We start from the raw sequence: 57,671 nt of genomic DNA on the forward strand, positions 1-57,671 counted from the left end.
TGATTTTTATTTAAAATTTTAAATAGATGGCATTAAAACAGATATTTCATATTACGTCAAGGTGGCGTTCCCACCCTCTTTTTATAAATCTCCATTCCTTGTAAAATCACATTGTCGCTTATAACCCCCTTCCATGAAAAACCAAATCAAAAAAATCGCCGGTGCCTTTTTCAGCGTGGGAATGCGCTATTTTAGCGCGTTATTGCATATTTGACTTTCTAAACTTCGAAGAATATACTTGATTAGTCAATCATTAATCAATTAATAATCAAGTTTATGGAAACCGCAACCCCTGCATTGAAATTCTTTTTAAATCTTTCAAAAGTCCAAGCCATTGTCTCACGTCGCTTTGATGGCGGCTTGGGGGGATTGGGGTTGAACGAATTCATCATTTTATTTTATTTGAACCAAGCTCCGGATGAAAAAATGCGCAGAATTGATCTTGCTGAAAAAATCGGGCTCACCGCTTCCGGCGTCACTCGAATGTTGGTTCCCATGGAAAAAGTCGGATTGGTGAATCGAGAAATGACCGAACACGACGCTCGCGTTCGTTATGTGACTTTGGCTCCCGGTGGCAGGCGCAGACTTTCGGAAGCCATGGAAAGAGCGGAACTCCTCTCTCAAGAACTAATTCCTACGACCAAACTTAAAAAAATAAAAGGGATCTCAACATTGATGGCCGAATTGGTGGGAACGATTCGATGATAAAATACCCCGCAGCAAGCTACGGAGTATTTTATTCCAACTAATACTGTGCCTTTATTTACTGTGCGAAAAATACAGTCCTAAAAATATTGAAAACCACTGCTTCTTGATCCGCGTTTAAGTCTTTACCGGAAAGAGTAAAATTACCTTCACCTTTTGGTGATTCAATATTAAGAACCATCGGGCCTTCTCCTGTTGTTTTTGGAGTATAAATAATCGCGTCCCATCCATTGATTAGTGTATACATAACGTCATAGTCAGACAACGGATACTGGGAATTATCTGAAAACATCCCGACATCCTCCACGCCATAGTTGTATACTAGCGAGATCCCGTCTCCGGAAACCGTGCCTACATAGGTATCAATGCCTTGTTCAGGTGTCAAAGCCCATCCCGATGGAGCATAAAGGAAAAAACTACCTTGGATTAAACTGACCCAACCCTCGGGAGCGGGAATCCGATCATTGTTTCCATAGCCGACCGCCATATTTTCATTGGAGCCGTCTTCGTTATGTCCGTACCCAATGTCTTCCATCACTTTTACTGCCGATATAAAAGCGGCAATGTCCTCATGGCTCACCGAGCTGTTTGGAACCCAGATCCCATCCAAATTTTCCGGAACCGGTTCCGTGCTTTCAATGGTGAAGCTATAATTGTAAACCCTCGGACCATAAGCCAAATTTCCGCAGTCAAACACTCCGCCACAACCGATATTATAAATCTCAACTCCATCGGAAGTGGTTTCAACCGTAGTCTCGGAATCAGGAAGTTCCCATATTCCTGTCTCCGTCTCGATTAATTCCATGTTTAACGAAAGCGTATAGGTTTCATAATCGGGGATGGAAATCTTGGCCGTGGTCTCGGTTTGAGAAACCAACGTCCAGTCCGACGGCAACGTGAAAGTGAACAAGTTGAGATTAAGCGTTCCCACCGTATCGACGGGATTTGTGTTGTCACTGACTTCATCTCCTACATCCGCATCGGGGACGGTTGTATTGTCTTCCACGGTCGCAGCACATCCGGAAAGGAGTAATGCAACGGCAAAAGGAAATAAGAATTTTTTCATGAATGAAAAGGGGTAAGGTAAAAAGAATAGAACGTATCTAATATAGTACTGAAGAATAACATTTATAGCAACTGTCATTAGGCGAATTTTCCGTCAACAGAAAATGTAGCGTACAATACAATTTCATCAATAACCCCCATTTTTATGACCGATTTATTGAACCAGGTGGCCCCGGATTTTTCGCTTAAGGATCAAGAAGGGAAAGTCCATCAATTATCCGATTATCGCGGCACGTTGGTGTTGCTTTATTTTTATCCAAAAGACAATACGCCAGGCTGCACGGTTGAGGCTCAGTGTTTTAGAGATCGATTCAATGATTTAAAGGCCTTGAATGTCCAGGTTTTGGGCGTGAGCATCGATGATGAAGCGTCTCATAAGAAATTCTCCGAACAAGAAAAATTAAATTTCCCGATTTTAGCCGATGCGGATAAAACCGTGGTAAAGGCCTACGGGGTCGAGGGATTGATTTTTGCAAAACGCGAATCGTTTCTCATTGATAAAGCCGGCAAGGTGCTCAAACATTATAAGAAAGTGGCCCCCAAAGACCACGCCGAAGAAGTGATTAAAGATGTGACGGCTTTAGAACCTTCTATTTAAAAGTTCGCTCTATTTACTGTGCGAAAAATACAGTCCTAAAAATATTGAAAACCACAGTTTCTTGATCCGCACTTAAATCTTCACCGGCAAAAGCGAGTAAGTGTTTTTCATGAAAAGGGGTTAAATGGACTGGCTGGCCAGTCGGGCTAGTACCTTTAATTGTTAAAATACTCCAGCAATTGTTCTTCAACAGCAGTACATTCCATGAATTGTTCATATCCAGGCTCATTGGTATTTGGCTTTACCCCCGCGCTACAGTAGGGGTAAGACCAAAGCAAAGAATCAGCTACAACCTTTTTTACTAAAACAGTCCCTAACTCCCCGCATTGGTTTACTTTATCAAAATCCGCTTCAGTCCAGTTGTCATAGTTGGGAGTCATATAAACTTGTAAGGCATAATCTCCACCCGTGTATAAATATAAACGTGCCACGTCTCCATCCATCACCTTTTGAGCAAAAGCCTCACTGTATTCATCACAAGTAGGAACGAAAGACTTCACATTCGCGTCTGTAATGGTTGTGTAATTGGAGAAGTTTTCAATCTTATCTTCCAATGTCATATCTTGTTGAGAGCAGCCGGTAAAAACGACCAACAAAAAAATCGCGGAAAGGAATTTCTTCATAAAAATTAAACTAAATAATAGAAAGGAACAAATCGAGTATACCTGAGAAAATGCTTAAGTACAATTTGGCTGGGGCGCAGGGATTCGAACCCCGGAATGGCGGCTCCAAAGGCCGCTGCCTTACCGCTTGGCGACGCCCCAACGATTGTGCGAACGATTTTCGCACGTTAATGTATCGAGTTTTGGATGAATTTTCAATAGACTTTTAACTTCATCCCCACATCAACCACTCCGGTTTAAACAGGAGCAAGAGTCCGATCAAAGTCATCAAAAATCCTCCGACAAATTGAGAGAAACGAGTGTAGCGAGTTGTGATTCCCGTGGCTTGAAGCGTGGCCATGGACACCAAAAATATGAACAAATCATCAATCATGAAGAAGAAAATGTAGAGCAAAAGGTAGAGATAGTATTGCCACGTGGGGAGATGATTGAGGGTGAGAATTTGTGTATAAACCGCAGGGAATCCGGCCGAACACAAGAGTTCCACCAAATTCACGGCAAACGCGAGGGCCAAAATCCCAATAAACGCCAACCAAAAACGCGGTTCATGCGCCAGATTGCGTAACTTGGAAAAAACCTTTTGTCGATCTTCGTTCCCCGTGACTTTGCACGACGCCTCTTTATTAAAGAAAAATTCTTTAAAGTTATACATCCCAAATCCGAAGGCCGTGACTCCGATCAAGAGCCGGATCGTGGCCACCATGCCAATGAACAAAAGGAAATTGAGCCACGCAGCCATGAATAAAAAATACACCGCCCCGCTTCCCACAATGAACGCGCTTCCCAAAATCCACATGCGTTTTTTATCTTTCATTCCCAAGAGCAAGCTGATCAAGAAAACCAAAGTCCACATGGCACACGGATTGAACCCGTCAAGCGTTCCAATCATGATCGTGAGCACAGGCAAAGAAACCGTCGCGGTATCCACGGCCCCAAACCACGGCAAGGTAATAATATTCGCTGGGGGAGTGAGGGGGCAGGTGGTCCCATCATCGCACGTTTCGTCGGGATTAGCGGGATCAATCGGATTTATTGGGTCAGCCGGGTTATCAATCGTGGCTATAAAAGAATCGATCAATACACCCACTTCATCGGTTTTCTCTTCATCTACATAAGAGGTGATTGCGGCTCGAAATTTATCTTCATAATCGACATTGAACCCTGAAAAGGGAGTCACTCCTACCACCGTCACCGGGACTCCGACCGGAGCGATATTCCATTCTTGGCAGAGTTCGGAAAGCAATTCTTGATGTTTGGCATCTTTCGAGACCTCGAAATCCTGAATATCCAATTCAACATTGTAATAATGGACTTCATTCAATCCATCCAAAAATTCTCGCGCCGCCTCGCAATGCGGGCACCCTTCGGCCCAGAAAAAGTAAACCGGCACAGAGGTAAACGTTGTTGCCGCGGGTTCTGCCGTTTCTTGAGCGGAAGCCGTTGCAATCCCAACGCTCATCATAAAAACAAGCGCCATTCCGATCAGCGTTTTTACGAAAATATTCTTCATAAAATTATTTTAACAGATTAGGAATGCGGGGGAGCTCACTTCGCTGGCGCTCCGTGAGTATTACGCCGGGATTCTCGGCAAGTTGAATAATTTACGAACAAATGCCTTGAGTTGATTCTCCGTCATCTTGTCTGCGGTTTCCATGGCTGTTAATTTTCCTTTCAAAACCTTGTGTTCGTCGATTTCTTTTTTAAGGTCTTTTTTACCATCCGCAGGTCCGAAAATGGCCAATTCATCCGCGTCTTTTACCGCCTCTAAAACTTGGCGGGAAAAAGCTTTGATTTCATTGTGGCGACGTTCCCCATGTACTTTTTGATTCGTGAGCGTGAGGCGTTCAAAGGATTTGCCTTCGTGGCGGTTGGGTTCCACCTCGGACATCATTTCGGTCACAGAGATCACATCGTCTTCATTGCATTTAACAATTAAAGCGCGGGAATGATCGATCCAAACTCCATAAAGCTTTTGCATAGGAGGAAAAATTAAGAATTAATTAAATTCGGAACTTATATTACCAGAGAAAAGGCGGAGCGCAATTTTTTTGGATAAGATTTGACAAAGCATTGAATTGGTAGTAAAAAAATAAGCCAAGCCTACGTATAAATTTAAAAATTATCTTCAAATGAACTTAAAAAAGATGCTTGCCGGAGGGATTGCCTTAATTCTTGGAATGGGAGTGGGATTGAGAGTGATTTCATCCACCAACGGACCTGTTATAGACTCAACGCCCGTGGCACGCCAAGTCATCGTCAGCCAGGTTCAAATCACGACTTTGACTCCGGAAATCACGCTTCCCGCCACTTTAAAATCCACGGCGGAAATTTCCGTGAGCTCCAAAATGAGTGGGAAAGTTACAGCCGTATACGCCAAAGAAGGGGATCTCGTCGTCGCGGGCCAACTTCTTTTCACCGTGGAACAGGAATCCGGAGACAGCGCGCTTCTCAATCAATACACGCAAGCCCAAATCGCTTTAAGCGCAGCCCAAACCAATCTTTCCAACCTCCAATTGCTCAAATCCAAACAAGTCGCGGAAATGCAAACCACGATCCGCGGTATTGAAAATTCAATCGAATACGCCAAGAAAAATGAATCTCTCACAGGAACAACCGTGGAAAGCCAAATCGCGGTGTATGAGGCGCAAGTGAACAGTGCTTCTTCCAACCTTAATCTCGCTCAAACCACCCTTGAGACCACGCAATCTCAAACCGAGCAATCCGTAAAGAGTGCCAAAGAACAAGCTCTTTCCATCTCCAACAGCGCCCTCGACACCGTGGACACGGTTCAAGAAAGAGTGAATGCCGTACTCGGAATCGATTTGCCAAACTTTGACCCCACGTATCGAGATGTTTTGGACAATATTTCGAGCCATATTTATTTGAGTCGTGCGGATGATGCTTATCGAACCGCTTATGCGAGTTATAACTCCGCAGACTCCGCACTCGATGCCGTGGCTGCCGAAGATTCAACACAAGAAGTCCAAGCCGCGGTGGATTTAGCCGAGCAAACGATCAGCGATACGATTTCGTTATTGGATCGGATGGAAGAGCTCCTCAGTTTGCAACTCAATGCGCCGGATTATTACGATGCAATTAAAGCCTACAAATCGGAATTGGATGGGTATCAATCGAGTGTATCGGCCCAATTGTTAAGCGTGCAAGCGTATGGGACCGCCATCGAATCCGCGGAACTTTCCGCCGAAACCTCGGTGGCTCAAGCCGAAGCCGGGGTGGACGTGGCTCAAGACGGATACGATTCCGCGGTGGCGGCTTTGGCCCAAGTCAAATCTCAATCCAACTCCCAAACCACAGGTGCCGAATCCTCGGTGTCCGGATTGGAAGACCAATTGGACTCCGCGTACAACAATCTCGATATCATCAAAGCTCAATACGACCAGCAAATTTCCGCTGCGAGCTATCAAGTTTCTCTCGCTTCCGCCCAAGTGGAACAAGCTTCGATTCAAGTGGGCGGCGGTTCAGTCACCGCGCCTGCGGATGGAATTTTAGCGGACTTTAATGTCACGGCCGGAGAACTGATTTCCGCCGGAATGCCGGTGGCCACCCTCGTGGATCCCGACAGTTTTGAAATGCAATTTTCGGTGAGTGAAATGGAGGTTCCATACATCAAACAAGGCACGGCCATCACGATCACACTCGACGCGTATCCGGAGCAAGTCTGGAAAGGAATCGTCTATTACGTTTCCCCCATGACCGACGCTTACACCCGCACCTATCCGGTTAAAGCTTATGTAAACACGGAAGGGACCGCTTCTTTCTTGGTCTCGGGCATGAGCGGTCAAGTCACGTTCACCAAAGGAACGGTAAAGAAAAACGTGCTCGCCATCCCGTTAGAAGCCGTTGTTTTTTCAACACAACTCGGAGACAGCGTGTTTGTGGTAACGGACGGAGTTGCACATGAAACAGCCATTGAATTGGGCGATTCCATCGATGGTTGGGTGGAAGTGAAAAGCGGATTGAGCGCCGGAGAAACCGTGGTGATCCAAGGCCAAAATCTCTTAGATGACGGTGATGCAGTCAAAATAATCCCAAATGATTAATGGAAAAACAGGAACTCAAATTCAAACCCCTCAGCCCCATCGCAAAACTCATTCGATTTTTTTTAACACGAGATCGAATCACGGTTTTAGTGGCCATTACCTTCACCCTTTGGGGAGTGCTGGCTTATTTTTCCATGCCGCGCGAGCAGATTCCCGAGATTAATATTCCGATTGCCATTGTTTCCACGATGTATCCCGGCGCTTCTCCCCAAGACATTGAGACTCAAGTCACGGACAAGCTTGAGTCGAAATTATCGGAATTGGATCAAATCGACACCCTGACTTCCACCTCAAGTTTTTCTATGTCCATGATTGTGATTCAGTTTGAAACCGGAGTGGACATGGATCTCATGACGCAAAAGATCCAAAATAAAATCGGCGAAGTGGAAAATGAACTTCCGGCGGATGCGGAATCTCCCACCGTGGGCATGATCGAGTCCAGCGATCTCCCGGTGCTCGACATCAATTTGATGAGCGAAAAGGGGAGTGAGTTTTTGACCGATCAAGCCGAATGGCTTCAAGATGAATTGGAGAAAATCACCGGGGTTTCGGATGTCACGATTTCCGGCGGAGTGGGAAAAGAAATTCAAATCAATGTGAGCGCGAGTCGTTTAGCGTTGTACGGATTAAGCTTGGCTCAAATCACACCTTTATTTGAGATGGAAAGTGTGAATTTCCCGGTCGGCGATATAACCATTGATAATCAAAATTACACAGTACGTATCCAGGGCGAATTTACAAATCTGACTGAAATTGAAAATTTGGTCATCGGGTCTTCAACTCAAGGAGCGCCGATTTATTTGCGAGACATTGCAACCGTGGAAGAAACATTTAAAGAAACCACCTCTTACGCCCGATTGTCTCAAAAAGATGAAACCGGAGAATGGGTGACTGAACCGAGCATTACGCTGTCGGTTTATAAAAAGAAAGACTCCAACATTGTGGATATTGGAGATGAAATTAAATCCAAGATCGAGCAATGGCAAATCGATGGGTCTCTCAGCGACAATGTGTCTGTTGCTGTGACCGGAGACTGGGCCGAAGAAACCAAAAAAGAAATCAACAACATGTTTGTGAATGTGGGTGAAAGTTTCTTGATTGTGGGGTTGATTTTGTTCCTTTATTTGGGCCTGCTCCCTTCTCTTATTTCCGCGTTTGTGATCCCGCTTTCCATGGCCACCACATTCGGGTTGCTGTGGTACACCGGGTACACGATCAACGGATTGACGTTGTTTGCCTTGGTCTTGGTGTTGGGAATGGTGGTGGACAGCGGCATCATCATGGTGGAAAATATTTTCCGCTTATACCATCAAGCCAAAGGGGATCGAAAACTTATTACCCTGCATGCCGCGGATGAAATCGCGGTTCCGCTCATCACGTCGGTGTTGACTACGATTGCGTCTTTTCTTCCCATGGCGTTCATGACAGGGATTGTGGGGGAATACATTAAGGTGATCCCCATGACCGTGATTTTTGCATTGGGAAGTTCGATGGTGATTGGGTTGGTGCTGACTCCTTATTTTACCTATCGCATGATCCCCAAGAAATTGGGGCCAACGGATCAAACCGGCCTTTTGTCCGGGAATCTTACGACAATAAAAAAAATGTACCGTGATTTTGTGGCCGCGTTGTTGGAAAGTCGATTTAAGCGATGGGCATTTTTAGCCGGGCTCACCGGGTTATTTTTATCCTCATTTTTGCTTCCCGCCACCGGCTTGGTCCGCACCGAAATGTTCCCCGGATCCGATTCGAAATGGGTGACCCTTAACATTTCCCTTCCTCAGGGCACATCTCTTGAAAAAAGCGATGAAGCCGCACAAATGTTGACCGATAAAATCAAGACCGTCGAAGGAATTAGGAATTTTGTCACTTTGGTTGGCACCTCGGGCGCTTCCACCACCTTGATGGACGTGAGCGGAGGCAGTGCGGAAAACACGATTTATTTTTCAATCAATTTAGTCGATCCCGAGGACCGCGAGTTGGGGAGTGGAGAAATTGTGGAAGAAATTCGGACCCTGGCGCTCGACATTTCTTATTTCGTGGGCGCCACTCTGACGTTTGCGGAGCAAGAAAAAGGCCCGCCCTCAGGGGATCCGATCGTATTCCGTATTCAAGGCGAAGACAGCACCACACTTGAAAACGTGGCCAATGATCTCGCCAATCTTTTGGAAACCGTGCCCGGCACCGTGGAAGTGGACAATGGGATTCAAGAAAAACTCAAGGAATACGAAATCGTTTTGAATCGTGAAAAAATTCAATTATTGGGCTTGAACACCGCCACCGTTGCCGCGACTTTGCGTGCTTTATCCAGCGGGCAAAACGTGGGGATTTATCGTGAAAACAACGAGGAATTGGATGTGATTTTACAGCTTAAAGAATCGGACCGAGACACGCTCGATGACCTTAAAAGAATCATGATTCCTTCGTCTCAAGGCCTCATTTCGTTGGACGCGATTGCGAGCATCGAACTTGGAGGAAGTCCCAGCAGTGTTGCTCATTATGATCTCAAAAAAACCATCACCGTGAGCAGCAAGATCACCCCCGGAGCTAACTCTGCGGAAATTTTGAAAATTTTCAAACAAGAATTGAGCGCCTATCCCATGCCCGAGGGTTATTCCGTAACGTTTGGCGGGGAAACCGAGGACATCAATGAATCATTTGGGGGACTGTACAACGCCATGTGGATCGCCGTGGTGCTCATTTACATTATTTTGGTCGCGCAATTCAATTCACTCATTCAACCGTTCATTATTTTGACCACGTTGCCGTTGTCCGTGATCGGAGTGTTTGCCGGGTTGTTTATCATGGATTACGGGTTTTCATTCCCGTCTTTCATCGGAGTTGTGGCTCTCGGAGGAATCGTAGTAAACAACGCCATCATGATCATTGATCGCATGAACAGCCAGCGCAGCTTGGGCATGCCACTCAAACAAGCCGTGCTCGAAGGCGTGAACCTTCGCTTCCGCCCGATTTTACTCACCACCCTGACCACCATTATTGGCGTGATCCCCACGTCCTTGCAGGATGAAGTGTGGGGAAGTCTCGGATTCACCATTGTGTTTGGCCTCGCGTTTTCAACCGTCCTGACGTTGATCGTGATCCCGGTGTTGTATTATATGGTCGAATCTCGAAAGGAGCCGTTAGGCCAGGCACGAAGAGTAGCGTAGTGTTGTCATATCCCCCCCCGTATTTTTTCACTTATCCGTCCACGCACGGAGATTTTGTGTTTTTGCTTTACAATTTCATAAAATATGTTAAATTGAAGGCCAATTTTAATCAGAATAAGCATGAAATTAAGAGAAATAGTGCCATTACTCGGTTTGGTCGCAGGATGCGCGCACGATCCGCAACATTCTCTTGAAGCCCTGGGTAAAGGGAAAAATCCACGCGTAGATGTTGCCGTTTTTGATCCAGAACTTGGACGAGCTATGAGAATAGCTGAACAAGGAATCGCGGCAATTAATGCTGATCCAGAAAATATTAGAATAGAAAGGCTTAATGGGTCATACCCTGATGATTTCATGCCACATTCGGATAGAGGAATATATTATGCGCTTGAAGCATATAAGGGGATAACTCCTGATGTCAGCCTTAAAATTGAACCCCGGAGTCCTATAACTTTTGTGTCTTCTTCTTCTTTTAGGGGTGAGCCAAGAATAACCAAACGTATAGAGATTCAATCAGATAGATGGTCGCCGAAATCCGGGGCTCAAGGGAAGACTTCATTAATAACCACTCCTCCTAGAACAACGATAGAATCCGGAAAGATTGATTACATGGAAGGGACTTTCACACACACCACTTTATGTGATACTGAGCCGGGGGATATACGCTTTACTTATTTTTCCGTCCTCCTTGAGCACCATACGACAGGGGGAGGGGAAAAAGATACGAATCAAGCGGAACAGGTTGAAGTGGAAAGAGTGGAGGTTGAATGTAACGAACCCCCGAAAGGTCCTTATATTAGTACTTACATAGTAAGATTAGGGGAAGGTGAATGGATTATGACAGAACCGGATGTTGTGATGTATCCGGTTGCAACAGCGAAATGGGAGGATGGAGACCCTGCCTATGAGGGCGTATACGCGTTGGCAAAAGGGGAAAAATTTGATTTTAAAACGGCAACCATGGACGATAATTCGGATCCGGATAAAGCCAAACATTTTTATGCAAATAAAGAGAAGGATGTTGGGGGTTTTGCTCATGAAATAGAATGGAAAATTTTGGATTTAATAGATTCTATACAGACCAAAGAAAATAATTCTTCAAGTCCGGCCAAAGTTGTTTCTGAGGGATCCGCCACAGCAAAACCCCAAAAAGAAACTCCTTCGGCTTCACAACCGGTCCAACCCTCGGACTCAGCCATTGTAGCCAAAAGCTTACATCCCCAAGCACGACGGTCTAAACCCCAGACGGCGCCAAAAGTTGCTCCTCCACCAGTCCCTCGTAAAACGGAAGATGATGCAGACTCCCAACCCTTAAAAGTCGTTCCAGGAGGAGAGATAGGTATTTGGAGTAGGAGAGTGCAATCACTTATCCCTACGCCAACCGATCAGATTGATGATGAAGCATGGGCAAAGGCTGAGGCGCTGGAGACCTCGTTAAAAGCAATAATAGCAAAATATCCGGGTTGTAATCATACAGTGAGGGTGGGGCCGGATAGGAACAAGACTGGGCTTTTTATGAGAGTTCGAGTTATGGATGAGCTAGGAAACTCGATCATGTTAGGCATTCAAGAAGGCGGACAAGGCAATGCTTATATGTTCTGGGAAGAATCAATCCGTGGGAACCCGCAAAGGGGAAAATTAGATCCTATGCCCATGGATAGAGCAATTTCATGGATGCAAGAGCAGATTGAGTTTCAATCCAAGGAGAGTAAACATCAACTAAGTTCTTTGATCATGAACCTTCCGGTCATTTCTAAACCTCATCTTACGCCTACATCCAGTAGCGTTACTACTACACCTTCCCCGTCCCCTCTAAAAATTCATCCAGTTAAGTCTAAACCTTCTGTTGTCCAAAAATCTCATCCGCTTGTCCCTGTGCCGGCCACCAGTAAACAAGTTAAAGAAGAAAGCCCCGAAGATATCAAAGTTTCCCCGGCATGGCAAAGGAGTGAAGCGTTGGTTGCGTCATTAAGCAATGTGGCAAAAGAACAAGGTTGTGCAGATAGAGTAAACGTGAGTTCCTCTAGGGAAGGGATTGGAGTTTCTACGAAAATTGTTTTTCCCTTGTTTGGGGAAAATAGAGATTTTGTCTTTATAAAGATTAGCGAAGAAGAAGCCGAAGCTAAACCCGGGAAAGGATTAGTCCTCTCCGTGTATGTACAAGAATCCATCCGGGGGGAGCAGCAAGAGTTTTCAACGACTTTGATGAATATAGATAGCGTAAAGAATTGGGCAGGCAAAGTGATTGCTTCCCAATGCGGACCCTCGGGATATCACTCTATGGCTAAAAGCATGCAATAACTTGATTCGCTTCGTAGTAATCAGCGAATTATTGAAAATTCAACATGGGGCTGAAAATGGGGCATTTTTCTCAAGGACACTCACTTCGTGGAGATGAAATACGGGGAGCTCACTTCGCTGCGCTACGTGAGTGGTGTCTGTTAAAAGCACTCAAACGGCTCAGCCGCATACTCCGCCTTTAAGTCTTTAAAAATTCCGTGTTCATCTTTTTGAAATTCCTCAAAGCTAACATCGTAAACCCCGCCATAATAAGTATCTATCTGCGTCACAAGCTCATCGCTCTCATCGCCAAGAATCCTCGATAAAATATTTTGCAGCCAAGGATCTTCAATGGCTCGATCGATTCCCATCAGCGGATATTCAAAACTGTAAAGACGATTCCCCGCTTCATTCCCCAAATCCACCCCATACGTGAGTTGATAATTTTGGATTTCACGGAGCAGACAACGGGCTCCATCCACTTTCCCATTCACGGCGACCGCATCTCCCAATAAAGAATTTAAAGAGGAAATCGAGCGAAAAACATCAAAATTCCAGGCCGTGATCGAACCTCCGGAATCATTGACGGAAATTCTATAAGCATTTTCAATCGTGGAAATCGCAAGATAAAAATCCGCCAAACGGACCTTTTCCGCATCGGTCGGGACGCGTTTTTCATTCACCAGGGTTTGTAAAAAATCCTGCGCCGCATACAAAGAAGCTTCCCATCCCTCCACGGCATCGGCCGAGAGATTGCTGATGTAAAAATAATCCGGTGAAGTCTGTTTGGACAGATTCCAGTTCGCAATGGTTTGATCCACATTCATGACATTGAAAAATAAAAGCACAGCCAAAGAAATAACCCACAGTCCTTGGAAAAGTCGTTTTTCCTGCATCTTTCGAAACAACGCAAGCAAGAGAATCAAAACAAAAAATCCGACCAACCACGCTAGTAAAACACTGCCCGTTAAACGGATTCGCGTCAGGCCTTCGTACACCGTGATATAAAGAAAGTCGCGCTTAAACGCGGACGCCAACAGCGCGAACAATTCCACCACGAGCAAGACATTGAGAATTTTGAGAAGGCGAATTTGCGAAATCGCGGTCAAGGTGCGTTCTTTTAAAATCACAAAATACGCGATCATTCCGCCCAAAAACGACGTGAATAAAAGTTCCATAAATCCTTTTCTCACATAATCGGAATACGTGAGATCAAGGCTCTGGAAATCGGCTTGGTTTGTGAAAAGATATTCCCATTGGATGCCCAAAAAAATGGCGAATAAAACCAACATCGCCGCCACGGGCAACACCACATCGTAAAAAGAAAAAATGGAAAACGTCGGAGGTTTGGGCGCGGTTTTGAAAGAAAAACTCAAAGCCAACATTAAACAAAAAGCCAAAAAGAGCGAAGCGAAAAATCGGCCCCAGAATTCTTCTCGAATTTCTTTGATAAAATCCGCAAAAACAGGGTCAGCGGCAGCCAAAAGTGAGGCGAAAACACCCACGATCACCAGTGTGATCACTGTGGTTTTTACAATCGCAAACGTTCGAGTTTTGTGCGTGCTTTTGGATTGGGAAAAAACGAATTTAAAAAACACAAGAATATGCCGAAGTCCTTTTGCAAAAAAAGAAACTTTTTCTCGCGCCACCCACAGTCCGTTGTATAAAAATTGATCACTCGCTAAAAAGAAAACCAAAGCTAAAAGACAGCTCACAATCGTAAGTCCATCGATCCACTGGACCAAAGCGCTCGCGCGAATGGAGATGAAAATCGACGCAAAAATCCCGGTGCCCAAAAATCCATACGTCAATGCGGTGCGTTTGGCTTTTGGAAAGGCGAAAAAGAGGGCCAATAAGAAAGCGATAAAAAACAGCGACACTCCCAAGCCCATATAAGAAAATTCAAACGCGTTATGCAGGAAGAGGTTGTACGCAATGATCACCATTAAGAGCGCGCTCGGCAAAAAAGGCGCAAAACGAAATTCCTTTAAATCGTCGGGAGTGATGGGCGCTTTTTTGAACAGCCAATACAAGAAAAGGAATGGAGAAATAGTGAAGAAAAGAAAACTTAAAAATCCAAGAAAGGCCATAAAAAGGAGGTTAGCTATTGTGACGGCATTATACCATGGTTATACTGGGCCTCGACAAAATAAACTTTTGCTTTTTTATCTCATGCCCCTCAATTCATCTCAGCTCCAGGCCATTGAAAGCGACGGCGGTCCGACTCTTATTGTGGCCGGCCCGGGCAGTGGAAAAACCACGACCTTGACCCTTCGAATCGCTTATCTCATCCGAGAAAATCTGGCCAAACCCTCGCAGATTTTAGCTCTCACATTCACACAAAAAGCCGCGAAAGAAATCACGGAACGCGTGCAAACCTTGCAGGAATTTGTGGGAAAAGAAAGCCCGATGATTTGTACGTTTCACGGGTTGGCGAACACGTTGATTCGAGAAAATCCGGGGGTTGTTCCCGGAACGCAAGATTTCGAAATCGTATCCGAAGGCGATCAAAAAAACTTGGTTCGAGAACTTTTGAAAAAAGCCCCCAACGCCTTCCCGGCTTTGGAAGGCCTCGAGGTGCGCGATGTGCTCCTCGCATTGAGCCGATTTAAGAATGGACTTAACCAAGGATACGCCCATCCCGAAATGGCTGGCTTTGCCGAAGTCTATCAAAAAGAATTGGAAGCTAAAAATCGTCTCGACTTCGACGATCTTTTACTTAAAGCGCTTCAATTATTAGAGGGGAGTGAGGAAATTTTAAAACGCTACCAATCTCGATTCCTTCACATCCTGGTGGACGAATATCAAGACACCAACGCGGTTCAGGATCGACTCCTTCATTTGCTGGCAGGAGATCGCCAAAACATTTTTGCCATCGGAGATCCGGATCAGGCCATTTACGCTTTCCGTGGAGCGAATCGGGAAAATTTCACGAATTTCCAAACTCGCTATCCCAACTCAACATTGATTCGATTGAATGAAAATTATCGTTGCCCGCACAATGTGGCAAAAGCCGCGTACGCCGTGATTCAAAACAACCCGAATCGTTTAGGCGAATTTCCGGTGACCATAAAGGAAACCGTGGAGCCGGTTCAAATCATTGCTGCGGAAAATCATTATGAAGAAGAGTCGTTTGTGGTGAAAACCATTCAGTCTTTGATCGAAGGCACGGATCACGAATACACCTGGAAAGATATTGTGGTTTTGTACCGAACACATTCGGTGGGGGAAAGCCTTGCCCAAGCCATGGACCATGCCGGCATCCCGTACGAGCGCGTGGGGGAAGCGAGCTTTTTTGACCATAAAGAAATCCGAGAATTTTTGGAAAAAGTGAAGGCGCGTCACAATTGGGGCGGGATCAACGCGGTCTCGACCACCAAAACGCTTTCCGGCCATTTACAGGAGCTCATGACCGAATTCGGATTGCGCAACGAACGCTACGACCTCCTTTTGGAATTGCTGAATTGGGCCACAGCTTACAATGATCTTCCGGTGCGCGAGGCGTTTGACGCATTATTGGCCGACGCAGCCCTAACCAAAAGCGACGAAGATTGGGCGAATCAAAATAAAGACGCGGTCCGGCTCATGACGTTTCACGCCGCCAAAGGTCTCGAGTTCCCGGTGGTATTTTTGGCCGGGCTTGAGGATGGCGTGGTGCCGTATTTAAAGCATGAAAGTACCCCCGATCACCTCGAAGAAGAGCGCCGCCTGTTTTACGTGGGCATGACTCGCGCCATGGACCGTTTATATCTTTCTTACGCCAAAGAACGCACTCTTTACGGAGAAAAAACCGTGATGCAACCGTCTCGGTTTTTGGAAGAAATCCCGTCGGATTTGGTGGAAGTGAAAGCCCTCGTGGCCCGCGAACGTCGAAAACTCAAAAAAGAGGAGGAGCTTCAACCGACGTTGTTTTAAAAAACCAACCGTTTGTATCTGAAATAGGGGTTGACAGATTGAATAAGGATTGTTAAAATAACAAACCTTATTTTTTGTTTTAGAATATGTCTGAAGTGGGAATATTTGAATTTGTTGGTCTAACCCCATCGCTTCAACAACCGGCTGTAGAATGTTTAGCAGTCTCGGAAATTTCCGCGATTCATCCCAATGTCCGTCGTCTTATCGAAGAAGTTTTTAGTCGAAATTCAGACAGAAGAGATCCTGCAAGAAAAATGGTTGAATTTTTAGATAGGGCGGAGGGTCGCCCGATCCCTGAAACGATTTTATTAAACGAAATAGGAGGGAATATACGTGCGTTTAGGACAAGAGCCGAACGTTTAGTCAGAGATTCCGATCAATATAACGAATTGTATGGAGTTCAAATCAGTAAAGGGGTCCTTCCGGTTCATATTGTAGGTAGACATCCTGAAAGCACCTATACATTAACCTGTAATCAAGGGTTTATTGCCCCGGAAAATTCTCCTCCTTTATTGATGGAAGGTGAGGTCGACCAACGCGTTCAGGCAGTCATTGAAAAAGATTTTCCTTCTTGCCCAAGGACCAAGAATGTAATAAAAATAATGGAATTGTTAGCAATAAATCCGAAACGGTGGATGGGGCCTGATGATTTTCGAACACTTTTAGAAGAACCAGGATCATTACATCAAAATTTAAACAAATTGGCTGATTGCTATCCATTGATTAATGATCAAGCTCGAGGAAGGGGTTTTTATATTGAAAGAACCTTTGCCAAAAAACTTGGAACTAAAGAGAAAATTTATTGGAGATTGATCTATACAGAAAAGCCAGCATCCGGAGAAGCTGAAAAAGCCACCCCTCTTTCCAAAGAAAATAAAATCCATTTTTTAGTGGCACAGGCTTTAGAAAAAGAAGGAACTCGCTTTACTCAAACCCATGCAGGTCGAATATTGGATTTTTTGGGCAGAAATATAAATACAGACATAACATATCCTCAAATCACTAAAGCTTTAAATATTTCCGAGGGCACCTTATCTCAAGCCTTGGCAATTTTAAGTAATAAATATGGAGAAAAGCAAAATGGGCCATTTAAAATTGTCCGAAAACGCATTGGAAGAGAAAGGAGCACGCATCCTCGAACAATAATCCGTTTGGAAATATTACCTAATGAAGTCATTCCTTTTGAGCCTCTCGTTTTTCAAGACAGAATTCAAAAGTTACGGGCAGGCGCGAGAAGCGAATATGGAAGAAAAATGATAACTTTATTGGAAGAAGTAGCTTTAGCTTATCGGCAAGTTTGTGCTGAAGAAGACGTTCTTCCCATGAAGGTACGCGATTTAGCTATAAAATTAAACTTATCTCATGGGTTGATTAAAAAAATGATCGAAGAGTCATCAGAAAGAAGAGAAGCCTTGGGACTTTGTGTGGAAATAATAATAAAAGGCCGTGAACATATTTTAGTGCCACGGATGTTACGTTTTATAGGAGATTACAGAAAAAATGCCTTAGAAATGGAAAAAGATGAGGTGGAAAGTAGCGGGATTCTTAGAAGAGATAAAAATAGGATAAAAGCGAATCTTCAATTAGCATCGAAATACAGGGGAGATATTATAGAAAAAGCGATGAATATTATGAGGAAAAAATCTTCGCAACATGATTTATTAGAGTTGGTAAAAACTAGCGCAGAAGATTTTTTATTTACTTTTGTTGTTTTTAAATTCGATCCAGATCAACACCCGCAAGGGGATGCAGGTTTCCAAGATTATGCGGTTAAAGGTCTTGTTACTAAATTATTTAGAGACCTCGATCATGAAAATTATCATAGAATTAGAGAAGGGAAAATAGCTAGGGAGAACAGCGAATGGGGGAGAGGGACGATAATTCCCAAAAATGGGAGAACGAAAGGAGAGCGATCAGACGGAGGAGAGAGCGTTCCATTAGAAATGGACAACCCAGAAGTTTTATTAATACGAGAAGAGGAAGGTTTGGCCAGGGAAAGATTAAGAGTTGCAATACGTAAGATAATGGAGGAAGAAAAGGATGAAGGTACTAGAATAATTTTAACAAGACTTTCGGAGGGAGTAAGCAATGTTGATATACACAGAGAATTGATAGGAAAAAATTTGATTCAATACAAGGGAAAGAGACTAGGAAATGCAGTGTGGGCAAGAATTGCTGCGATGAGAGAAAAATTCAAGGAAAGATTAAGCGTTCTCATGGAAACATAAATATCGTGCTGAAATTTAACTCACTGAATCATCGGCAATCCCGTTCCTGATTTTTCTTCCGTCTTTTCGCCGTATTGAAATTCATCATCAATGATGTCGTTTTTGCCCCATTCTTCGAGCCAGTCGGCCACTTGGAAGATTTTATACGTGCCGTCTTTGAGCGAACAAATCACGCGTTTGAGGCCGCAATTGATCAGCATTTTTTTGCAAATAAAACACGGGAACGCATCAATGGGCTGCGTTTGATCGTTGCCATAAATTTTTCCATAAATGTACATGTCTCCGCCGAGTAAGCTTGTCCCGGAGCGTGCGGCATTGATGATCGCGTTTTGCTCCGCATGAACCGAACGGCACATTTCATAACGATGCCCGGAGGGGATGCCGAGTTTTTTGCGCAAACAAAAACCGTGTTCGAGAGAACTCTTAGTGCCGCGAGGCGCTCCGCAATACCCGGTGGCCACGACTTGGTCCTCCCGAATGATCACGGCTCCAATTTCCACTTTCGTACATGTGGAACGGCGGCAAACACTCTTGGCTAAATCAAGATAATATTCATCTTTAGAAGGGCGCGTGTCCATGATTTTTTGAGTTAGGATTTGAGAAGCGAATGATAGTAGGAAAGAATATTTTTCTCAAGCGCATCGAGTGTGCCTTCATTGGGGACGACTCGATCAACTTTTTGCATGCAAAGCCCGACTTGTTGTCCTTCGGGCGGTTCATTTTTCCCCCATTCTCGATCCAATTTAGTCGCAATCTCTTCGCGAGAAATCGCGTCGCCGGCTCTGCCGCGAGAAAGGAGTCGTTCAATCAACATTTCTCGGGGAGTAGAAATTCCAATCACATAAACCTCAGAAACTGAATGAAGCGCCTCAATTTCCGCAGGATTGCGAATCCCATCAATGATCCAATTTCCATCCGGCGCAGTGGATTGAGCTTTTTCAAGCGCGCGTTTGGCCAATACTCCGGGCCCTTCTTTCGCACGCATCGAATTCCCGACTTCCATCAGGCGTTCGCGTTCTTCCGGAATGTTTCGTCTTTTGGCCTCCTCCCTTACCATCGAAGAAAGGGTGATGTGGGAAAATCCCAATTTCTTGAAGATCTCCACCACTTCACCCTTTCCGGAAGCCATTGGACCTGTAAGGCCAATGATCATAAATTTAAAATTACTCAGTCACGGTTGTATCCGTGGTCGTGTCAGTCGTTGTGTCTGTAGCTGTGAGAGCCGGAACAATCAAGTCGAGCCAAAGAGAAGGTTCAACACCACTGGCGGTGAAGGCTTCTCCGCAGTTGGTTTCGATCAAAGTCGTGGCTTGCGTCTTTGCAGCCGTGACATCTTCTTCGGTTAAGCCGGCCATATAATCCAAAAGAGCTTGGTCGGAATCAAAACCATATTTGGAACCGATGGCATTGATTTCATCAAGGCTGAAATTAGCATCGGTTTGAACGGTGAGACAGCCGAGGTCACCCAAGAATCCGCCGAGGCGTTCCGCAGGAGTTTGGCTTCCGCAACCCACAATAAAGAGGGCCGTTCCTAATAAAATGGAAAGGGCAAAAATCTTTTTTGCCATAACGGAGAGGGGTTAAATAAAACCAATCCGATTGAATTGGTGTAACTGGATATTCTCAAAAAACTGCAGGGTTGGCAAGCAGACATTCGGATTATTCAGTCACAGTCGTATCCGTTCCAACGAGATTCGAGATGATTTCTTCGACTCGGGTCAAAGGGATGACATCAATATTCGTGAATCCTTGTCCGCACTCGGAATTGATCACAAACATGGCTTCGGCTTTTGCCACCGCATCATCTTTTTCATTTAAATGAGCTACATAATTTATAAACTCTTGACCGGAGACAAAATCATTTTTGACAGCGATTTCATCGATTTGATCAGCAGTGAAGCTATTGTTCGTTTCAAGAGAAAGACAAGCGAGTTCACTCAAAGCATCGCCGACACGTTGCTCTGTGGTTTTGGGTGTTCCGCAACCCACAATAAAGAGGGCTGTTCCCAATAAAATGGACAGGGTAAAAATCTTTTTCGCCATAAAAAGAGAGGGATTAAAGAAAACCAATTCGATTGAATGGGTATAGATTGATCCTTTCAAAAAAGGATGAGGTTGTCAAAAACTTTAATCACTCCGAATTCGCCATCATAACCTCCCTGAACATGCACGAGGCCTTCGCGCATTTTGCGCAAGCCCTCGGCCAAGAGCGAGGAGCCGTGTTTCTCAATATCCGCGAGGGGCGTGTCCAGTAGAATCGTGAATTCACTTCCCAATTCCGAAAGCAGTTTCATATAAAGGGTTTGCACTTTTTTGCTCGAAGGCGCGGTTCCCACCATTTCACTCAAAATCTCAGGCAAAGGGATGATGCTGCGAAACGGTCGAGCGCGCGGTGGTTTTCCTCCAAGAGGTCGGTCCGCCAATGTTTCCACTCGGCTCAGCACGCCAACCGTGACTTTTTTGCCACACACCGGACAAAGGCCTTTATTTTTTAGCGTTTCCTGCGGTTCCATTCGCGTTTGGCACAATCGATGCCCGTCGAGATGATATTTGCCTTCTTCAGGGAAAAATTCGAGGGTTTCTTTGAACGCTTTAAGATCGTTGGTTTGCAAGGCTTTGCGAATCGCAAAATAGGAAAGATCGGTTTCAAATACATTGGCTTCGCGCCCCAGTTTCATGGGGGAGTGCGCATCCGAATTGGAAATGAGAGGAATATTATCGATTTCTGAAATTCTCCCATTCATAGCCGGATCCGAGGAGAGCCCGGTTTCAAGAGCAACAATGTGCGGAGTCAGTTCTTCAAACGCTTCGCGGAGTGAATCAAATCCGGACATCGACCCAAACACGGAAAAATGCGGGGTCCAAATATGAGCCAGTACAAACATCATCTCATCTGAAATCTCGAGCATTTTTTCAAGCAATTTCTTGGCGTCGAGTCCGAGAATCGGCCTTCCATCCGAATGTAAATTTCCAATTTTTTGAAGCGCGGAATTGAGCTTGGCAGCCGATTCAAACGAAGGCGCGTAAATGAGATTGTGAAGTTTTCGCACCCGTCCATTTTTTTTATAAATCGTGCTGATTTCCGCTGACAAAATAAAACGCATAGGCAATCGGCATCGCTCAAAAACCAAAGGCGTGATTTCTTTTTCATACTCGGGTTTCAACTTAAAAAGCCCGGGCGAATCTTCGGCAGGCTCGAGTTTTTCTTGCAATTCATTGAACCATCGCGGATGCGTAAAATCGCCGGTCGCCAACACCGACGTGCCCTTGAGCTGTGCCCACTTGGCCAGATTCACAATATTCATCTCTTTGGACGTGGCCCGAGAGTAGTGCGAATGGACGTGGAGGTCGGCGATAAAGCGCATGGGTTTAGCTTAATGGTATAATCTCCACAAATCCATAAAATCCATTTATGAAAAAAATAAAGTTATATGCGTTGGCCGTTTTTCTATTGATTGGGATCCCTATTTCCGTCGCGTTTGCTTTTAACGATACTTCCGGGAGCAGAAATGAACCAGCCATCAACTATCTCTATGAAAAAGGAGTTATTGAAGGGTATGACGATGGAAGTTATAAACCAAACTATAAAATCAACCGAGCGGAATTTACAAAAATTCTCATCGAATCAAAATATCCGGGGGGAGCAACCGGTTCCGATTGTTTTTTGGACGTGGAAGGGGATTGGTATGCGAAATATGTCTGCTACGCGAAACAACTGAATATCGTGGACGGCTATGACGATGGGACATTCGGCCCGGCTAATTACATCAATTTGGCTGAAGCCCTTAAAATCGTTTTGGAAACGTATGATATTCAATTGACGCAATCTTCTGAGAGTTGGGCTTGGTATGTGACTTATGAAAGAACGGCCGAGGATTTGGATCTGTTTAATTACATCTATAGCGACATTGACGACGAAATCAATCGCGGAGAAATGGCTCAATTGGTTTACAACGTGGAGATGTATTTGGAGGGGGAAAATGGGGATGATGTAGGAGATGATACGAACGACGATGGCTTAACATTTGACGAGAATACGAATGCAACATTCATCCCGAATGTGGCAATATTGGAATTCGATGGAGATGATGAATGCAGATATTCAAACGGTAATGTTCGTGGAGATTGTGTTGTCGAGAAATTTTATGAAAACCACGATGATGATTATGATGTCATCATGGTTATAGATGCGGGTGATTATGAAGGGAAATACAATGGTGAATCTGGTTTTAATGTTCGCAGATATATGCCTACGAATGTAGGTAAAGTAGAAGACTGCGATGATACCTGCCAAGAGGAATATCCAGAACGTTTAAGGTACAGGCAACAAATTGGCGATAGCTGGAAAGATAGTGCTGATAGCATATTTATTCATGAACTTGGACATACTTGGGGGGTTGGTTGGATTACAGGGAGTGATTCAATTTACGAAACATGTTATGAAGATGAACCTTGGGTAGAATATGCTTTTGAAAATGGTCATTGGACAGAATTATTTCAAGCCGGAAGGTCCGGAGTAATGGCTTATATAATGAATTCTGTAAGCGAAGGAGAAAAGACAGGAATTCCACAAGGGATTTTGACGGACAATCATGATGGTACTTTTACTCATTCTTTCGAGGCCGATCCTGCAACAACCAGGGAGTCTCTTACCTTTAATTATATGGATTTATACGCCATGGGTTTGATGAGTGAAGAGGAATTGGCAACAAAAGAAATTTACGTAGTTATGGATCCGATTGAGATAGGAGAGGATCTTTATTCCGGCACAAGATATGATTTGACCTTGGATGATTTCAAAAATCTTCTTCTGAAAAAAGAGGAGTGTGAAGGGACAGGTTCGAATTATTATTACACCGGCGACGGAAGTCGACAGTTGGATGAATATGATAATGGTAAGGAATTGGCGGAAGATTTTAATGTGGCAATCGTTTTAATCAAATATCCCGAACAAGAAATATCGATGGAAGACGCCTACACGATTTGCGAACGCGTAAATTATGACTGGCCTAATTCGTGGAGTATAGCTACCTATGGATTATCCACGGTCAATATGAATTTAACGGGGGAAGATCCTTCCCCGGATTGCGCGGAGCTGTATTCGGAATAACATCTATTTCACCCCCTGCGTCCAGAAATCGCTCTGATTAATCTCGTCCGTCACGATGTCCGGCAAACTGTCTTGAATGGTTTCTTCAAACGCTTCGATATTTTCTTCCGTGACATCTGCGGGATTAACGTTTTCTTCTTCAAGCGCATTTTCAAGTTGTGTTTGCAGTAGACTTAAATATTTTTCAGGCAACGAATCAAACGGCACTTCATCCAACGGTAAATATTCGAGTGGATCCACGCGAACCCCATTTTGAAGCACTTCAAAATGAAGATGCGCGCCCGTGGTTTGTCCTCCGGCGCCGGGCGTGCCGGGAGTCCCTCCGGTTAAAGCAATCATTTGTCCTCTTTGTACAAAATCGCCTTGTCGAACCAAGGCCGCGGAAATATGTCCATACAATGTCATCACTCCTTTTTCATGCGCAATAATAATGTAGCCGTAACCCAAGCGCGTCTTGGCATCTGAAGACGCGGCGGTATCATTCACCAAATAAACCACCCCATCCGCCGGCGCATAAATCACAGACCCCTGCGGGATTCGAACGTCCATGGCATGATGCACCATTCCAAACGTGGCGATATATCCTTGGTCGTCAAAATAAGCCGTGAGTCCCATTTCCGGCGACACGGGCCAATCGAGTTGTAAAAAATCCGCAGCCTCGGAATTTAAAAACGTGGTGCCGCTGTCCGAATTGATTTGATTTAAAACCGCAAGCTGATCCGGGGAAAGGACGTCCACCGTGATACGATCCGTGAGCGCGTCGATATTGGTTTGGTACAGATTGATTTCATTCAAAATCGCATCCTCCGCCTCCTTATACGACGCAAATAATTCCCGATAAATTTCATCGCTGTTTTCGGTTTCTTTGAGAAGATTTTCTTTGCCCTCCAATTCCGCCGCAAGATTGCGGTATTCGCCATTGAGACTCTCTTTGAGAGAATTTAATTGATTTCGTTTGACCAACAATTCATAGTTTTGTTGTTTGATTTTGCGTTTGGCTGTTTCAAGTGCAGAAACCATCTCCACGGCCTGGGTTTCCAAGAACGAGATGTAGGTCCCGTTTTGGAGGACTTTGGATGCCGTATCATTTTGAAAAAGAATTTTGATGTCTTGCGCTTGATTCAGATCGTCGTAATAGAGATTTTTTTCAAAGTAAAGCAGGAGAAGATAAGAAGAAAGCGCGTCTTTTTGGCTTTCCAATTGAACTTGATTGAATTCGAGCGCTTCCAAGGTTTCGATGATGTCTTGTTCTTTTCCCGCGATTTGGATTTCAACATTGGTGATTTTTTCTTGCGTTTCCGTGGCCATGCCGTCCAATTGCGCCACTTGGCCTTTTAACGAGGCAATGGCGGCTCGATTTTCTTCAATCGATGCGCGGGTGTCTTCCATTTTATCCTCAAGAGAATTGTAGTTTTGTTGAGATTGGCCGATGTAATTTTGGAGACGAATCAACAGATAAGCATTTCGAATCGTGGAGGAGGGGAGGGTGCTCAAATAATCACTCATGGCACTGTTGGAGGAGTCATCCGTTGAAGTCTCATTGGAGGACACTGTGGCGGTTGAAGTTGAAGTGGTTGTCGTTTCCTGGGCAAAAGCCATTGAATTTCCAAAAACGCCGGTCAACAGGAATATCACAAGGACAATCCCTGAAAAAATACGTAGTCGGAGCCGAGAAAGAGAAAGAATCATAAGTCAGGATCATTCGTCAATAATTCATCACTCCATTATACCTGATTTACAGATTAAAATCCAGCTCAACCCTTTGTTTGCGCATTTTTCTCTTGAAAAGAAGAGAAATTTCTTATAAAGTAACCCCGTTCGGAGTAAAAAATCTTAAATTAATCTGTTATGGCGCATATTAAAGCAGGAGGTTCTACAAAAAACGGGCGAGACTCTCAGGCGAAACGCCTTGGGGTAAAACTCTTTGCAGGCGAAACCGTCCGAGCGGGCGGGATCATCATTCGACAGCGCGGCACCGTGTACGAACTCGGGGAAAATGTTGATTTCGGATCCGATCACACCATTTTTGCTTTGAAGGAAGGAAAGGTTTCATTTCATCAAAAACGGGTTACGAAATACGACGGACGTGTTTTTAGGAAAACGTTTGTAAACGTGAATTAATTTGGTTTTAAAAAAGCCCTTTTGGGGCTTTTTTTATATCTTTTTAACCCTCTCTTTATGAAATTGAAAGTCCATGCTTTCGCAATGGCTGTCGGGGTTTATTGGGGTGTCTGCGTAATGGTTTGCACCCTGTTGGCCGTTTACACCGGTTATTTGAACGATATGATGCAACTCTTGGTTGGTATTTATCCGTGGTATCAAGTCACGGTGGCTGGCGCATTCATTGGATTGGGAATCGGGTTAGTCGATGGGTTCATCGCAGGTATGATTTTTGCTTGGCTTTATAACCTCATGGCCAAACATTGTTGCTGTAAAGGAAGTTGCTGCCAAGATATATGTTGCAAGGACGCTTGTTGTGAAAAAGAAGGGAAAAAAGAAGATTGTTGCGGAGGAAAGGGGAAGAAATGCTGTGGAAAATAGTAAAAAGGGAGAATTATAAAAATAAGCGGGAGGGGAAATTTTTGTGAGCATTTTTAAGGAAGAGGACATGAGGATCATGTATCCGAGTGTCCGACTCCCATGCGAACAAAAATTCTTTCCTTCCGTTTATTTTTTTGAATTGTGTGATGAATAAAAATATGTAAAATGACCTTATGGGCGATCTGGACATGTTTTCATTCGGCGAGGGCACCGATGGTGCGATCAGCGCGGAAAAAGTGCGTGAATTTCAGGCACGCATGGCGCGGAATGCTCAACAAATGGTGGTGGCTCGTCAACAGGAACAAAAGCAAAAGAAAAAAGAGGACAAGCTCGTGGCGATTTTATTGAAATTCATTCAAACCAATACTAAACCCGACATCACATTATTGGTGTCCCGGTGTTTTGAGCAAAACATTCCCGCGGTTTTTATTTTGGCCATCATTTTGTTAGGCAATAAAGACATTCAAGAAGAAATGGGCATCCATTTACAATTAAAAGGGGATGAAAATGGAGAAGAAGCGACCGGTGAACCGCTGACGCAACAAGAACAAAAAGGGCGCGTCCAAGTCTCAGACCTTCAAAAAGAAGAAATAAAAACCGCGCTTGTGGCCTTTGGAGAAAATTCCGCCTTGCCGCTCAAGATGCGGCTCGAAATTGATTTGTGGGGCCGAAGCATGTTCGATGCCGCGTCTCCCATCCCGGAACGGATTTTAAAAACCGCGCTTGAGTTCAACGAAGACCCGGAAGCTGCGCCTTTGCCCAAGGACGTGGTGATTCAACTTGCGGCGTTTATTCTCAGAGATTATTTCGCAGACCATGGCGTCAAACAACCGTTCGAAAACGTACGCAACTTCGCCGAATTCTTAATGAAAGGCTTGATGGTCAAGCTCAAGGATCAGGTAAAAGGACAGAGACAGCTCAAATAAATTACAACCGTGCCTCCACTTTTGCCCAATCGATGCTTTTGAAAAACACCTCAATATAGTCGATGCGTTTGGTGCCGTAATCGACCATGAACGCGTGTTCAAAAACATCCATCACCAGCAGGGGGGTCGCGCCGGCCAAATGCCCGACATCGTGTTCGTTGATCCAAACATTGAACAATCGATCTGCGGCTTTATCATGGAATAAAATCACCCAGCCGATCCCGCGCATGGTGCCTTTGGCTTTAAAATCCGCGAGCCAATTTTCGAAGGACCCAAAATCACGCGCGATTTTCGCGCTCAATGCAGACGACGAGACAAGCGCCGAGGGCGTCTTGGTCAGATTTTCAAAATACAATTCGTGCAAGCGCATGCCATTGAATTCCCAGCCAAATCGGCGTGAAAGCTCGGCGTATTCGGGGGTGGCGGTTTTGCCTTGGGCCAAAAGCTCAGCTAAAAGCATCGCCAATTTATTGGTGTTCGTCACATACCCTTGATAAAGGGTGAAGTGAGTTTTGAGTAAATTTTCACTCAGGCCAGGAAGGCCAAGGAGTGAGGTGTAATCTTGAGGAGCATAGTCCATAAAAAGAGAGTTAAAATTATTTTTTATACCATTCAACGGTCATGCGGATGATTTCTTCGAGAAGCGGGCCATAATCAATGCCCACGAGTTTCGAAGCCGCGACAATCCCTCTGTTTTCATTGAAAGTGAGCCACGGATTGGGGTTGAGTTCGATCACATAAGGATTGCCGTCCGCATCCACTTTGACCTCAACCTTTCCATAATCATGACAATCAAAAATGGTGTACGTGTCGAGCGCAATTTCCGTGATGAGCGCCTCGAGTTTTTTGGGGATGTTTTTGGCCGGGAGTTGATAGTGAACTTTGTTGGCCAATCCTTCGCCGCTCCATTTCATACCATACGTATAGAGATGCCAATCTTTTTTCGGGAAATCGTCAAAGATGGATCGTGCAAGAGGAAGAACTCTAAGATTGGACCGGTTATTTCCTAAAATAAAAACTTCATATTCATCGCCTTCGATGTATTCCTCGATGAGGGCGGGGCGTTCCAGTTTTTTAAGAATAAGATTCGTTTGTCGATTGAGTTCTTTTTTATTTTTCACCACCGATTCATTGGAAATCCCAAACGAATAATCCGTATTCCCGGGTTTAACAATCATGGGGTATTTAAGCTCGTCCTCAATTTCTTCATCGGGATCATATAAATAATCCCACGCCGGGGTCGGGATCTCATGATAAGTGAGAAGTTTTTTAAATCGAATTTTGTCGGCTGAAAGCGAAAGAGTAAGCGAGTCGGAGCCGGTGTAAGGAATTTGGAGCGAATCGAGAAATCCTGCGATGTGAGGACGATTTTCAGGGATATTATAAAGGCGATCCGCGACATTAAAAACAAGGTCAACATCTCCTTTTTTGAGACGATCCATAACCGCCCCAAAATCATTCAGGTTGAGTATCACCACATTGTAACCAATGGCTTTGAGCGTTTTTTCAATCTCGAGCGCCATTTCAGTGAGGCAAATCTCAATGCGATCGCTCGGGGCGGAATAAATATTGCAAAGCAATCCGATGCGCAACTGTCGTTGAGGCGTTCCAATGCGCTTGAGAACTTCAATTTTTCGTGCGCGGAATGCCATATTTTTATGCGCCAAAACCGCGGAGGAAAATCGATTTTTCCGTTCGGTTTTTCCAAGGAATGATGCGGCATCGAATTTGACCACCTTAAAATCAATGAGCTTGAGCGTGGCATCGAGATTGTCCTTGGCATCAAGGAGGTTTTCCCCCGAAACCGTGAGCCATCCCAAATGCTCGAATCCTTCCGGCGGGAGAAATATCGTGTCGCCGATGGTTTTATAAATTTGGACTTCTTCGATGAATTTGTATTTTTTAATATCTTCGGGAACATCGAGTTCAACGAGTACCCCGGAATCTTCGGGATGAAGATCCCAACCAATGATGTATTTTTTGGGGGCTTCCTGCGGTTCGATTTTAAAATAATCGCCGATCGCGATACGCACCGCGTATTCGATGAGGTCGATGCCCCAGGCGCTTTTGGTGTAGGAATACACATAATCGCCGCCCATTCTCATGTTCACTTCAATGGGATAAACGCCTTTTTTCCCATATTTGGCCTCAAAATGGATACAACCGTTTTGAATGCCAAGCTTTTCAAGCATTTCTTCCGCGGTTTCAACGAGCTCTTCTTGCACTTTGACAGGCAAACTGGAGGGGATAGCCTGTCCGCTATCCACAAAAAAGATGCCTTTGCTTTTATTATAATTGTCCGCAATGGAAACGAATTTCACTTTTCCGTTTTGGAGCAAAATGTCGATGTCCGTTTCATCGCCATCAATGAATTCTTCCACAAAAATATCAAGCCCGTCCGCCAGGGCCGATTCAAAACCCGTAGAAATGTTATTGCGCACATATTGGTACATGGTTTCGAGCAGCTCTTTGCTTTCGACTTTAATGACAAACGCGCTGCTGGACCCGTAGGCCGGTTTGAGAATCACGGGAAATTCAAAATGCTTTTTGATAAAATCGAGATCTTCCGGGGTGCGAACGAGGTGATGCTTCGGCGCGTTGATGCCTTGTTCGGCGCAAAAGTCGCGGAATAGATATTTATTGCGAATACGTCGCGCAATATTGAAAGGAATTCCGATAAGATTGAATCGATCTACGATTTTTGCGGTCAATAAAACATCGTCTTCCCAAAAAGTAACCACACCCTCGATCTTGACCTCGGGATGAGTGGAGATAAAAAGCTGAATGGCTTGAAGCGCTTCATTATGATTGAAAGTATCCGACACAATCCAATGGTCCACATAAGGCTGAGCCCATGCCGGTTTTTCTTTATTGAGAACCACCACGCAAAGGCCGAGTTTTTTAAGGCGTTGAACCGTGAATCGTTTTTTGATGGACCCGGTGTTGACCAACAAGATCGTTCTTCCGTGCAAAGGGCCGTGTGTGTTATTGCCGGAGGTGGGGTCGATGATTTTTACCGCGGAATCTGTTTTTGTCATAAAAGAGTTAAAAAATAAGATTAAAAATGTTCAACTTTTAAAGAGTTGGGATTCGTAAAAAAACCGGGACGATGAGTGGATGAAACATTAGGTTCATCGGGAGGCTCGCTGTCTTCGGGAGTGAAATCGGAAGGGTTCATATGTCATGTCTATTTTCCCTGCCCCACGCAAAATGTCAAAAGATTTTTGTGCCTATGGGGTGGATAGTGGGGTTCGAACCCACGACCTTCGGAGCCACAATCCGACGCTCTAACCAGCTGAGCTATACCCACCATAAAAAGAACAGGGGTATTGTACGATGCCGCGCCTTGGAGAGCAACGGAATTTGGCCTAAACGATTAAAGATAATTTTTAGCAAGGGAAACCTTTCGACTTTAAGAAGGATTTTTGGTAAAATTTTTCCGATTTAATCCTTATGAAATGGTTACAATTTCAATCAAAGAGGCCTTGAACGCGAGTCAAAGACGTGGCCGTGTTTTGTTGAAATGGGTACAATTCATCAATCTTCTCGGCTTTGCGATTGCCGCTTATTTAACCTATCTTCACTTCAATCCAACACAAGAAGCAGTCTGCCACATCAATGATTATTTGAATTGTGAAGTCGCCAATAGCAGCTCCTATTCGACCCTTTGGGGAATCCCGGTCGCAATGCTTGGACTCGCGGCTTATCTGCTTTTATTTGAGATGGGGCGAGCGATTTTAAAGGAGAAAAAATGGATTCGTCCCATTGGATTGCGCTCTGTAAAAGGGATCCTGGTCGGGATGTTTTTGCTCGCAGGCGCAGGAACGCTTTTTTCATTGTACCTGACGTATGTTGAATTTTTTATTTTGGGAGCCTTATGTGTTTTTTGTCTCGCGCAACAAATTTTAATTTTTTTGGAAGTTTTGCTTTTGGGGCGTATTTTGATATTAAATAATCGTTCTCAATAATTTTTATTTTCTTAATTTTTCTTTTATGAAAAAAATAGGCGCTTTTGCAGGATTGTGTTTAGTGGTGTTGATGTTGGTTGGATGTAAAACAACCGGAACCATAGGGGATAATAACGGTGCGATTGATTCTTTCGCCAAGTGTTTAACGGATAACGGGATGGCTTTTTATGGAGCGTATTGGTGCCCTCATTGTCAAGATCAGAAAAAAATGTTTGGAGACGCTTTTCAATATGTGAATTATGTGGAATGTGATGCCGGAGGAGAAAATGCACAACCCGAAGCCTGTGTGGCGGCCGGGATTCAATATTATCCCACTTGGATCAATGCCGCGGGGGAAATGGAAAATGGAGCCCAATCGTTCGAAGATTTAGCAACAATGTCCGGTTGCACGGCCCCGGAAACAGCCGCGACAACGGAAGAGGAGTAGAAGAATTAAATCTAACGAGCAGGAGGGATGGGACTTTTGTGAGAATTTTTAAGGAAGAAACGTCGAGAAAAATATCAATCAAGGTGAGACGAGAAAAATTGAGCGCACGGAGGAGCAAACGATTCGGGTCTCGTGGGCCCTGAATCGGCTTGCGACGAAGTTTAGCGAATTTTTTTGAAGTCGAACATCAGCTTGGAGGGGTTCTTCCCGAAAGGGGAACCTTCGGTGCCCCTTTCGTATACGGAAAAACCCCCGCCCTCCCTTGAGTCAGGGGTTTTTCTAAGATGAATCTTCAAGGGGTTGCCGAGTCGGAACCCAACAATCCTCAGACTCTAAAATTTTGAATCAGAGGACGCCCGAGAGCATCCAAAATGACTCTAACGAGAAATCTTTCAGCGTGATGTCGTACACGCGGACGTTCGCCTCCCGAATCGGAGGCAGCTTTTCGTTGTCGAGATCAAATTCCACACCGTCAAACACAATTTCTTCCATGAATTCATACTTGGTCTTGAGATCGGTATTAAGGGCGGCATAAAAACGAAACAACGGTCCGTGAAGAATGTAAGCGGCATACGTATCCGCAAAATCCTCAAACGGAGAAGTCATGGCATATCCCGAGATAAAACCGGTTTCAAGTGATGTAAAAGAACTGTTGTTTTCCCAGCTGATGGAATAAAATTCCGCGCTAGGGTCGCCAGTATACACAGGAGTGCCACGGTCGTCAAATGAAGTTTTTTCAACAGGAGTAAAATCGGAATTTTGGAGCAATCCGGTGTCTGTGACGTGCCCCATTTCATGGAGCAAGACCGCAACCAATTCGTCTTCTCCCATCCCGGTACAGCGAAGGATGAGGGTATTTCCTCCGGCTAATCCGCGTCGAGAATCGGGATCAAAACTCAAAGTCAGGTTATGCACGGCGGCCACTTGATCTTCGGGAAGGATATTGAATGTTTTGGCCACGAGATTTTCACACCAATCCAGGGTTTCAACATTGACATTTCCGACGGTGGTATAAGGAATGGAAAGAGAAATGAAACCGCCGGATATCCCTGATTGATTTTGGGCCTCACGATCGGATCCGGCGGCTTCGGATGCCGCATAAGAATAAAGAGAAGATAACGTAGAATCTTTTGCACTCGCCACACTCACCAACGGCGAAGCGGAATAGAATAAAAATTGAGCGAGTAGGGCGGTGAGAATGAGAGGGCGTTTGAGCATTTAAAAAGCGCGTCAAATAAATGGAAACGGCGCTTTTGTTTGGATGTTTGTTTAAGGATTTAGCTTAGATGTTAAATTAAATTTTGTCAATAGAGATTTCTAATATGAATAAGCGGGAAGCGGTTATATAAGGATATGGAAAAAAGATCGATAAAAATACTTGTTTTAGGATTAGTGACCAGTCTTTTACTCGGAGCCGGAGTGGGCGCAGGGGTTTATTTTTATACTGAGAATATTTCGGATGTGAGCCCGCAAGTCACGCTTGAAGAAAAAGGAGAGATGGATGGCTATGATTATGAGAAATTTTGGATTCAAAATCCCACCAGCGGAGCGAATTTATTGGCCACGATTCGTTTTCCGAAATTGGAAACCGGAGAAAAAGCCCCTTTTATTTTGTTTGTGCCCGGAGGAACGGCTCCGGGAAATGATTTGGATCAGGATCCAATGGGTGTTCAATTGCTGGAAAAAGGATATGGAGTCGCTTATTTTGATTCGGACGGACGCGGCCAAAGCGAGGGCGAAGAAAATTACAACGGGACTCTTGGCCAAGACGGTATGCACGCGGTTTTGGTTTATCTTACTTCTCGAGAAGAAGTGGATGCGGAACGGATCGGAATTGTGAGTTTTTCTTATGGAATCACCCTGGCTTCCGGAATGCTGGCGCGGTATGCCGATGACCCGAAGGTGGCATTTTACATCGATTGGGAAGGCCCGAGCGCTCGCGAATACACCAATATGGGATGCCGGAGTAAAGAGAACGACACCGAAGGCATTGCTTGGAAAAATTGTGACGATAACGAATGGTGGCTCGAGCGCGAAGCCGTGGATTTTTTAGATAAAATCACCGTCCCTTATTTACGGATTCAAAGCGAAGTGGATCATGTTCAAAAAAGCAATGAGCACGCGATCACGGCCATCAATGCCGCAACCAATGGAGTGTCTCCGTGGACCCGAGTGAATGGCTCCGAAAATCCAATCAACACCACTTACACTATGGGAAATCCACCCCAATGGCTCCCGGACCGCAGTGGCAAAAGCCATGTCGTGGAGTATGTGGAGGAAATGGCGGGGATGTTTTTCTAGAATATCCACCAGCCATCTTTGGCTTCTTCAAGGCGTTTTTTCCAATATTCGGTGTAATCTTTTTTCGCCGCTTCTTCAGTGGCCGGATCTTTTAAGGCTTTCAAGATAGCGGCACTCGTTACTTGTTCTTGTCCCATTTCCTGTTCTTTGACCACTTTAGAGTCATAGTCATCGGACAAAGGCTCTTTGGTGGGATATTTGGGATAAACTTTTTTGGCGTATTCGGTTTCATAAATGGCTTTGAATTCATCGGAGAGTCGATTTTGCTCAACTTCAAACGATTTTCCGGTTGGCAGGGTGATGACAGGTTTTCCGGCATCCGGATTGGATTTAATCCAATCGGAGTAATCGGGAAAATCAATACTTGCCGGGACTTCATCGGGCCCAATGGCGGACTGGAACCAACTTCCGGTTCCTTTTGTATTTGCATGAGCTTGGAGCACAATGCTGTCCACCTTATCTTGGAACGCCATAAAATACGCACGTTCTTTCGGTTCCAAATGGCGGCCCGGTTCATTCATGAACGCGGTCTTGGAATAAAGGAGTTTCATCACCGCATTGATCCCCACGCTCGGGTGATCCCATCCATTGTAATTGAATTTTTCATAATAGGCCCTTGCGTCACGCATTAGAGAAAAATAATCCGGAGTATATCCCATGCGTTCAAGTCCGGAATAAATATTTCTAAATTCTCCTTCCGTAATTTCTTTTGTGGAATCTTGGGTGCATTCTTTAACCCGTTTGGCCAATCGATCGTTCATGGCTTTTGCATCGCGAAGATAACGATTGGCAAAATTAATATGCAAAGCATCCATTTCACGCGCTTGCTCGGTTTTGGATTTTTTGGAATAAAGGAGATCCATGAGTTGGCGTTTGTAATCCGTTAAAATTTCTTCTTGTTTGTACGTGACCAACGATTTCCATGAGCCTTCTTCGATGTTATCGAAAAGTCCGGCCACTCCGGGAAGGAGATTGAAAGGGGTAATTTTAGCCCCGGCTGCATTGAATTGATTGCTTAAATCTTTAAAGCAATCGGAAAATTCCGGGCAATTGCGAATGGATTCCACGTGGTCATTGACCCATTGTTCGGAAAGTTCAAGACTGCGATATTCCATGATATGAGTCACGGGATCGACTTCAACGATTGCGGTGAAAGAATAGGACATTCCCGGATACCATGTGAGTTCAAAAGCCCACGCATTGCCGGGGACAGGTTTAATACTATACATTTTTTCTTGGCCTTTGAGCTCGGGGCGTGCCGCTTGCAGAATGCCTTCCAAATCCGGAGAGCGGTGTTCTTGCTCTTGCCATCGATCAAAGGTCAAAATTTTGTCGAATTCGGGTTTGGCGGCTTGAAGTTCGTTCCAAGAAGCGCCGTTTCGAACAAATTTTTCCCAAAGTTCGGAGGCCAATCCATCGACTTGGGTTGCATTTTTTTCCGTGCGACCCACTATGGCCATCATTTCACGTTTAACGTATTCATTGTAATCGTAATAAGCATCCCCTTTTGCAGGTTCAAATGTCTGGCGAATGAGCGGAGCTGTGAGTCTCGTGTATTGTTGTTGCAGGAAAAAGAAACAGCGTTGATGGTCGGGATTGGATTTTTCGGCAAATCCCGGGAAGTTGAGCGTTCCAAGTTCTTTAATGAACGGCTCGCGCACCGTATTATAAGAAGCGGAATATCCAAAGGTACGAAATTTTTCAACCAATTCTTGAGCCGCTTTTTCATCTTTTGAAACTCGAGTTGCATCCAATTCATTGGGTAAATCCTTGAATTTTCTCAAGAAATCTCCGATCGTGGATTCATATACTTTTTTGGTTTGTTGCGCGGCATCGGGGCCCGAGGGATTTGCTTTTTTCAATTCCGCTCGATATAAATCGAGAATTTCTCCTTGTTTGAACGAGATAAACGCGTGCCATTGGTCATTGGCGCTGTCCGGCCATTCGGCATCAGCCCAGGTCCAAGACATAAAGATGTCGCTGGCGCCGCGGAGCCAAGGGCTTAATTTTTCTCCGGCCCCTTGGAGTTTGTCAAAAAGCGCATTGAATTCGGTCAAAGATTCAACATTTTCCACTTTTTTATCAATCGAGGCTTCATTGAGAGGAGGGAGTTCGGTGAAAATATAGGCTTTGGTCGAGGGGTCGTAATAACATTTAAAAGGATCCCCATTCGTCGTGCCTTCAATCATTCTGGTGGGGTAGGTGCTTAGATCCCCGACAGAAGTGATTTCAACGGGGAAGCGATAAAGCGCGCTGGTTGGCGTTTCAGTCAACATCATGACCAAGGCTTCTTTTTGTAAATTTTGAGTAAATTCTTTTCCCGAGACCTCTTTTCCGTTGCAAGAAATGGTAAGCTCGTTCGCTGAGGTAGGTTTAACTTTTAATTTTAATTTGGGATTCATTTCTCCACCCAAGGAATAATCCAGCCCGCTCGGATAGGAAACCGTCCACACGCCTTGTTCATAATAAAGGGCGGTTGGATCCACCATCAGACCGTTTGTTTTTAAGAGATACGCGGTTTTTAAGGGTAAATACCTGTTCATGTCCGCGAGTATGGTTTTGGATTTTTCAAGATTCGCTCCGGTTCCGACTTCAAAGTCAAAGTAGACGGGACCAAGAGGAGGTTTTCCTTCTTCTACGATCATTTTGCTTGGATCTTCAAGTATGTAATGCACGGATCCACTCGCATCCACGGTTCGAGTGAAGGGGAGAGGATAGCCGCACACGGTAGCCGTGTTTTTTGCGGAATCCAACTCAAGTCCAACCCCTTCAAATCCGGGGATTTCGTAAAGTTCTCTTTCTTGAGGGTTTTTAGGTGTTGATTTTTCTACGGCCACCTCACCGGCTCCGATGGCTCCGGCACCGGCTTTGGCCGCCGGTCCATCTCCGGTTCTTTGTTGAGCCTCGGTTCGCGCTTCAGCCCTAGCTTCGGTTCCCGCAACGGCGGAAGGATCAAATCCCTCGGAAAACACCACATCGGACAAAGTGAAATTTTCGTATTTTCCCGCGAATCCATAATTGGTTTCCAATGTTTGCAGTCCGGCTTTTTGATCTCCATCTCCCACTTTTTTACACAATTGTTTCATGATTTTATACAATCCTTCCCCGTTCGATTCTTTAAAGACCTCATCCGGGATTCCGAGCCCAATCGCCCGGCGTTTCAATGCCGCCATATCGATTTTTCCTTTGCGTGCGGATTTATAAGCGTCAAGAAAAGCATCGAATTTAATGCTTCCCATGGTGAGTGACGTTTGTAAAATCGCGGTATCGATGGAAGGATCTCCCTTGAATTGATCCACAAATGCGGAAATTTTAGTCCCGATTTTTGGGTCGCCTTGGATCCATTCTCTTCCGTTTTGAAAAAGAGTTTTTCCATTGGGCGTAAAAATTTGACTGGCGAAATTAATCACAGTACCCAGCAGACCCGCTTGCACAAGAGGTTTGGCCCATTTGCCATGCGTGTCATGAGTATAAAGGAGGTACCCGGTATAAACAGCCACTACGGCAGAGAACATGGATGCCCACGGATGGTTTTTAAATGTTTCGCGCGCTTTCTCTCCCACTCCTTTCATATAGTTACTACAAACATCTTGTTTAAGTTCGGCGCTTTCTTCTTTAAAGTCTTTGAGTTCGAGTTGTTGTGATTTAATCAGTTCGGTGATCTTGGCAAGAGTGGCTCGGGCCCAGTCGGAATGAGCCGCATCCTTATTGGAAAGAAGGGGAAGCAGTTTTTCTGTAATCACTGGAGCTGCACTAAAGACCCATTCCATTTCTTTAATTTGAGCCGCGGTGGGCGGATTGGATTCATTCCACGTCTCATAATCAATGCCATTGGTTTGGCAAGTCGCCGCCATGCGGCGCACTTTGGCGCCACCCCCGAGATCGTCTTCAATGGAAGAGCGAAGGGTATTCAGTTCATTGCGGGTGGCATCGGGCGTATTTTTTGGAAGGTCGACATTAAGGTCGAATTTTTCCGGAGTGGTAGCCATAATGAAAAGGTTTAAAAGCGGGGGATTAGAAGTTGAAATCTGTAGAAGCGGAAGGATTGGCTTGAGTTTTCGGTTGCGCGAGTTTTTGTTTGAGCGCAAGAATCTGTTGTTCTTCCACGGACCCGAGTTCTTTTTGCGCGATTTGATCGAATTCTTTATCGAGCTGGCGGAAAGCCACATCGTATTCGTGCGTCAATTCTTCGGTTTCGTGTTTGTAGTCGTCGACGAGGCGTTCGAGTTGCGGTTGGATGCGTTGAAGTTCGGTTTCATACTCATCTTCGGCCTGGCGGACGAGCTCGTCTTGAAGGGGAAGATGGTGGTTTTCGAGGTAGGTGACTTCGGTTTCAAACACAGCGGCCAGTAATTCGCCAAGCTCGGGGCTCAAACGATTGCCGTTGAGCTCGAGTTCATCGAGCACACGGAGTTTGAGATCATCCTTTTCTTCTTCTGTGAGGGTGAAGCAAAGGTTGATGTAGCTGATGATGTCTTCGGTGGAAAAGTCGTTCATATAATAAGGTTAGGCGGCTAAGGCAAATTCGAGATCTTTGAAATTGGGAATTAATACAGGCCCGGCAACCAATTCAGCAGGGGCAGTGGGGTAAGGAGTGGAGGGGAGAAGGTTTTTAGCTTGATCATAAACTTCAGTTAAGATAGCAGTTGTTGCTGCTGTAGCCCTGCTTGCCCGTAGTTTCCATTTTACATCTGTATTAAAAAAAACCTGGATTGATTGCTTTACTTTATCTGGGTCCGCTTGAGCGGCCATCATCGCTTTCTTAACCGTTGTACCAAGAAGATCAATGGCGTTTTCCCTATCAGCTTTGGTTTTGGCATCTACTGCTTTTGTTCCACTAAAAAATTTAGCTTTAGCTGTTTGTTTGATCGCTTCCGCAGCTTCCATTGCTTTTTTAGCAGCTTCAGTGGCAACTGCATCCTCTTTACGCTCCCACGCCAATTGACGATTCGTATCTACGGTAAGGCGATATTTGGGATCATTTTTTCCTCTAAATATCAAATAAGGGCTTGGAGCGTTAGCATCAAGAACCATATCAACATAGCCTACTTTATGTGGAATTTTTATACTAAATTCAGTGCCTAAAGGCCTGCTTCGCACTTGAGTAAGGATTTCTTGAGTAGTGCCTTCCAGAGTCAATCGTCCCGCAAATTCAAACGTTTTTGAGGATTGTCCGGATTGACCGCTTAAAGTGGAAATCGCTGCGTTTAATATTTTCATATGTTCGTCTTTTTGGCCCTTACTCATCGTAGAACCCTCAAGAATTTTTGTAACTGTAGCTTTGATGGCCTCAGCTCCATCTTTTTTATCGGATGCACAAGCTCTCAGTTGATCTTCGATGGTAGTGACTTGGAGAGGATCATGCCTAAGAACAAAGGAACGCAAAGAATTTTCAGCTTGGCGCCCTTTATGGAAACGTTCTTGAATTTTTGCTTCCCATTCTCGTTTTTTCGTTGATTCTTCGGTACGAACTTCTGTGGCGGCTTTAAAAAGTTTATTTTGTCCAAGAGATCCCCTTTTTTGTTTTCTTATAATATTCCAGCGCAGACCAGGGATATTGCCTGAAATAGGATGATCAATTAAGGCTTGGCCTCGGCTTCCCTCCGCCATCCCTTTGAGGTCGGGTTGATCTAATTTCAGGAATTCTTCTTCTTTGCGCAAAGCTCCGATGACACGAGTGGAAACATTGATGCGAGCCGTGATTTCAGCAAAACGTTTGGCGCTTTTAAGGCTGAACCAACGCAAACGAGCCGTGGTTTTCATATTAAGAGTGTCCATCTTATTAAAAAGATCTTTGGCCTCTTCGGACGCTTTGTTACGAATTTGCATTTTATAATTGCCTTGATCTCCGGGGGTTGCCGCATCCACAAAAGGAACCGCATAGGCGCCCATACGACCAATTCGACTCCACCAATCTCGATCTTTGTTACGAACATAATCCAGCGTCTCATGTTCTTTCGCCACCAATCCTGATTTTGCTTTTTCAGGAGTATCAATGGAAGATTCCCCAACTCCCATTTTAGTTTGTACGTCTAAGGGAAGGGTTGTATCGATTTGTGTATTATCGGGAGTATTTGCCACGATAAGGAGTTTTTATGTTTATTTTTGAAATTTATCTAATAATTATATCATAAAAAGCCTCGAGACACAATGTCTGGAGCTGCAAATTTTCGTAAGGCGCTAATTTTTATAAAAACTCAACCAAACCTAAGTCAGAAAATATTATTTATTTTACGCATTAGTTTTTTGACTTTTCAATTCTTCTCTCACGGCTTCAGCGCGAAGCATCACATCCTTATAAGTATCAAAAAGCGCTTCTTCGATCGCTTTTTTTGTCGCAGGGGATTGTTCAGTCATGGCTTGAATGGCTTTATCCGGCATGTCATCGGGATGCATTTTTCGATAATCCTCGTAAACTTTCCAATCTTCTTTTTTAAGTGTCCGCGTTAAAGCTTGCGTAATGGCTTGATCCACAGACTCAGTGAGTTGGAATTCAAACGCTTGGCGCATGGAAGCAGTGAGGCCTTCCAATTTAAGGTCCTCAATCATGCGTTGAATAAAATCGTAAAAATTTTTCATTTTGGAAAAATATTAAGAGGAATGAGCGGGAGCAAGTTCCTCATCCATATCAATAGGTGGGGCATTGCGTGTCGCTCTGCGTTTTGCCTCTTTTTTTAATTCTGCGGATTTACGAAGACTTCGCCACCAATGAGGAATACGACCCATGACTGTATATAATATCTCGGCTGTAACCGCAGAGGATGCAAACCGCTCCAGGAGCGAAACATAGCGTTCCAATGACGTAACACGACTTTTATCTCCCAGGGCTTTTGCTGCTTCAAGTTCTTCTTTTGCCGCAGTCAGTTTTTCTCCATTTTGAGTTTCTTCATGGCTTTTCCATTCAAAAAGCGGGGCACCAGGTTTTCGAGAAGGAACATTGAGGGAGCCCGCTTTTGCCTTAAGTTCGGCAAGGATTTTCCCATTCTCATTATTAGCATCTTTAAGAATATCACTTGCTGCACGAAGACTGGTCCAAGCCAAAGTGAGTTGATCCACCAGCGGACGAACATCAATCCCCAGTTGTAATTTACCTTTTCCTAAAAGTTGATCTTGCCCCAAGGCTTCTATGTTTTGAATCAATATTGGGAGATGTTCTTCTTTTAATTTTCCGGAGTGAACCCATTCAAGGATTTTTTCAGCTCTCGTAGTCAGTCCAAATCCTTCAAGCTCTTTAAATTCATCCTTTTTAAGAAGTACTTTTTTAACAAAATGTTCAAACGGCAATCGTTTTTTGAAAGTACGATCGAAAAATTGACCTACGCGCCCCCGAGCCAATTGACGTGCACGACGTACCGCATAACCTTCATCGGTGTCGGATTCAACCATATCCATAAGAAGCATGGTCGAAATGACCGCTCGTTTTTGGGCTTCTTTAAAACCCATGACACGACCAGGGGCTCCTCCCGGTGCAGCAGGGGGGTGTTGGAAATGGTGTAAATGAAGTTCGTAAAGAAGTTGATGCGGGGTACGACGTTGTTCGTGTTCTGTGCGATATTGTTCTGCTCCATGTTCTAAATTTTGAATAACTATATCAAAAGTTACTCCACCATTAGGAGTAAGGGTGGGTGGAGTACGAGTAAAAGCAATTTCTGTAAAACCAGTTAATCGAGCCCAAGTGCGATTGTATTGACCTACTAGTTTTGAAAGGATAGGAACGGCATCATCTCTTTTTTGTGTAAGATTATGCAATTGATTCTGTAGGGATTCTTGTACTCTTTGCCCTAAGGGTGCCACTCCTGGGGCTAGAGGAGCCAGTTGGGTCGCGATGCCAGTAATTTGGGCTGACATATTTTGAATCCCAATATAACGTTCATTAAGATCTTCAACCCTAGCCACCGCATCTTGATATTGCTTCAATTCAGCTTGTTCATGATGCCCAAGCCCTAGTTCTTCATCGGAAAAATGATGAGCCATCACTTCAGCATAAACCTCTTCTAAATCGTGACCATACGTAGGATCGGTCTGAAGAAGTCTTAAGATCGGAATCATCTCTTCATTTCTCAAGGCATTCCCTCCATTTAAATCTCGCAATACCTCTGCATAAGAAAGATGGGCTGCAGGAGCTCCAGCAGGGGCAGGTCTTCCTCCGGGTCTGGCAATACCACTTGCTTCCGTCTGTGCCCAGTTTTGTAAAGGCCCCAAATTAAATGCTACGAAATTATTCGCCAATAACCCGGTTTCTTCTAGCACCATGCGTCGGTCTTCTGCGGCCAAGGTATCAAGAGTCTGTCCGCGGAAATGGGTGTTAACATATTGTCTAATCCAATGATCGGTTCGGGCATCGGGTCCACGTAAAAGATCTAAACGAGCACCGGCATTCCAAAAAGCCGCCATTTCACGAGTCCAAGTCCCAAGATCTTCTCCCAAAAATCGAGTCCATGGCATATCGGTTGCAAGATTTTGTGCATGAAGTTCATTTTGGGCTTGTCGTTCCAAACGTCTTCGAATTCCAGCTTCCGACAAACGGAGCATGTCAGCAGTTCGAGGATCAGCTGCGGTAGCAATGATGTCGCCCAAGATTTCAAAACGTTGTCTTGTGTGTCGAATTTCATGGGCCAATGCAGGAGGCTCTCGCAAAGTGGGATCCGCTTGTTCAAGTCCGGTATAGAGGGCAATCGCTCCTGGTTCAAAGGCCGCCATGGTGGCGATATTTGGATCCACGGTGCTCATTCGGGTGTAGCTTCCACCGGCAGTGGTGGCAGCATTCGTTTCGCCATGAAGGGGAGGATAAGACATGCGAGTAGGCTTATTAAAATCCCTTTATTATACCCGAAAACTCCCACAAAATCAACCGAGGTATTGCATGGCACGCCACAAGACAGGTAAGATAAGCCCGTTTTCTTTAATTAATTTTTAATATTTTTTTCATGAAAGTCACTGTCTCCGCCCCCAAAAAGTCCGAAGTCACAATCCGTGTGGAAGTCGACGATTCCGAACTCAAAAAGCATGAAGCAAAAGCCATCGCTCAACTCGGGAAAGAAGTTAAAATTTCCGGATTCCGCCCCGGTAAAATTCCGGCCGATATTCTTGAAAAAAACATCGGCCCCGGCGTGATCCGTTCTTACACCATTGAAAACGCCTTGCCTCATTTTTATGCCGATGCCGTGATTAAGGAAAAGGTGCAAGTCGTGGCTCGCCCCCAAATCAAAGTTGTAACGGAGTCGCCGTTTGTGTTCGAAGCCGTGGTTGCGGTTTTGCCGGTGGTCGAGATTTCCGGTTATGACAAAATTAAGGTTAAAAAGGAAAAAGTGGAAGTCAAAGATAAGGATATCGATGATTTGCTCAATTATTTCCGCAAAGAACACGCCACCAACACGATTGTGGATCGTCCCGCCAAAATGGGGGATCGCGTGGAAGTGGATTTTGACGGGTTTGACCCGGAAGGAGATGTCCCGCTCGAAGGAACGGCCAGCAAAAACCATCCCGCAATTTTAGGAGAAAAGACTCTGATCCCGGGTTTTGAAGAAGAACTCGTGGGGCTCAAAGCCGAAGATGAAAAAACATTTGAAATCACATTCCCCAAGGATTATGACATCAAGAAATTCCAAGGGAAAAAAGTGAAATTCAAAGTAAAAGTTCACCTCGTCCAAGAGGTTCAGCTTCCCGAAATCACCAAGGAATGGACCAAAACCATGTTTGGCAAAGAGATGGATCTTGAGGAATTGAAGAAAATGGCTCGAGAAAACATCACCAAAGAACGCGAACGACACGAAAAAGAACGTCAAGAAAATGAGTTTTTGGACGAACTTCTCAAGTTGGCCAAACTGGATGTTCCGGATGCCCTTATCGAGGAAGAAATTGACTTTATCATCGATCGCCTTAAAATGGACCTTGAGTCAAGAGGATTGTCGTGGGAGCAATATGAGAAATATCTTGAAAGCCAAAAGCGAGATGTGAGAAAAGACAAACGTGCGGCCGCTGAAAAACAGGTTCGATTGCGCTTGGTGGTGCACCATTTGTACAAGGCGGAAAAGATTGAGGCCACCGAAGCCGAAGTGGCAGCACGCGTGGAAGAAATGGCCTTGGCCTATCCCAAAGAGCAACAAGCTAAAGTGAAAGAAAATTGTAAAAAGGGAAACCCGGGTTACGTGCAAGTTGAAAACATTCTCCTTCTGGAAAAGTTGCTCAAAAAATTTAATTCTTAAAACCTCCCCTCATGAAAATCCTTTATCTCGCCGGTGCCGCGGTATTTTTTGTCACCATTTTAATCTTGGGATTTGAAAATATCGGAGCCAGCTGCAATTACTTAACGTTTTTCTTTTGGGAGCTGTCCACAGACACGTCCCCAACTATTATTTTCTTTGCCATTTCATTGTTAGGGGGGATCACCGGAGTTTTTGTGACCATGGCCGCGGTCTCGCTTTTGGGAGGGAATGAAGAGGACGAAGAAGGGGATGATTTTGAGGCCTAGACACGAGCGTAGCGAGTGTCTTCCCGCATTCGTTTTCTGAGTAAACGTACTTCAACAAGCGCGCTGTATGGTTCACTACATTTGATCCGGCATTTTTGCTGGAGATTTTTAAAAACTAAAAAGGGATAAAAATAGCCATGATTTTATTTGCTAAAACTCTGCCCGGGCACACTTTTTACATCAATTTTAGGCTTAAATAAGCCATTCCAAATCCTAGAAAAAAGAACACAAAAATAGTTCACCTAATCGCGTTAAAACCCTTACTTTGTACAAAAATTTTATACAAAATAAGAATAAAAAATATGAATTCAGTCAATGAAAACCCAAAACCATTTTAACCTGTCAGCAAATTGTTGAACAAAAAAGTTGATTAAAGACTTGCTTTTTGTTTAAAAAACTTATACATTTTCTTCGCATTGTTCAAATTATGTATACAGAGTCTTAACCTTCTAATGATGATTCTGAAGCGGTTATTCACATCTCAAACTCGTGTAAAGATTCTTACGCTTTTTATGTTGAATCCCGAAGAAGAGTTTTTTATTCGAGAGCTCACTCGTCGCTTGGATGAACAAATCAATTCCATTCGTCGTGAATTGGATAATTTAAAAAGAGCGGGTCTGTTAAAGAGCCGGATGAAAAATAGGAAAAAATTTTATGTGGTAAACACGGCGTGTCCCATTTTTCCGGAACTTCGCAGTATGGTGATGAAACTCACCGACCAAAACGAACAAATTGTTCATGCCATTCTGGAAATGGGTAAAATTGATTTTCTCCTTTTGTCAGGGCTTTTCCTTCATAAGGAATCCGAAGTGGATCTTTTGATTGTGGGGGAGATCAATAAGGAACAACTTCAGGCTTATCTCGAAAAAGAGGTGAATTCCGATCGACCCGTTCGATTTACAGTCATGAATAAAACGGATTTCCTCTATCGTATCAAATGCAATGATCGTTTTGTGAAAGCCATGGTCACGGATACCGAGAATCTGGTGGCCCACAATGAACTTCAAGATAAAGAAATTGGCTAATAAAAATTCTTTCCCGACAGTTCAGTTAAATCGCTCTTTACAAAGAGATTACGCTTCCTTATAATCGGGCAGTCCGATTTTCTAAATGTACCTATTTTATGAGTCAAGCGTTAATTCAACATGTTCAGGAGAAAAGCACTTCTCTACAAAAAAAGATTCCCACTATCCATGCAGGGGATCGTGTGAAGGTTTCTCAAAAAATCATGGAAACCAATAAGGATGGTGAGCCCAAAGAGCGTATCCAGATTTTTGAAGGGCTCGTGATCTCGATGAACAGTGGTAGCGGGGCAGATAAGACGTTCACGGTTCGAAAAGTATTGAGTGGGGTGGGAGTTGAAAAAATTTTCCCCCTGCATTCCAAAGCTATTTCCAAGATTGAAGTGATGGGACAATCCAAAATTCGACGTGCCAAATTGTATTTTATGGGTGGTTTGTCCGGAAAGAGCACTCGGTTAAAAGAATCCACTCGAAAACAAGAAATTCCTGAAGAATTGCTCGCCGAAGCGGTGGAGGCTGCCAAAAAGAAAGAAGAGGCGGAAGCCGCCACAGCTGAAGCTGCCGTCGAAGTTGCTCCGGAAACGGAAGTTGAAAAAGCGGCCGAGTAATCGTTAAATCGCAAAACTATTTAAAGCGGTATTGAGAAAGAATCTTGATACCGCTTTTCAAATTCTTCCAAAGTAAACGAATGGGTTTGCGTGCCTTCGTGTTCCACATTGTAGGCCGCCATCAAAGCGCCTATTCGACCGCAAGTTTCAAGGTCTCGTCCTTCAACAAATCCTTTCAGAAATCCGGCTCGATACGCATCTCCGCATCCGGTTGGATTTTTTATTGTATTCGGTTTTACAATCGGGATCGAGATGGAGTGAACTTTCGTAAAAATCGAAGAGCCTTTTTCGCCTTGAGTGACAATGAGAATTTTATCTTCTCGAACAAAATCCTCCTGAGAAAAGCCGATTTTTTGGCGCAACAATTCCAGTTCATATTCATTCAAAAAGAGGCCTTTGGCTTCGGAAACCGCTATTTTAAGTTCCGCTTCGGTGAATAAGGGAACGTTTTGTCCGGGATCAAAGAAATAAGGGATTTTAAGCGCCGCAGCTCGGCCGGCAAGAAAAAGCATCCGACCGGGTTTATCCGGGGCAATGATGAGCACGCTTAACGTTTTTAATGCATCGGTGAGGTCTGCTTCGAGATCTTCATTCATGGCACCGGGATAGAACTCGGAAATTTGATGCCCGTTGCGATCCGTGATGATATTCGCACACGCGGTCCGAACCGTTTTGGAGTGTTCCACATGATCCAATGAGATTGAAACCGCAGTCAAGTGTTTGGCGTAATCGTCGAAATCAATCCCAACCCTTCCCATTAAAAGAGGGCGGCTCTCCAAAAGGCCAAGATTGTAAGCGATATTGCCTCCCGTCCCTCCAAAATGGCGTTCTTGGCGCGGAACATAAAAACAGACACTCAAACGATTCAACATTTCCGGCAAAAGCACTTCCTCAAATGCGCCTTCATAAATGGAAAGATAATCGTAAGCTAGGGAGCCGGCAACGCCGATGCGAGGGGAAGAGGTCATGGGAGAAAGATTAGGGAGTTAGGATATTATTTCTTGAAGGGAATGCAGGGGGAGCTCACTTCGCTGCGCTCCGTGAGTGCAATGTCTCTCGCCAAACGCGAAGCATGGAAAAGACTTTCAAATGTTCCGGCATCGGACCAGTCTCCTTTCAAAAAAACCGCATTCATCGCACTTTTTTCAATGTAAGCATTGTTCACATCCGTGATCTCGAGCTCGCCGCGCGCCGAGGGTTTGAGCGTTCGAATGATCTCAAAAACCGTGGGATCATACAGATAAAGTCCGGTCACCGCGTATTTGGATTTGGGTTGCTTGGGTTTTTCTTCAATCTTGAGAACGCGGGTGCCATCGAGTTCGGGTACACCAAATCGTTCGGGAGAATCGACCCCTTTTAAGAAAATCGTGGCCCCGGATTGAAAAGAAGAAAAAGTGTCCTTAAAAGAATCCTGGAAAATATTGTCTCCCAAAATGACAGCCACCGAATCACCGGAAGAAAAACGTTCCGCCAATTGAACTCCTTGCGCGATTCCACCCGCGGTTTCCTGCACCGCATAATAAAAATGGCCGCCCATTTTTTCACCGGAACCCAAAAGCTTCATAAAACCGCCCGCGTGCTCGGGCCCGGTCACAATCAAGATGTCTTTGCATCCCGCCTCCAATAAGGTTTGAATCGAATAAAAAATAACAGGTTTATTGTACACCGGAAGGAGGTGTTTATTTATGACGTCGGTCAAAGGTTTTAACCGATTCCCGAATCCGCCGGCCAAAATGACACCTTTCATAAAGAAGAGTTAGGAAGTAAAGGTTTCCACCATATTTCATGGTTTTTATACCATTCAACCGTAAGTTGGAGCGCAGCGTCAAAATCATAGGTGGGCTTCCATCCCAGAGCGCGTATTTTTTCCGCGGAAAGCGCATAACGAAAATCATGCCCCAAGCGATCCGCAACATATTCAATTTGATCCGGACCTTTCCCTAGTAAATGAAGAATTTTAGTCGTGAGTTCAAGATTGGAAATGCGCTGTCCGGTGCCGATATTGAAAACCTCTCCGGGCTTGGCTTTTTGCCAAACAAAATCAAGGGCATGACAAAAATCTTGAGTAAAAATCCATTCGCGCACATTTTGTCCCGTTCCATAGATGGGAACCTTTTTCCCTTGAATAAGATTGGTTACAAAACGCGGAATAACTTTTTCAGGGAATTGATATGGCCCGAATACATTGCAACTGTGAATCGCGATCACCGGTAACCCATAGGTATGATGATACGCGCGAACCAGGTGGTCTCCTCCGGCCTTGGACGCAGAATAAGGAGAATTGGGGAGAAACGGGCTTTCTTCGGTGAATTCTCCGTCGTGAGTGCTGCCATAGACTTCATCGGTTGAGATTTGGATGTAAAGGGGAGTGGCATGGGTTTTCACGGCTTCCAAGAGGGTATACGTGCCCAACACATCCGTCATAATGAATGCTTTTGGCCCATGGATGGATCGATCCACGTGCGTTTCCGCTGCAAAATTAAAAACCACGGAAGGTTGGTGTTCTTTAAAAGCACGATTCACGCATTTTTCATCCGTGATATCGCCTTGGATAAAAGTGTAACGAGGATCCTTTTCAATATCTTTTAAATTCGCCAAATTGCCCGCATAGGTGAGAGCATCCAAATTCACCACTTCAATTTCGGGATAAGTTTGTAAAACATGGTGAATAAAATTCGATCCAATGAATCCCGCGCCACCGGTGATGAGAATTTTTGCCATAAGAAAATATTTTAAAACGGAGAGGATAGGTGTGTTCCTGAGGTCGCATTTTTTCAAGGGAGGTTCTGCGAGGATCATGATCCGAGCAGGTTCTCCCCATGCGACCGAGGGAATACCCGATCCTCTCTGGTAAAAATTGAAATGCGGGGGTCGGACACTCCGCTTCGCTACGTGTCTGTTACAGCGTTCTGTGTTTGGTTTCGTATTTATAAATCTCCAAAACATCGCCTTCTTCGAGTTGAATTTTTCCTTTAAATCGAATGCCGCATTCGTTGCCTTTTTCAATTTCTTTCAAATCTTCATTCACGAGTTTAAGCCCTGTAATTTCCCCTTCTCCCAAGAGTTCATGATTTCGTTTGACGCGAACTTTGGCCCGAACCGCGGCTTTTCCGTCTCGGATTTTGCATCCGGCCACCATTTCTCCTTTGCCGGTATAGAAAATTTTCAACACCTGAGCGTTCCCGAGTTCAACAAGAATGATTTCCGGTTCCAATAATCCGGATAAGATCTTTTTAAGATCGCCGAGAAGTTCATAAATGATCTTATACACCGCAACCTCGGTGTGCAGACGATCTGCTAAACGAGAGACTTGCGTCGGAACTTCGGTATGGAATCCGATCACCATTCCGCGACTGGCCGCCGCCATGGTCACATCGGATTCGGAAATATTTCCAACTCCGGAGTGAATGACTTTGACCGCCACGTCCGCGGATTTAAGCTCCTTGGCAATGCTTTCCTGAATCGCTTCGAGCGAACCTTTGGTATCGGCTTTAATAACGACTTTAACGGTTTTAAGTTGTCCGACTTTAATTTGTTCCACAATTTCACCGAGACCGATTCCCATGCCGTGCATTTTTCCTTCTTGGACCAATTCGTGAATTTCCTCGGCTTTTTGACGTCCTTCCCGTTCGTTTTTAGTGACTTGAAGCATATCTCCGGCTTGAGGAGTTGAGCTCATTCCCACCATCTGCGCCACATCCGAGGGCCCGATGGCTTGCAAACGCTTTCCTTGATGATCTCGAAGTAATTTTACTCGGCCGTGCGTGGCTCCCACAACAATGGGATCCGACACGTGAAGCGTTCCGGTATTGATAAGAATGGTAGCCACAGGCCCGAAATTGGGATCCAGATGAGCTTCCACCACGGTTCCAACCGCCGGGCGATTTGGATTGGCTTTGAGGTTTTGGATTTCAGCCACCACAAGCACCATTTCAAGCAATTTATCAATGCCTTCTTTTTTGAGTGCGGAAACCGGCACCATAATGGTATCGCCGCTCCAGTCTTCGGGGAGAAGTCCGTGTTCGCTGAGTTCTCGTTTTACTTTATCCGGATTGGCTCCGGGTTTGTCCATTTTATTGATGGCCACAATGATCGGAACCCCGGCTTCTTTGGCGTGATTGAGGGCTTCAAGCGTTTGAGGTTTGACCCCTTCATCCGCAGCCACCACCAAAATCACAATGTCGGTCACACGAGCGCCACGGGCGCGCATCGCGGAAAACGCTTCATGTCCGGGAGTATCGAGAAAAGTGATTTTATGGCCGTTTTTGACCACTTGATAAGCGCCGATGTGTTGCGTGATGCCACCGGATTCGGAAGCCACCACATGAGTGTTGCGAATCGTATCGAGAAGTTGAGTTTTTCCATGATCGACATGGCCCATGACCGTTACCACCGGGGGCCGTTCCTTGAGCACGGAAACATCATCTTCATGAAGGAGTTTTTCAAGATCGCCTTTTAAAATATCTTCCGAAGAACCTGTGGAACGACGTCGAGCTGTTTTAATCCCGAAATCTCCAGCAATGATGTTTGCGGTTTCATAATCGATTTGTTGATTGATGTTGGCCAAAATACCGTTTTTCATCAGTTCTCCGATCACGCGTACCGGGCTTAACCTTAATTTTTCCGAAAATTCTTTCACGGAAATAACATCCGGAAGTTCGATGGCCTCTCCCGGCTTACGAGGAGCTTCTTCCGAAATTTCTGTTTGGGTTGCGGTTTTAGTCACCACGGCATGTTTGCCCGCTTTTTGTTTGCGTTGCGTCTTTACGATCTCTTTGTGCATCTGTTGAGCGATCTTTTCATCATAAGCGTCCGCCGTATCTTCCATCTCTTTTTTGAATTCTTCTTCGAGAAGCGCCATCAAATCCACATCCATGTTTTTGGTCTTGGGATCAATATCAAAACCGAGCGCCGCACTGCGAGCACGCAATTTATCAGGGGTAAGCCCCATTTTTTTTGCGAATTGTGTAACCGTTAGAGCCATAGCGCGATCAGTGTAATGGAAGATTACAGAAAAGAAAAGAAAAAGTGATCTGAAAGTAAAAGGGCTTGCATAAAATCCGGAATGTGCTAATTTATGCGCTTAAAATTTAATTTTTACTATTATGGAAAGATTTATCAATATTGGAAAACCGAATAAACTGGAGGGAACTGAAAGCGTAAAAATGGAATTTAGCCCTGACCATGATAGGGAAGCAGTCGAGGTTAAGAGTGGACTTGAAGTATTGAAAGGAATAAAAGAAAACAAAGAGTTATTAACCGCCGTATTTAGAAGCCGAGAAACCGAGGTAGATTATTTGAATTCAATGAGTTTTAGAACGCAAAAAGAAGCTAGAGACTATTTGGAGTCTAGAGGTTTTTCACTTTTGGCAGAGACAGGTCTCAATGATGAATTTATGGCTGTATTTAGAATGGCTCCGTGCGCTGTTTTAGCCGGACGTCAAAGTGATGGGTCATTCCTATTATCGAATGTGGCTATTGTTGGAATCCATACAGGAAAATTAGGAGTCACCGACGGAGACGCGGCTGTTTTTTTAAGAAAACACAAAATAGGAGCCGGATCAAAATGCATTAGAAGTTTAAGGCATTCATCTCAACCTGAAGTGACCGTCTAAACTTCCTCAATCTCCTTCACCTCCGTCGTTGGTGTTTGATCGCTCAAGCTCGTCAATTTATCCTTAAATCGAGCGAGGTGACGTTCGGAGTCTGAATAACTATTGCCCGCGCGCCCGAGATGGGTTCCCACAAGTTCAAAATCCCGTCCGAATTTTTCAAAATCATTATTGAGCCGCCCCAAGGTTGCCAAAATTCCTTTGGCGCCTTGTTCGATTTGCAATCCGCGAAGGCCCAATAAAATCGCCTGTAAATAAATGTAAAAACTGTTGGGGGACACCGGAATCACGCGCTTCGACAGCGCATATTGGCTCACACTTTGATCGTCTTGGTCTTTCACAATCACCTCATAATAAACATTTTCCGCCGGGATATACATGAGGGCAAAATCAAACGTTCCTTCATCCGGAAGAATGTATTTCGAAGCAATGGCATCCACGTGTTTTTTCACATCCGAGAAAAATACTTTTTGCGCTTTTTTGCGAGATTCATCGTTTTCGGTCTCGAGAATTCGCTTAAAATTTTCAAGCGGAAATTTGGCATCCACCGGCACTTTCATTTGATCGCGAAGTTGAATCACGGCATCCACGACCGCGCCACTTTTAAATTTATATTGAAGTGAAAAATTTTCTTTGGGAAAAATTTGAGAGAGAAGATCCCCGAGAAAAAGCTCTCCAAGGCTTCCTCTAAGCTTCGGCGCTTGCAGGATTTCCTGAAGCCCTCGAATATCTTTTCCAATATCAAAAATACGTTTGGTGCCCTCTGTAAGTTCCGCGAGCTTGCTTTGAACCGTGTTCACGGCCTTGGCCGCGTTATCGAGTCGTTCTCCAATGTTGCGATGGGTGCGATCCGTCATTTCCACGCCTTCCTTGAGTCGCTGATCCACTCGAGTAGAAAGCGTATTGAGCTGATCCAGCATCATTTTCATGTTTCCCATGAACTGTTGGCGAATCTGTTCATTCAATTGCTCGGCGGTTTGAGCCCCCGGCTCCTGGCGCTTTTTTAAAAATCCGCCCAAGAAGTAAAAGGCCACAGACGCGATCACAACGCCAATAATGAGTCCGGTGAAATCCATATAATTATCTTACGGAGTTCGCTTTAAGATAAAAAGAGGAAATTTTACATGTGACCTGGAAAATCGCGCTTGACGTACTAAGTTAGACGTGATACAATTATACGATCCACAAAAAATAGAGGATCAAAAAGTTCCTTCACAATTCAAGTTCTTAAGGAGAAACCTGTTGAGTAGATTTTTACTGTTTTTGTTTGAGTTTACTCTGCAGATTCCTCCTTAAGGGCACGCTTAACACCTGCATCGGTCGATGGATAAGGTTTCCCGACGTTTTGTTCTTTCGACTGAATTCTCTGTTCCGGTTCGGGCTTTGATCACCGGCATGGAAGGTTTGGACGCAGGGTGTAATCTTCTTTTGAGGGCTCATCCCCTTGAATAAAGGTTATAGAGGACATGGATTTTGAGAGTTGGTCTGCCCATACTTAAAGTTCTTTCCTTTCATTCCACAATAATAATCTTATTATGGAGTGACCTTGGTTTCCGATGAGGTTTTTGCGTCTCCTTGAGGAGTTTTTTTATAGCTTTGTGCAAATGAATGAGGTCGGCAAGGTGCTTTTGGACAATTCCGGAGCGCCAATCGGCTTGGTTTTCGTAAAGCGAAACGATTGGCGCGAGGCATAGCGGACGGTCGCCGCTGGAGCGACCGGACCGCGGTGACCAAAAGCATTTTGTCGACCTCAGAAAAAATAGAACAATAAGAATTTTTTGCTAAACCTTGGCCTTATTACAAAGAATCCGATAATCGCAGTAGGTGCAGATTTGAGGAACGGGTTTGGCCGGGAACGAGGAGGTTTTTAAAGTTTCCGCGAAGTCCACTAACTTTTCTTGGGCTTTTTCGAGTTGTTTGGCGTCGCGCGTGGTGCTGATTTTTTGGTTCGCCTTAAGAAAATAGAGAGAATAGCGGCTCACGGGCAAGTGATACACGCGGTCGCAGGCCAGGGCATAAATGGAAAGTTGCAGATTGTTTTTGAGGTCTTTTTCAACAGAATCCTTGAGTTCTCCGGTTTTGTAATCGATAACCTCATAAGTGCCGTCCGCGAGGCGATCAATGCGATCGATACGACCGGTTAAGAGAAGTTGGGGTCCTACGCCCAACGTGAACGGTTGCTCCAAGAGTTCCGGGATCACCCAGCCCACCGCTTGTTGGGTGTTAAAAAATTGTTCCAAGATCTCGCGGCCTTCCTGTTTGCGTGCATCGTGATGCGTGCGGTTGAGATAGCCGGAAGGGATCCAATGCTTCTCGTAAAGCGCGAGCAAATTCACAAGCTCGGGTTTTTTGCCGGTTTTCAAATCGCGATAAAAAAGATTCAACGCATGGTGCACACTGGTCCCAAAATTGGCACTGTGTGCAGGAGGAACCGCGATTTTAAACAGATAGCGGAATTTATATTGAAGCGGGCATCGATCGTACGAGTCGATTTGGCTGTAACTGAAGCGAAGCGGGGCCGAGGCGCGGGTGAGTTTGAGGGGGGAATGATCGGAAAATTCGGGCTTTTGTTCCGGGGCCGGAGGCAAGGGGGCAACAGGTTCGGGCAACGCCGAGGCCTCGATCGCAGTCACGGTTTTGGCATCCAGTGCTTCTTTGAGAAAATTCGACATTTTCCAGGTTGATTTTCCTTCATAATGATCGCTGTAGGTGAGAAAAAGATGATTCTTGGCACGAGTCGCAGCCACATAAAAAAGACGACGTTCCTCATGTTCATGAGAAGAAGGATCTTCAAGCGGGTCTTCTAAAAGTGTTTCCGGAATTTCAAACGGATCAGACCGAGATCCGGACGGAAAGCGTCTCGCCACCAAATCCACCAAAAACACGGTATCAAACTCGAGCCCTTTGGCCGCATGCACGGTCATGACTTTTACGGTATTCGAATCCGCTAATTCCTCCGAAATCCCACTCGAACGATCGCCAATGGCTTCACGTGCATCCAAGTAGTCGAGGCATTCCAGAATTCGGGCTGAGGGATGCGTTTCTTCAAATTGCTTGATCACATTAGAAAACGACGCGAGCGCGGCAACTTTCTCCTGATTTTCCTGCGATTCTTCGGCTTGAAGGCGGTCGAGATACCCGGATTCACGCAAAAAGGTACCTAAAATCACGCTTACCTGGGACTTTTGGAGTAGAGATTGAAGCTTGGAAAACAAATGGAAAAAAGAGGGGAGCGGCGCCTGATCATTTCCTGCAGTAAACAGATCTGGAGTTTCTTTCGTTTTTTTCAGAAATTCAAATAAAGAAAGCGCTTTCTTTTTCGCTTCCACCAGAAAAGCAAGCAAAGAATCCGGTTCAAAATTGAAAATTGAGAGCGAAAGCACACGAAGCAAGGCAATGTCATCCAACGGATTGGTTAGACTTCGCAAAAGAGCCATCAAATCTTTAATCTCAGATCTGGAATAAAGGCTTTGCCCTCCTGAAAAATGATAGGGGAGTCCAGCACGATTCAAGGCCTCAATAAAAGGAGCGGCATGGGAAGACGCTCTCACTAAAATAGCAAAATCCGCACACGTTTTAGCCGAATCTTTTTTTAGCGTTTTTTGAATCCGATCGATGACAAACGCGGCCTCATCTTGATAATGTGAAAAATGCACAAGCAACGGCTTCTCCGTATCTGTGGAAGTCGATTTCGCAATCAATTTTTTTGAAATATTTTCCTTGATCTCCAACCGGAACGGATTGTTGTTTTGAATCACCGCATAACTCATGTCGAGAAGCGGCTGAGTGGAGCGGTAATTTTCCGTCAAAACAATCTTTTTGGAATGCGGAAAATTATGCTCAAAGTGCAAAATATTCGACAACGAAGCCCCTCGCCATTTGTAAATACATTGATCATCGTCTCCCACCACCATGAGGTTGTGATGCTCTTGCGCCAAAAAACCGACCAAGCGATTTTGGGCCGTGTTTGTATCTTGAAATTCGTCCACCAAAATATATTTAAAACGTTCCTGGTATTCCTTGAGAACGCTCGGATGTTGTTCAAATAGTTGAAGTGTTAAAAAATGCAAACTCGCAAAATCCAAAACCCCGGCCTTTAAAACGAGTTTGTCGTAATAAGCATAAGCATGCGCCACTTCGAGGATTTTTTGTGCGGATTCTTGAGTTGCCGGATCTTGATTTTCCGCTTCTTTAACCTGGTTCTCGGCATAATCGAGAAAGGCTTGAGGAAGAATTCGTTCGTCTCGCAGATTCCCAAAATGATCGGCCAAAGCATTCAAAAACTTGAGAGGGGAGCCGAGAGGACGATAATAATGGAGATCAAATTCAAAAACATGCTCCTTCAGGAAAAGCACAAAATCCGCTTGAGGCAAAAGTTGATAATCCGTGTCGAGCCCGATTTCGAGCCCGCGTTCGCGCAAAACCGAGTCGCAAAACCCATGAAACGTTTTAACCCAAAGTTCGGTGTAGCCGTAGGGGAGCAGGACATCGAGGCGTTCCTGCATTTCTCGTGTGGCTTTTTCCGTAAACGTCAGAGCCAAAATTTGTTCGGATCGGGCCGCTCCGGTCTGGATGAGATGCAAAATCCGATGCGTGAGCACCCGCGTTTTTCCGGTTCCGGCCCCTGCAATAATCAGGAGCGGCCCCTCTCCATGAGTCACCGCTTCCCGTTGTGCCGAATTGAGACCAATAAGGATGTCTTCCATATTATTTTTTGTCGAAAATCTGAGTACGTAAATTTTCCAACATTTCGGTATTCACCGGCACATGCAATCGTCCTTGAAACGCATTTTTATTCTTATGGCCCTTTGCGGCTTTGGTAAAGCAAGCGAGATCTTGGCACAAATAAACACTGCGCCCCGCAGGTCGCGGTCCTTTCTCATCCGAGTCGAGCAAGGTCGATCGATCCAAAACCACCTTTTTATTCGGTAAACGCACAATCCGGATCAGCTCGGTTTGAGGACTTTTCTTAAAACATCCGATGCAAGTGCGAATAGGTTCTTCTTTTGGATGTGGCATAAAAATAAAAAAGACATCCTGCCCTAATTTTTTATTACGCGGCTTCTTCCTCACCCTTTTCCTCTTTCTCTTCCTTTTCTTTCTTGGCTCGAGCTTCTTCTTTGGATTTCTTTTCTTCTTTTCGGGCTTCAGCTTTGGCCGTTGCTTTTTCATTGAGGGCTTTCAAGCTGAGACCAATGCGGTGTTCCTCAAGATTGATGTCGATGATCTTGGCTTTGACCTTATCTCCAACCTTAAGTGCATCCGCAGGATCATTCACGGGATCGCCGGCTTCAGTCGTCATTTCGGAAAGATGGATCAAGCCGTTGATATCCTCGGTGAGCTTCATGAAAGCGCCGAAAGGAGCCAAACGATTGATTTCTCCTTCCACCACGCTACCGACCTCAAAGGTCTTGGCTGCCGCAGCCCAAGGATCTGCCATCAATTGCTTCATACTGAGGGAAATCTTGTCGCCATCCACGCCAATGATCTTCACCTGCACTTCATCGCCTACTTTTCCGTAGTCGGACGGATTCTTAACATGACCCCAAGCGATTTCGGAAATATGGACCAATCCTTCCAATCCGGCAAAGGCCACGAAAATACCAAATTTAACCACACCGCTGATGCGGCCAGAAACCGCTTCGCCCACCTTAATTTGTTTGAGAGCGCTTTGGCGTTCTTCTTGGAAGGCGGCGCGTTCAGAAAGGATCAATTTGCCATTTTCCTTATCAATATTGATGATTTTAACCTGCAAGGATTGTCCAATGAGAAGTTTCAATTTTTGCAAAATCAAATTGGCATCCGCTCCATTCACACGAGGATAGTGGAGAGGGGCTAATTGAGAAACTGGAATAAATCCTTTGATGCCATCCACTTCAAGAAGAAGACCTCCTTTATTGGCTTCAATGGGTTTAACACTGATGACTTCATTCTTTTCAAACGCTTTGGAGAAGTTATCCCAAGCACGTTCTTGGCTGGCTTTTCGGAGAGAAAGAACCACAAATCCTTCTTCATTTTCAGGATCGATGACACAGGCGAGAAT

General features: G+C 44.8%; 46 protein-coding genes, 2 tRNA genes and 1 pseudogene (1 of these 49 running past the window's edge). 20 read left to right on the forward strand and 29 right to left on the reverse strand.

What is annotated here, in order from left to right; translation table 25 throughout:
• Positions 1–276 precede the first annotated feature (276 nt).
• Positions 277–708 (forward strand): MarR family winged helix-turn-helix transcriptional regulator, encoded by a 432-nt coding sequence (locus tag WC882_01130; protein ID MFA5842268.1) that lies wholly within the window; start codon positions 277–279, stop codon positions 706–708.
• 55 nt (positions 709–763) lie between these two features.
• Here the strand turns inward: WC882_01130 and WC882_01135 are convergent, their stop codons facing one another.
• On the reverse strand, positions 764–1,771 hold the full coding sequence (locus tag WC882_01135; protein MFA5842269.1) for a hypothetical protein: 1,008 nt from the start codon (positions 1,769–1,771) through the stop codon (positions 764–766).
• Between the two features lie 144 nt (positions 1,772–1,915).
• Between WC882_01135 and WC882_01140 the strand changes: the two genes are divergently transcribed.
• On the forward strand, positions 1,916–2,368 hold the full coding sequence (locus WC882_01140) for a peroxiredoxin (protein ID MFA5842270.1): 453 nt from the start codon (positions 1,916–1,918) through the stop codon (positions 2,366–2,368).
• Between the two features lie 155 nt (positions 2,369–2,523).
• Here WC882_01140 and WC882_01145 read toward each other — a convergent pair whose 3' ends face one another.
• The 4 genes from WC882_01145 to WC882_01160 all read right to left on the reverse strand — a co-directional run bounded on the left by WC882_01145 (position 2,524) and on the right by WC882_01160 (position 4,969).
• Positions 2,524–2,991, reverse strand: coding sequence for a hypothetical protein (locus WC882_01145; GenBank protein MFA5842271.1), 468 nt, complete (start codon positions 2,989–2,991; stop codon positions 2,524–2,526).
• Between the two features lie 66 nt (positions 2,992–3,057).
• Positions 3,058–3,132: transfer RNA gene (locus tag WC882_01150), tRNA-Gln, on the reverse strand.
• Between the two features lie 64 nt (positions 3,133–3,196).
• Positions 3,197–4,501: a hypothetical protein gene (locus tag WC882_01155; protein ID MFA5842272.1), complete on the reverse strand. Its 1,305-nt coding sequence runs from the start codon at positions 4,499–4,501 to the stop codon at positions 3,197–3,199.
• Positions 4,502–4,561: 60 nt separating this feature from the next.
• The gene (locus WC882_01160; GenBank protein ID MFA5842273.1) at positions 4,562–4,969 is read right to left on the reverse strand and encodes a hypothetical protein; all 408 of its coding nucleotides are present in this window, start codon (positions 4,967–4,969) and stop codon (positions 4,562–4,564) included.
• Positions 4,970–5,120: 151 nt separating this feature from the next.
• On the opposite strand from WC882_01160, the gene WC882_01165 reads away from it, so the two are divergent.
• The 3 genes from WC882_01165 to WC882_01175 all read left to right on the forward strand — a co-directional run bounded on the left by WC882_01165 (position 5,121) and on the right by WC882_01175 (position 12,520).
• Positions 5,121–7,052, forward strand: coding sequence for an efflux RND transporter periplasmic adaptor subunit (locus tag WC882_01165; GenBank protein MFA5842274.1), 1,932 nt, complete (start codon positions 5,121–5,123; stop codon positions 7,050–7,052).
• On the forward strand, positions 7,052–10,219 hold the full coding sequence (locus tag WC882_01170) for an efflux RND transporter permease subunit (GenBank protein ID MFA5842275.1): 3,168 nt from the start codon (positions 7,052–7,054) through the stop codon (positions 10,217–10,219). The genes WC882_01165 and WC882_01170 overlap by 1 nt, the downstream gene beginning before the upstream one ends.
• Before the next feature lie 120 nt (positions 10,220–10,339).
• Positions 10,340–12,520, forward strand: a complete 2,181-nt coding sequence (locus WC882_01175) for a hypothetical protein (GenBank protein ID MFA5842276.1) — start codon at positions 10,340–10,342, stop codon at positions 12,518–12,520.
• 140 nt (positions 12,521–12,660) lie between these two features.
• Here the strand turns inward: WC882_01175 and WC882_01180 are convergent, their stop codons facing one another.
• On the reverse strand, positions 12,661–14,589 hold the full coding sequence (locus WC882_01180) for a DUF4173 domain-containing protein (GenBank protein MFA5842277.1): 1,929 nt from the start codon (positions 14,587–14,589) through the stop codon (positions 12,661–12,663).
• Between the two features lie 82 nt (positions 14,590–14,671).
• Between WC882_01180 and WC882_01185 the strand changes: the two genes are divergently transcribed.
• Positions 14,672–16,414, forward strand: a complete 1,743-nt coding sequence (locus WC882_01185; GenBank protein MFA5842278.1) for an ATP-dependent helicase — start codon at positions 14,672–14,674, stop codon at positions 16,412–16,414.
• 86 nt (positions 16,415–16,500) lie between these two features.
• Positions 16,501–18,642: a hypothetical protein gene (locus WC882_01190; GenBank protein ID MFA5842279.1), complete on the forward strand. Its 2,142-nt coding sequence runs from the start codon at positions 16,501–16,503 to the stop codon at positions 18,640–18,642.
• A 164-nt stretch (positions 18,643–18,806) separates the two neighbouring features.
• On the opposite strand, the pseudogene WC882_01195 reads toward WC882_01190, so the two are convergent.
• From WC882_01195 to WC882_01215, 5 genes and pseudogenes are all read right to left on the reverse strand, one after another.
• Positions 18,807–19,220 (reverse strand): annotated as a pseudogene (locus WC882_01195) (dCMP deaminase family protein).
• Positions 19,221–19,231: 11 nt separating this feature from the next.
• The gene (locus tag WC882_01200) at positions 19,232–19,795 is read right to left on the reverse strand and encodes an AAA family ATPase (GenBank protein ID MFA5842280.1); all 564 of its coding nucleotides are present in this window, start codon (positions 19,793–19,795) and stop codon (positions 19,232–19,234) included.
• A 10-nt stretch (positions 19,796–19,805) separates the two neighbouring features.
• Entirely contained in the window at positions 19,806–20,210 is a 405-nt protein-coding gene (locus tag WC882_01205; GenBank protein MFA5842281.1) for a hypothetical protein, read from the reverse strand.
• A gap of 91 nt (positions 20,211–20,301) precedes the next feature.
• Positions 20,302–20,439 carry a hypothetical protein gene (locus WC882_01210; protein MFA5842282.1) on the reverse strand — a complete coding sequence of 46 codons (138 nt, stop codon included), beginning with the start codon at positions 20,437–20,439 and terminating at the stop codon, positions 20,302–20,304.
• A gap of 35 nt (positions 20,440–20,474) precedes the next feature.
• The gene (locus WC882_01215; protein MFA5842283.1) at positions 20,475–22,007 is read right to left on the reverse strand and encodes an endonuclease Q family protein; all 1,533 of its coding nucleotides are present in this window, start codon (positions 22,005–22,007) and stop codon (positions 20,475–20,477) included.
• Between the two features lie 47 nt (positions 22,008–22,054).
• On the opposite strand from WC882_01215, the gene WC882_01220 reads away from it, so the two are divergent.
• A complete protein-coding gene (locus tag WC882_01220) occupies positions 22,055–23,752 on the forward strand; it encodes an S-layer homology domain-containing protein (GenBank protein ID MFA5842284.1) in 1,698 nt (565 codons plus the stop codon).
• Positions 23,753–23,755: 3 nt separating this feature from the next.
• On the opposite strand, the gene WC882_01225 is transcribed toward WC882_01220, so the two are convergent.
• The gene (locus tag WC882_01225) at positions 23,756–25,351 is read right to left on the reverse strand and encodes a peptidoglycan DD-metalloendopeptidase family protein (protein MFA5842285.1); all 1,596 of its coding nucleotides are present in this window, start codon (positions 25,349–25,351) and stop codon (positions 23,756–23,758) included.
• 249 nt (positions 25,352–25,600) lie between these two features.
• Here WC882_01225 and rpmA point away from each other — a divergent pair, with 249 nt between their 5' ends.
• The 3 genes from rpmA to WC882_01240 all read left to right on the forward strand — a co-directional run bounded on the left by rpmA (position 25,601) and on the right by WC882_01240 (position 27,219).
• On the forward strand, positions 25,601–25,873 hold the full coding sequence (rpmA, locus tag WC882_01230; GenBank protein ID MFA5842286.1) for a 50S ribosomal protein L27: 273 nt from the start codon (positions 25,601–25,603) through the stop codon (positions 25,871–25,873).
• Between the two features lie 57 nt (positions 25,874–25,930).
• A complete protein-coding gene (locus tag WC882_01235) occupies positions 25,931–26,293 on the forward strand; it encodes a bacteriophage holin (protein ID MFA5842287.1) in 363 nt (120 codons plus the stop codon).
• Between the two features lie 173 nt (positions 26,294–26,466).
• Positions 26,467–27,219 carry a hypothetical protein gene (locus WC882_01240; protein MFA5842288.1) on the forward strand — a complete coding sequence of 251 codons (753 nt, stop codon included), beginning with the start codon at positions 26,467–26,469 and terminating at the stop codon, positions 27,217–27,219.
• Position 27,220: 1 nt separating this feature from the next.
• Here the strand turns inward: WC882_01240 and WC882_01245 are convergent, their stop codons facing one another.
• The 3 genes from WC882_01245 to WC882_01255 all read right to left on the reverse strand — a co-directional run bounded on the left by WC882_01245 (position 27,221) and on the right by WC882_01255 (position 30,529).
• A complete protein-coding gene (locus WC882_01245; protein ID MFA5842289.1) occupies positions 27,221–27,799 on the reverse strand; it encodes a Fe-Mn family superoxide dismutase in 579 nt (192 codons plus the stop codon).
• A 16-nt stretch (positions 27,800–27,815) separates the two neighbouring features.
• The gene (locus WC882_01250; protein ID MFA5842290.1) at positions 27,816–30,257 is read right to left on the reverse strand and encodes an ATP-grasp domain-containing protein; all 2,442 of its coding nucleotides are present in this window, start codon (positions 30,255–30,257) and stop codon (positions 27,816–27,818) included.
• A gap of 195 nt (positions 30,258–30,452) precedes the next feature.
• Positions 30,453–30,529, reverse strand: a tRNA-His gene (locus tag WC882_01255).
• A 148-nt stretch (positions 30,530–30,677) separates the two neighbouring features.
• Between WC882_01255 and WC882_01260 the strand changes: the two genes are divergently transcribed.
• The gene (locus WC882_01260; GenBank protein ID MFA5842291.1) at positions 30,678–31,187 is read left to right on the forward strand and encodes a vitamin K epoxide reductase family protein; all 510 of its coding nucleotides are present in this window, start codon (positions 30,678–30,680) and stop codon (positions 31,185–31,187) included.
• A gap of 25 nt (positions 31,188–31,212) precedes the next feature.
• Complete coding sequence (locus WC882_01265; protein MFA5842292.1) at positions 31,213–31,614, forward strand: hypothetical protein; 402 nt, start codon at positions 31,213–31,215, stop codon at positions 31,612–31,614.
• A gap of 279 nt (positions 31,615–31,893) precedes the next feature.
• Here WC882_01265 and WC882_01270 read toward each other — a convergent pair whose 3' ends face one another.
• The gene (locus WC882_01270; GenBank protein ID MFA5842293.1) at positions 31,894–32,832 is read right to left on the reverse strand and encodes a putative zinc-binding metallopeptidase; all 939 of its coding nucleotides are present in this window, start codon (positions 32,830–32,832) and stop codon (positions 31,894–31,896) included.
• 135 nt (positions 32,833–32,967) lie between these two features.
• On the opposite strand from WC882_01270, the gene WC882_01275 reads away from it, so the two are divergent.
• Positions 32,968–33,915, forward strand: a complete 948-nt coding sequence (locus tag WC882_01275) for a CocE/NonD family hydrolase (GenBank protein ID MFA5842294.1) — start codon at positions 32,968–32,970, stop codon at positions 33,913–33,915.
• On the opposite strand, the gene WC882_01280 is transcribed toward WC882_01275, so the two are convergent.
• The 5 genes from WC882_01280 to WC882_01300 all read right to left on the reverse strand — a co-directional run bounded on the left by WC882_01280 (position 33,912) and on the right by WC882_01300 (position 42,711).
• Positions 33,912–37,904 (reverse strand): hypothetical protein, encoded by a 3,993-nt coding sequence (locus WC882_01280; GenBank protein MFA5842295.1) that lies wholly within the window; start codon positions 37,902–37,904, stop codon positions 33,912–33,914. The two genes, WC882_01275 and WC882_01280, sit on opposite strands and share 4 nt — an antisense overlap.
• A 25-nt stretch (positions 37,905–37,929) precedes the next feature.
• Complete coding sequence (locus tag WC882_01285) at positions 37,930–38,412, reverse strand: hypothetical protein (GenBank protein MFA5842296.1); 483 nt, start codon at positions 38,410–38,412, stop codon at positions 37,930–37,932.
• 9 nt (positions 38,413–38,421) lie between these two features.
• Entirely contained in the window at positions 38,422–39,996 is a 1,575-nt protein-coding gene (locus WC882_01290; protein ID MFA5842297.1) for a hypothetical protein, read from the reverse strand.
• 150 nt (positions 39,997–40,146) lie between these two features.
• Positions 40,147–40,494, reverse strand: a complete 348-nt coding sequence (locus WC882_01295; protein MFA5842298.1) for a hypothetical protein — start codon at positions 40,492–40,494, stop codon at positions 40,147–40,149.
• 12 nt (positions 40,495–40,506) lie between these two features.
• Complete coding sequence (locus WC882_01300) at positions 40,507–42,711, reverse strand: hypothetical protein (GenBank protein MFA5842299.1); 2,205 nt, start codon at positions 42,709–42,711, stop codon at positions 40,507–40,509.
• Positions 42,712–42,842: 131 nt separating this feature from the next.
• On the opposite strand from WC882_01300, the gene tig reads away from it, so the two are divergent.
• The 4 genes from tig to rplS all read left to right on the forward strand — a co-directional run bounded on the left by tig (position 42,843) and on the right by rplS (position 46,016).
• Complete coding sequence (tig, locus tag WC882_01305) at positions 42,843–44,120, forward strand: trigger factor (protein MFA5842300.1); 1,278 nt, start codon at positions 42,843–42,845, stop codon at positions 44,118–44,120.
• A gap of 11 nt (positions 44,121–44,131) precedes the next feature.
• On the forward strand, positions 44,132–44,386 hold the full coding sequence (locus WC882_01310; protein MFA5842301.1) for a hypothetical protein: 255 nt from the start codon (positions 44,132–44,134) through the stop codon (positions 44,384–44,386).
• 455 nt (positions 44,387–44,841) lie between these two features.
• Positions 44,842–45,411, forward strand: a complete 570-nt coding sequence (locus tag WC882_01315) for a winged helix-turn-helix domain-containing protein (protein ID MFA5842302.1) — start codon at positions 44,842–44,844, stop codon at positions 45,409–45,411.
• 98 nt (positions 45,412–45,509) lie between these two features.
• Entirely contained in the window at positions 45,510–46,016 is a 507-nt protein-coding gene (rplS, locus tag WC882_01320; GenBank protein MFA5842303.1) for a 50S ribosomal protein L19, read from the forward strand.
• A 20-nt stretch (positions 46,017–46,036) separates the two neighbouring features.
• On the opposite strand, the gene WC882_01325 is transcribed toward rplS, so the two are convergent.
• The 4 genes from WC882_01325 to infB all read right to left on the reverse strand — a co-directional run bounded on the left by WC882_01325 (position 46,037) and on the right by infB (position 51,000).
• Entirely contained in the window at positions 46,037–46,984 is a 948-nt protein-coding gene (locus WC882_01325) for a carbohydrate kinase family protein (GenBank protein ID MFA5842304.1), read from the reverse strand.
• 26 nt (positions 46,985–47,010) lie between these two features.
• Complete coding sequence (locus tag WC882_01330) at positions 47,011–47,763, reverse strand: sugar phosphate nucleotidyltransferase (GenBank protein ID MFA5842305.1); 753 nt, start codon at positions 47,761–47,763, stop codon at positions 47,011–47,013.
• A complete protein-coding gene (gene rfbB, locus WC882_01335; protein ID MFA5842306.1) occupies positions 47,721–48,737 on the reverse strand; it encodes a dTDP-glucose 4,6-dehydratase in 1,017 nt (338 codons plus the stop codon). The genes WC882_01330 and rfbB overlap by 43 nt, the downstream gene beginning before the upstream one ends.
• A 178-nt stretch (positions 48,738–48,915) precedes the next feature.
• Positions 48,916–51,000 (reverse strand): translation initiation factor IF-2, encoded by a 2,085-nt coding sequence (gene infB / locus WC882_01340; GenBank protein ID MFA5842307.1) that lies wholly within the window; start codon positions 50,998–51,000, stop codon positions 48,916–48,918.
• A 121-nt stretch (positions 51,001–51,121) separates the two neighbouring features.
• Here infB and WC882_01345 point away from each other — a divergent pair, with 121 nt between their 5' ends.
• Positions 51,122–51,631: a hypothetical protein gene (locus WC882_01345; protein ID MFA5842308.1), complete on the forward strand. Its 510-nt coding sequence runs from the start codon at positions 51,122–51,124 to the stop codon at positions 51,629–51,631.
• On the opposite strand, the gene WC882_01350 is transcribed toward WC882_01345, so the two are convergent.
• On the reverse strand, positions 51,628–52,704 hold the full coding sequence (locus WC882_01350) for a DNA recombination protein RmuC (GenBank protein ID MFA5842309.1): 1,077 nt from the start codon (positions 52,702–52,704) through the stop codon (positions 51,628–51,630). The two genes, WC882_01345 and WC882_01350, sit on opposite strands and share 4 nt — an antisense overlap.
• A 247-nt stretch (positions 52,705–52,951) precedes the next feature.
• On the opposite strand from WC882_01350, the gene WC882_01355 reads away from it, so the two are divergent.
• Complete coding sequence (locus tag WC882_01355; protein MFA5842310.1) at positions 52,952–53,080, forward strand: hypothetical protein; 129 nt, start codon at positions 52,952–52,954, stop codon at positions 53,078–53,080.
• Positions 53,081–53,409: 329 nt separating this feature from the next.
• Here WC882_01355 and WC882_01360 read toward each other — a convergent pair whose 3' ends face one another.
• The 3 genes in view from WC882_01360 to WC882_01370 are tightly spaced (at most 34 nt apart) and all read right to left on the reverse strand, a layout consistent with a single transcriptional unit that may run on beyond the window.
• On the reverse strand, positions 53,410–56,334 hold the full coding sequence (locus WC882_01360; GenBank protein ID MFA5842311.1) for a UvrD-helicase domain-containing protein: 2,925 nt from the start codon (positions 56,332–56,334) through the stop codon (positions 53,410–53,412).
• Between the two features lies 1 nt (position 56,335).
• Positions 56,336–56,647: a YlxR family protein gene (locus WC882_01365; GenBank protein MFA5842312.1), complete on the reverse strand. Its 312-nt coding sequence runs from the start codon at positions 56,645–56,647 to the stop codon at positions 56,336–56,338.
• Positions 56,648–56,681: 34 nt separating this feature from the next.
• Positions 56,682–57,671: the 3' portion of a S1 RNA-binding domain-containing protein gene (locus tag WC882_01370; GenBank protein ID MFA5842313.1), read on the reverse strand. The gene runs 222 nt beyond the window's last position; the window shows 990 of its 1,212 coding nt (coding positions 223–1,212); the start codon falls outside the window, past its right edge; the stop codon is at positions 56,682–56,684.

Source organism: Candidatus Gracilibacteria bacterium (assembly GCA_041658685.1).
Classification (GTDB): domain Bacteria; phylum Patescibacteriota; class Gracilibacteria; order UBA1369; family UBA12473; genus JBAZZS01.